Origin of the sequence: Georgenia deserti (genome assembly GCF_042680605.1) — a bacterium.
GTDB classification, from domain to species: Bacteria; Actinomycetota; Actinomycetes; order Actinomycetales; family Actinomycetaceae; genus Allobogoriella; species Allobogoriella deserti.
Genome location: NZ_JBHUEE010000012.1, coordinates 1 through 54,959, shown reverse-complemented (window position 1 = coordinate 54,959; position 54,959 = coordinate 1). Strand labels below are relative to the sequence as shown.

57 protein-coding genes and 1 tRNA gene (1 of these 58 running past the window's edge) are annotated in these 54,959 nt (G+C 72.5%); 28 read left to right on the top strand and 30 right to left on the bottom strand.

Annotated elements, in window-relative coordinates; all coding sequences use genetic code 11:
• From ACFSE6_RS17925 to ACFSE6_RS17915, 3 genes are all read left to right on the top strand, one after another.
• Positions 1-715: the 3' portion of a C40 family peptidase gene (locus ACFSE6_RS17925; RefSeq protein WP_388010593.1), read on the top strand. Its footprint begins 110 nt before the window's first position; 715 of the gene's 825 nt are visible here — the last part of the coding sequence; its start codon lies beyond the left edge, outside the window; it ends in the stop codon at positions 713-715.
• A gap of 85 nt (positions 716-800) precedes the next feature.
• The gene (locus ACFSE6_RS17920) at positions 801-1,127 is read left to right on the top strand and encodes a type II toxin-antitoxin system VapB family antitoxin (RefSeq protein ID WP_388010590.1); all 327 of its coding nucleotides are present in this window, start codon (positions 801-803) and stop codon (positions 1,125-1,127) included.
• Between the two features lie 37 nt (positions 1,128-1,164).
• Entirely contained in the window at positions 1,165-1,800 is a 636-nt protein-coding gene (locus ACFSE6_RS17915) for a LytR C-terminal domain-containing protein (RefSeq protein ID WP_388010587.1), read from the top strand.
• Between the two features lie 9 nt (positions 1,801-1,809).
• Here the strand turns inward: ACFSE6_RS17915 and ACFSE6_RS17910 are convergent, their stop codons facing one another.
• A complete protein-coding gene (locus tag ACFSE6_RS17910; RefSeq protein WP_388010584.1) occupies positions 1,810-3,111 on the bottom strand; it encodes a uracil-xanthine permease family protein in 1,302 nt (433 codons plus the stop codon).
• A 119-nt stretch (positions 3,112-3,230) separates the two neighbouring features.
• Between ACFSE6_RS17910 and ACFSE6_RS17905 the strand changes: the two genes are divergently transcribed.
• The 4 genes from ACFSE6_RS17905 to ribA all read left to right on the top strand — a co-directional run bounded on the left by ACFSE6_RS17905 (position 3,231) and on the right by ribA (position 6,985).
• Entirely contained in the window at positions 3,231-3,776 is a 546-nt protein-coding gene (locus ACFSE6_RS17905) for a DUF4190 domain-containing protein (RefSeq protein WP_388010581.1), read from the top strand.
• Positions 3,773-4,504 carry a glutamine amidotransferase gene (locus ACFSE6_RS17900; protein ID WP_388010641.1) on the top strand — a complete coding sequence of 244 codons (732 nt, stop codon included), beginning with the start codon at positions 3,773-3,775 and terminating at the stop codon, positions 4,502-4,504. The genes ACFSE6_RS17905 and ACFSE6_RS17900 overlap by 4 nt, the downstream gene beginning before the upstream one ends.
• Positions 4,505-4,578: 74 nt before the next feature.
• Positions 4,579-5,547 carry a bile acid:sodium symporter family protein gene (locus ACFSE6_RS17895; protein ID WP_388010578.1) on the top strand — a complete coding sequence of 323 codons (969 nt, stop codon included), beginning with the start codon at positions 4,579-4,581 and terminating at the stop codon, positions 5,545-5,547.
• A gap of 61 nt (positions 5,548-5,608) precedes the next feature.
• Complete coding sequence (gene ribA / locus ACFSE6_RS17890; protein WP_388010575.1) at positions 5,609-6,985, top strand: GTP cyclohydrolase II; 1,377 nt, start codon at positions 5,609-5,611, stop codon at positions 6,983-6,985.
• Here the strand turns inward: ribA and ACFSE6_RS17885 are convergent.
• From ACFSE6_RS17885 to ACFSE6_RS17875, 3 genes are read right to left on the bottom strand one after another with little or no spacing between them, the layout of a single operon-like run.
• The gene (locus tag ACFSE6_RS17885) at positions 6,957-8,027 is read right to left on the bottom strand and encodes a glycosyltransferase family 4 protein (RefSeq protein ID WP_388010572.1); all 1,071 of its coding nucleotides are present in this window, start codon (positions 8,025-8,027) and stop codon (positions 6,957-6,959) included. The two genes, ribA and ACFSE6_RS17885, sit on opposite strands and share 29 nt — an antisense overlap.
• Positions 8,028-8,037: 10 nt before the next feature.
• Complete coding sequence (locus ACFSE6_RS17880) at positions 8,038-8,415, bottom strand: 6-pyruvoyl trahydropterin synthase family protein (RefSeq protein ID WP_388010569.1); 378 nt, start codon at positions 8,413-8,415, stop codon at positions 8,038-8,040.
• 8 nt (positions 8,416-8,423) lie between these two features.
• Complete coding sequence (locus ACFSE6_RS17875) at positions 8,424-9,395, bottom strand: zinc-dependent alcohol dehydrogenase (RefSeq protein WP_388010638.1); 972 nt, start codon at positions 9,393-9,395, stop codon at positions 8,424-8,426.
• Between the two features lie 123 nt (positions 9,396-9,518).
• Between ACFSE6_RS17875 and ACFSE6_RS17870 the strand changes: the two genes are divergently transcribed.
• Together ACFSE6_RS17870 and sigJ are read left to right on the top strand one after the other, a co-directional pair.
• On the top strand, positions 9,519-10,112 hold the full coding sequence (locus ACFSE6_RS17870; protein WP_465254182.1) for a carboxymuconolactone decarboxylase family protein: 594 nt from the start codon (positions 9,519-9,521) through the stop codon (positions 10,110-10,112).
• A gap of 1 nt (position 10,113) precedes the next feature.
• Complete coding sequence (gene sigJ / locus ACFSE6_RS17865; RefSeq protein ID WP_388010563.1) at positions 10,114-11,055, top strand: RNA polymerase sigma factor SigJ; 942 nt, start codon at positions 10,114-10,116, stop codon at positions 11,053-11,055.
• A 33-nt stretch (positions 11,056-11,088) separates the two neighbouring features.
• Here the strand turns inward: sigJ and ACFSE6_RS17860 are convergent.
• The 3 genes from ACFSE6_RS17860 to ACFSE6_RS17850 all read right to left on the bottom strand — a co-directional run bounded on the left by ACFSE6_RS17860 (position 11,089) and on the right by ACFSE6_RS17850 (position 12,918).
• Positions 11,089-11,175, bottom strand: a tRNA-Ser gene (locus tag ACFSE6_RS17860).
• A gap of 100 nt (positions 11,176-11,275) precedes the next feature.
• Entirely contained in the window at positions 11,276-12,430 is a 1,155-nt protein-coding gene (locus tag ACFSE6_RS17855; protein ID WP_388010560.1) for an FAD-dependent oxidoreductase, read from the bottom strand.
• Between the two features lie 14 nt (positions 12,431-12,444).
• The gene (locus tag ACFSE6_RS17850; protein ID WP_388010557.1) at positions 12,445-12,918 is read right to left on the bottom strand and encodes a hypothetical protein; all 474 of its coding nucleotides are present in this window, start codon (positions 12,916-12,918) and stop codon (positions 12,445-12,447) included.
• A gap of 170 nt (positions 12,919-13,088) precedes the next feature.
• Here ACFSE6_RS17850 and ACFSE6_RS17845 point away from each other — a divergent pair, with 170 nt between their 5' ends.
• On the top strand, positions 13,089-13,964 hold the full coding sequence (locus ACFSE6_RS17845; RefSeq protein ID WP_388010635.1) for a Sir2 family NAD-dependent protein deacetylase: 876 nt from the start codon (positions 13,089-13,091) through the stop codon (positions 13,962-13,964).
• A 63-nt stretch (positions 13,965-14,027) separates the two neighbouring features.
• On the opposite strand, the gene ACFSE6_RS17840 is transcribed toward ACFSE6_RS17845, so the two are convergent.
• Together ACFSE6_RS17840 and tadA are read right to left on the bottom strand one after the other, a co-directional pair.
• Positions 14,028-14,294 (bottom strand): acylphosphatase, encoded by a 267-nt coding sequence (locus ACFSE6_RS17840; protein WP_388010554.1) that lies wholly within the window; start codon positions 14,292-14,294, stop codon positions 14,028-14,030.
• Positions 14,295-14,433: 139 nt separating this feature from the next.
• The gene (gene tadA / locus ACFSE6_RS17835; RefSeq protein ID WP_388010551.1) at positions 14,434-14,919 is read right to left on the bottom strand and encodes a tRNA adenosine(34) deaminase TadA; all 486 of its coding nucleotides are present in this window, start codon (positions 14,917-14,919) and stop codon (positions 14,434-14,436) included.
• A 33-nt stretch (positions 14,920-14,952) separates the two neighbouring features.
• Between tadA and upp the strand changes: the two genes are divergently transcribed.
• Entirely contained in the window at positions 14,953-15,591 is a 639-nt protein-coding gene (gene upp, locus ACFSE6_RS17830; protein WP_388010548.1) for a uracil phosphoribosyltransferase, read from the top strand.
• An 84-nt stretch (positions 15,592-15,675) separates the two neighbouring features.
• Here upp and ACFSE6_RS17825 read toward each other — a convergent pair whose 3' ends face one another.
• From ACFSE6_RS17825 to ACFSE6_RS17810, 4 genes are all read right to left on the bottom strand, one after another.
• Positions 15,676-16,137, bottom strand: a complete 462-nt coding sequence (locus ACFSE6_RS17825; protein ID WP_388010545.1) for a MarR family winged helix-turn-helix transcriptional regulator — start codon at positions 16,135-16,137, stop codon at positions 15,676-15,678.
• 57 nt (positions 16,138-16,194) lie between these two features.
• A complete protein-coding gene (locus ACFSE6_RS17820) occupies positions 16,195-17,442 on the bottom strand; it encodes an O-succinylhomoserine sulfhydrylase (RefSeq protein WP_388010542.1) in 1,248 nt (415 codons plus the stop codon).
• Positions 17,443-17,625: 183 nt separating this feature from the next.
• Entirely contained in the window at positions 17,626-19,416 is a 1,791-nt protein-coding gene (locus ACFSE6_RS17815) for an MDR family MFS transporter (RefSeq protein WP_388010539.1), read from the bottom strand.
• Complete coding sequence (locus ACFSE6_RS17810) at positions 19,413-19,895, bottom strand: MarR family winged helix-turn-helix transcriptional regulator (RefSeq protein ID WP_388010536.1); 483 nt, start codon at positions 19,893-19,895, stop codon at positions 19,413-19,415. The genes ACFSE6_RS17815 and ACFSE6_RS17810 overlap by 4 nt, the downstream gene beginning before the upstream one ends.
• Positions 19,896-20,069: 174 nt before the next feature.
• Here ACFSE6_RS17810 and ACFSE6_RS17805 point away from each other — a divergent pair, with 174 nt between their 5' ends.
• Both ACFSE6_RS17805 and ACFSE6_RS17800 read left to right on the top strand, forming a co-directional pair.
• On the top strand, positions 20,070-20,582 hold the full coding sequence (locus ACFSE6_RS17805) for a PH domain-containing protein (protein WP_388010533.1): 513 nt from the start codon (positions 20,070-20,072) through the stop codon (positions 20,580-20,582).
• Positions 20,579-22,204, top strand: a complete 1,626-nt coding sequence (locus ACFSE6_RS17800) for a PH domain-containing protein (RefSeq protein ID WP_388010530.1) — start codon at positions 20,579-20,581, stop codon at positions 22,202-22,204. Before ACFSE6_RS17805 ends, ACFSE6_RS17800 begins: the two co-directional genes overlap by 4 nt.
• A gap of 15 nt (positions 22,205-22,219) precedes the next feature.
• Here the strand turns inward: ACFSE6_RS17800 and ACFSE6_RS17795 are convergent, their stop codons facing one another.
• Together ACFSE6_RS17795 and ACFSE6_RS17790 are read right to left on the bottom strand one after the other, a co-directional pair.
• Complete coding sequence (locus ACFSE6_RS17795; protein WP_388010527.1) at positions 22,220-23,827, bottom strand: ABC transporter permease; 1,608 nt, start codon at positions 23,825-23,827, stop codon at positions 22,220-22,222.
• Positions 23,824-24,780 carry an ABC transporter ATP-binding protein gene (locus ACFSE6_RS17790; RefSeq protein ID WP_388010524.1) on the bottom strand — a complete coding sequence of 319 codons (957 nt, stop codon included), beginning with the start codon at positions 24,778-24,780 and terminating at the stop codon, positions 23,824-23,826. Before ACFSE6_RS17790 ends, ACFSE6_RS17795 begins: the two co-directional genes overlap by 4 nt.
• 51 nt (positions 24,781-24,831) lie before the next feature.
• Here ACFSE6_RS17790 and ACFSE6_RS17785 point away from each other — a divergent pair, with 51 nt between their 5' ends.
• From ACFSE6_RS17785 to mobA, 5 genes are all read left to right on the top strand, one after another.
• On the top strand, positions 24,832-25,476 hold the full coding sequence (locus tag ACFSE6_RS17785) for a TetR/AcrR family transcriptional regulator (protein WP_388010521.1): 645 nt from the start codon (positions 24,832-24,834) through the stop codon (positions 25,474-25,476).
• Between the two features lie 129 nt (positions 25,477-25,605).
• A complete protein-coding gene (locus ACFSE6_RS17780) occupies positions 25,606-26,865 on the top strand; it encodes a ThiF family adenylyltransferase (protein ID WP_388010518.1) in 1,260 nt (419 codons plus the stop codon).
• A 74-nt stretch (positions 26,866-26,939) separates the two neighbouring features.
• Positions 26,940-28,211 (top strand): molybdopterin molybdotransferase MoeA, encoded by a 1,272-nt coding sequence (locus tag ACFSE6_RS17775; RefSeq protein ID WP_388010515.1) that lies wholly within the window; start codon positions 26,940-26,942, stop codon positions 28,209-28,211.
• A gap of 29 nt (positions 28,212-28,240) precedes the next feature.
• Positions 28,241-28,714, top strand: a complete 474-nt coding sequence (gene moaC, locus ACFSE6_RS17770; protein WP_388010632.1) for a cyclic pyranopterin monophosphate synthase MoaC — start codon at positions 28,241-28,243, stop codon at positions 28,712-28,714.
• Positions 28,715-28,738: 24 nt separating this feature from the next.
• Positions 28,739-29,353 carry a molybdenum cofactor guanylyltransferase gene (gene mobA / locus ACFSE6_RS17765; RefSeq protein WP_388010512.1) on the top strand — a complete coding sequence of 205 codons (615 nt, stop codon included), beginning with the start codon at positions 28,739-28,741 and terminating at the stop codon, positions 29,351-29,353.
• A 15-nt stretch (positions 29,354-29,368) separates the two neighbouring features.
• Here the strand turns inward: mobA and ACFSE6_RS17760 are convergent, their stop codons facing one another.
• Entirely contained in the window at positions 29,369-29,854 is a 486-nt protein-coding gene (locus ACFSE6_RS17760; protein WP_388010509.1) for a MogA/MoaB family molybdenum cofactor biosynthesis protein, read from the bottom strand.
• Between the two features lie 112 nt (positions 29,855-29,966).
• Here ACFSE6_RS17760 and ACFSE6_RS17755 point away from each other — a divergent pair, with 112 nt between their 5' ends.
• The 7 genes from ACFSE6_RS17755 to ACFSE6_RS17725 all read left to right on the top strand — a co-directional run bounded on the left by ACFSE6_RS17755 (position 29,967) and on the right by ACFSE6_RS17725 (position 36,826).
• The gene (locus tag ACFSE6_RS17755) at positions 29,967-31,088 is read left to right on the top strand and encodes an iron-containing alcohol dehydrogenase (protein WP_388010506.1); all 1,122 of its coding nucleotides are present in this window, start codon (positions 29,967-29,969) and stop codon (positions 31,086-31,088) included.
• Between the two features lie 165 nt (positions 31,089-31,253).
• Positions 31,254-31,667 (top strand): TOBE domain-containing protein, encoded by a 414-nt coding sequence (locus tag ACFSE6_RS17750; protein WP_388010503.1) that lies wholly within the window; start codon positions 31,254-31,256, stop codon positions 31,665-31,667.
• A complete protein-coding gene (locus ACFSE6_RS17745; RefSeq protein WP_388010500.1) occupies positions 31,664-32,494 on the top strand; it encodes an LLM class flavin-dependent oxidoreductase in 831 nt (276 codons plus the stop codon). Before ACFSE6_RS17750 ends, ACFSE6_RS17745 begins: the two co-directional genes overlap by 4 nt.
• Positions 32,487-33,272: a molybdate ABC transporter substrate-binding protein gene (gene modA / locus ACFSE6_RS17740; RefSeq protein ID WP_388010497.1), complete on the top strand. Its 786-nt coding sequence runs from the start codon at positions 32,487-32,489 to the stop codon at positions 33,270-33,272. The genes ACFSE6_RS17745 and modA overlap by 8 nt, the downstream gene beginning before the upstream one ends.
• Positions 33,269-34,072 carry an ABC transporter permease gene (locus tag ACFSE6_RS17735; RefSeq protein ID WP_388010494.1) on the top strand — a complete coding sequence of 268 codons (804 nt, stop codon included), beginning with the start codon at positions 33,269-33,271 and terminating at the stop codon, positions 34,070-34,072. Before modA ends, ACFSE6_RS17735 begins: the two co-directional genes overlap by 4 nt.
• 95 nt (positions 34,073-34,167) lie before the next feature.
• On the top strand, positions 34,168-35,232 hold the full coding sequence (locus ACFSE6_RS17730) for an ABC transporter ATP-binding protein (RefSeq protein ID WP_465254183.1): 1,065 nt from the start codon (positions 34,168-34,170) through the stop codon (positions 35,230-35,232).
• A 274-nt stretch (positions 35,233-35,506) separates the two neighbouring features.
• Complete coding sequence (locus ACFSE6_RS17725; protein WP_388010488.1) at positions 35,507-36,826, top strand: hypothetical protein; 1,320 nt, start codon at positions 35,507-35,509, stop codon at positions 36,824-36,826.
• Here ACFSE6_RS17725 and ACFSE6_RS17720 read toward each other — a convergent pair.
• Genes ACFSE6_RS17720 through ACFSE6_RS17705 form a run of 4 tightly spaced genes read right to left on the bottom strand, consistent with a single transcriptional unit; the run spans position 36,752 to position 39,164 of the window.
• Entirely contained in the window at positions 36,752-37,309 is a 558-nt protein-coding gene (locus ACFSE6_RS17720; protein ID WP_388010485.1) for a hypothetical protein, read from the bottom strand. The two genes, ACFSE6_RS17725 and ACFSE6_RS17720, sit on opposite strands and share 75 nt — an antisense overlap.
• Positions 37,306-37,851, bottom strand: a complete 546-nt coding sequence (locus ACFSE6_RS17715) for a DUF4352 domain-containing protein (RefSeq protein WP_388010482.1) — start codon at positions 37,849-37,851, stop codon at positions 37,306-37,308. Before ACFSE6_RS17715 ends, ACFSE6_RS17720 begins: the two co-directional genes overlap by 4 nt.
• Positions 37,851-38,492, bottom strand: coding sequence for a hypothetical protein (locus ACFSE6_RS17710; RefSeq protein WP_388010479.1), 642 nt, complete (start codon positions 38,490-38,492; stop codon positions 37,851-37,853). Before ACFSE6_RS17710 ends, ACFSE6_RS17715 begins: the two co-directional genes overlap by 1 nt.
• Before the next feature lie 6 nt (positions 38,493-38,498).
• Positions 38,499-39,164 carry a ThuA domain-containing protein gene (locus tag ACFSE6_RS17705; protein ID WP_388010476.1) on the bottom strand — a complete coding sequence of 222 codons (666 nt, stop codon included), beginning with the start codon at positions 39,162-39,164 and terminating at the stop codon, positions 38,499-38,501.
• Between the two features lie 59 nt (positions 39,165-39,223).
• On the opposite strand from ACFSE6_RS17705, the gene ACFSE6_RS17700 reads away from it, so the two are divergent.
• Positions 39,224-40,768, top strand: coding sequence for a carboxylesterase/lipase family protein (locus tag ACFSE6_RS17700; protein ID WP_388010473.1), 1,545 nt, complete (start codon positions 39,224-39,226; stop codon positions 40,766-40,768).
• 77 nt (positions 40,769-40,845) lie between these two features.
• On the opposite strand, the gene ACFSE6_RS17695 is transcribed toward ACFSE6_RS17700, so the two are convergent.
• The 5 genes from ACFSE6_RS17695 to ACFSE6_RS17675 form a co-directional block, all read right to left on the bottom strand.
• Positions 40,846-42,366, bottom strand: coding sequence for a rhamnulokinase (locus ACFSE6_RS17695; RefSeq protein WP_388010470.1), 1,521 nt, complete (start codon positions 42,364-42,366; stop codon positions 40,846-40,848).
• A gap of 82 nt (positions 42,367-42,448) precedes the next feature.
• Positions 42,449-44,500 carry a bifunctional aldolase/short-chain dehydrogenase gene (locus ACFSE6_RS17690; protein WP_388010467.1) on the bottom strand — a complete coding sequence of 684 codons (2,052 nt, stop codon included), beginning with the start codon at positions 44,498-44,500 and terminating at the stop codon, positions 42,449-42,451.
• Between the two features lie 87 nt (positions 44,501-44,587).
• Positions 44,588-45,772 carry an L-rhamnose isomerase gene (gene rhaI, locus ACFSE6_RS17685; protein WP_388010464.1) on the bottom strand — a complete coding sequence of 395 codons (1,185 nt, stop codon included), beginning with the start codon at positions 45,770-45,772 and terminating at the stop codon, positions 44,588-44,590.
• Positions 45,772-46,146 (bottom strand): L-rhamnose mutarotase, encoded by a 375-nt coding sequence (locus ACFSE6_RS17680; protein ID WP_388010461.1) that lies wholly within the window; start codon positions 46,144-46,146, stop codon positions 45,772-45,774. Before ACFSE6_RS17680 ends, rhaI begins: the two co-directional genes overlap by 1 nt.
• A gap of 114 nt (positions 46,147-46,260) precedes the next feature.
• The gene (locus tag ACFSE6_RS17675) at positions 46,261-47,280 is read right to left on the bottom strand and encodes a LacI family DNA-binding transcriptional regulator (protein WP_388010458.1); all 1,020 of its coding nucleotides are present in this window, start codon (positions 47,278-47,280) and stop codon (positions 46,261-46,263) included.
• Positions 47,281-47,456: 176 nt separating this feature from the next.
• Between ACFSE6_RS17675 and ACFSE6_RS17670 the strand changes: the two genes are divergently transcribed.
• Positions 47,457-48,482, top strand: a complete 1,026-nt coding sequence (locus ACFSE6_RS17670) for an aldo/keto reductase (RefSeq protein ID WP_388010455.1) — start codon at positions 47,457-47,459, stop codon at positions 48,480-48,482.
• Between the two features lie 28 nt (positions 48,483-48,510).
• Here the strand turns inward: ACFSE6_RS17670 and ACFSE6_RS17665 are convergent, their stop codons facing one another.
• From ACFSE6_RS17665 to ACFSE6_RS17645, 5 genes are read right to left on the bottom strand one after another with little or no spacing between them, the layout of a single operon-like run.
• Entirely contained in the window at positions 48,511-48,927 is a 417-nt protein-coding gene (locus ACFSE6_RS17665; RefSeq protein ID WP_388010452.1) for an RbsD/FucU family protein, read from the bottom strand.
• 12 nt (positions 48,928-48,939) lie between these two features.
• Positions 48,940-50,070 carry a LacI family DNA-binding transcriptional regulator gene (locus tag ACFSE6_RS17660; protein WP_388010449.1) on the bottom strand — a complete coding sequence of 377 codons (1,131 nt, stop codon included), beginning with the start codon at positions 50,068-50,070 and terminating at the stop codon, positions 48,940-48,942.
• Positions 50,067-51,068 (bottom strand): ABC transporter substrate-binding protein, encoded by a 1,002-nt coding sequence (locus ACFSE6_RS17655; protein ID WP_388010446.1) that lies wholly within the window; start codon positions 51,066-51,068, stop codon positions 50,067-50,069. The genes ACFSE6_RS17660 and ACFSE6_RS17655 overlap by 4 nt, the downstream gene beginning before the upstream one ends.
• A gap of 48 nt (positions 51,069-51,116) precedes the next feature.
• The gene (locus tag ACFSE6_RS17650) at positions 51,117-52,133 is read right to left on the bottom strand and encodes an ABC transporter permease (RefSeq protein WP_388010443.1); all 1,017 of its coding nucleotides are present in this window, start codon (positions 52,131-52,133) and stop codon (positions 51,117-51,119) included.
• Positions 52,130-53,686 (bottom strand): sugar ABC transporter ATP-binding protein, encoded by a 1,557-nt coding sequence (locus tag ACFSE6_RS17645; protein WP_388010440.1) that lies wholly within the window; start codon positions 53,684-53,686, stop codon positions 52,130-52,132. Before ACFSE6_RS17645 ends, ACFSE6_RS17650 begins: the two co-directional genes overlap by 4 nt.
• A gap of 237 nt (positions 53,687-53,923) precedes the next feature.
• Between ACFSE6_RS17645 and ACFSE6_RS17640 the strand changes: the two genes are divergently transcribed.
• The gene (locus ACFSE6_RS17640; protein ID WP_388010437.1) at positions 53,924-54,691 is read left to right on the top strand and encodes an MBL fold metallo-hydrolase; all 768 of its coding nucleotides are present in this window, start codon (positions 53,924-53,926) and stop codon (positions 54,689-54,691) included.
• Positions 54,692-54,959 lie beyond the last annotated feature (268 nt).

Sequence of the window (54,959 nt, the reverse complement as noted above, 5' to 3'; positions counted from 1 at the left end):
GACGGTCGCATCGTCGTCGTTGGCGATCACGATGGCGGCCTCCTCCGCAGCCGCGGCGCCGGGGGAGTCCGGCGGCGCCCGGCCCGAGGCCGTCCTGGGGCAGATCAGCCAGCAGGTTCGCGCCGGCCTGGTGACCGGCCCGTCCGTGGAGACCTCCGGGGAGGTCTCCTGGTCGGTGGGAGAGGCCTCCGCCGAAGCGACGCCGCCGCCCGAGCCGGAGCCGGCGGCCACCCTGGCCGAGGTCGACGCCGAGACCACCGAGCGGACCGCACCGGTCTCCCGCGACACCGCCCGGGAGGAGGTCTCCACCGCCCCGGAGACAGCACCAGAGACCTCCGAGCCCGCGGCACCGGCCGAGACGCAGTCCGCCCCGGCGTCGGGCATCGGTCAGCAGATCGTCGACATCGCCCGGCAGTACATCGGCACGCCGTACGTCTACGGTGGCTCGACCCCGGCCGGCTTCGACTGCTCGGGCTTCACCCAGTACGTCTTCGCCCAGGTCGGCATCTCGCTGCCGCGTTCCTCGAGCGCCCAGTACGGCGCCGGCACGGTCGTGTCCGCCGCCGAAGCCCGGCCGGGCGACCTCGTCTGGGGTCCCGGACATGTGGGCATCTACACCGGCAACGGCAACCACATCGCGGCGCGCAACCCCTCCTCACCGCTGCACGAGTCGCCGATCTACCTGTCGAACCCGGTCTTCATCCGCGTCGCCTGAGCGCTGTCCGACCGGTCGTGCCAGAACGACCGACTCGCCCGGCCACCTCGTGGTGGCCCGACCTCGGCACGAGGAGAATGCCTGCGTGATGTTCAAGGCCGTGGGGGACGGTCGGCCGTACCCCGATCACGGATTCGTCAGCGACCGCGATTGGGCGGACGTCCCGCCCCGGCAGATCCGGCTCGACCAGCTGGTCACCACCAAGAGCACGCTCGACCTGAGGCACCTGCTGGCCTCGGACTCGACCTTCTTCGGCGATCTCTTCGCACACGTGGTGTCCTGGCGAGGCGATCTCTATCTCGAGGACGGGCTGCACCGCGCGCTGCGGACCGCTCTGCAGCAGCGCCTGGTGCTGCACGCCCGGGTCCTCGAACTCGACGACGACGGACGTCCGGCACCCCCGCCCGGATGAACGGCTGTCACAGACTCGTCAGCTACCGTTTCCTCCTGTGACAGCCCCGCACCCGTCCGTCCAGGACGCCCGCCAGGCACGACGCCGACGGCTCCAGCAGCGGCAGACGGTCATCTTCGGTGGCCTCGTCACGATCCTGCTGGTGCTCGCGCTCATCGCCGCCGCGATGTTCACGGGCCTGGTGCCCTCACCGCTGCAGCGGGAGTTCTCCAGCCCGGAACCCACCGACGACGTCGTCGTGCCGTGTCCACCGCAGGACGCCACGGCGCTGGACCTCGGCAGCATCACCGCCAACGTCTACAACGGCACCGACCGCGCCGGCCTCGCCGGTGAGACCGGGGAGTCCCTGAGCCGCGCCGGGGTGCTGGTCAACCAGGAACCGGCCAACTGGCCGCAGGGCTCCTACGAGGGAACGGCGCAGATCGTCGTCGGCGCCGAGGGCGTCGTCGCCGGATACTCGCTCGCGCGACTGTTCCCGGGCTCGGTCGTCTCCCTCGACGACGGGCGCGAGGACGAGACGGTGGACGTGGTCCTCGGCGCGGAGTACGACTCGATGCTCAGTCAGGACGAGATCGACCAACTCGAGCCGGACGAACCGCTGCAGGCCCCCGAGGACTGCGAACCGGTCCGGTCGGCAGGCGGCGGCGAGAACGGCGACGGCGAGAGCGGCTGACGCCTTCGGTCACCGACGCGCCGGTGCCGCCGTCTCCCCTGCCGGCGCGGTGCCACGGACTCTCGCGATGAACCGCATCACGTGGTAGATCGCGAGGGCCGCGCCCGACCCGAGGGCGATGCCGCCGAAGACCATGTCCCCGGCCACCCACGTGTAGTCGGCGATCGCGACCACGAGCGCGACTGCCGCGGTGTTGAGATTCACCGGGTCCGAGAAGTCGACGCGGTTGCTCACCCAGATCCGCACCCCGAGGACGCCGATCATCCCGTAGAGCACGGTCCCGGCGCCGCCGAGAACCCCGGCCGGCACCGAGGCGACCACCTCGCCGAACTTCGGCGAGAAGCTCAGCAGGAGGGCGAAACCCGCCGCGACGAGGTACGCCGCCGTCGAGTACACGCGGGTGGCGGCCATCACGCCGATGTTCTCGGCGTACGTCGTGGTCCCGGAGCCGCCACCGGCGCCGGCGAGCACGGTGGCCGCACCGTCTCCGATCAGGGCGCGCCCCATGACCGGGTCCAGATCGCGCCCGGTCATCGCCGCCACTGACTTCACGTGACCGACGTTCTCGGCCACGAGGACCAGCACCACGGGCACGAACAGCCCGAGCAGCGACGGATCGAAGGTCGGAGCCACGAACTCCGGCAGGCCGATCCAAGCCGCCTGACGGACCTGCTCCAGGTCCACCTCGCCGCGGATCGAGGCCACGGCGTACCCCAGGGCCACGCCCAGCAGGATCGACAACCGGCCGAGGAATCCGCGGAAGAGCACCGCGCAGAGCAGGATCGCGGCGATCGTCGCCGTCGCGGTGACCGAGCCGGTCTGCACGTTGTCCCAGGCCGCGGGCGCGAGGTTGAGCCCGATGAGAGCCACGATGGCGCCGGTGACCACGGGCGGCATGACGACGTCGATCCAGCGCGCCCCCGCCACGTGCACCACGACGCCCACCAGTGCCAGCAGCACGCCGACTGCGACGACGCCGCCGAGGGCGTGCGACATCTGCCCGGTCGCGGCGGCGGCGCCGATCGGCGCGATGAACGCGAACGACGAGCCCAGGTAGCTCGGCACGCGGCCGGCGGTGACCACGAGGAACAGCACCGTGCCGACGGCGGAGAAGAACAACGTCGTCGCCGGCGGGAAGCCGGTGATCGCCGGCACGAGGAATGTCGCGCCGAACATGGCGATGACGTGCTGGGCGCCGATGCCGATCGTCTGCGCCCAGCCGAGCCGCTCGTCCGGCGCCACCACCTCACCGGGAGCGATCCGGCGCCCGTCCCCGTGGATCGTCCATCGCCACCACCTGCGCGTGCCCATACCGTCTCCCCTCCACTGGTCCGGCGCACACACTAGACGGCGCGGGGACGATGGCGGTCCGTGCCGGGCTTCGTCGCCGGCAGCCTGTGAGATTCTGGGGGCCGCCGGACAGGAGGGGCATGAGCGAGTCGAACCTGGGGAACCAGGAGAACGCAGCGGCGGACGGCACGGGTGGGAACCCGGAGAACCCGTTCGCCCCGCCGAACGCACCTCGGCCGGCCGAACCGGGCCCGTCCGGCGGGCACGGCTCCTATCCGTCCTATCCGGCGGCGCCCACCTACGGACACGCGGACCCCACCACACCGCCGCCACCCGGCCTGGCGCCCGACGGCCCGCCCGGCCCGGCCGCTCCTGCCGATCCCCGCGAGCCGGTCTTTCCGGGTACCGAGTTCGCCCGCGACGCGGTCTCCCTCGACGGCCCGGGTTATACCGTCCGCGCCCCGCGCAACCACCCCCTCGCCGTCGCGGCGGTGACGCTCGGTGCGCTGGCCGTTCTGCCGGGGCTCGGCATCGGCGCCGTGGTGTGCGGACACCTCGCGCTGCGCACCCTGCGCGAACCCGGCCCCTACGGCGGCCGCGGCCTCGCTCTTGCCGGCCTCGTCCTCGGTTACGTGCTCACCGGGCTGTGGTCGCTGCTCGGGTTGGCGCTGTGGACCCAGCAGTGAAGCCGTTCCTGCTGCTGGGCACGCGCCCGGAGGACGCTGCGGCCGACGCCGAGTATGAGGCCTTCCTGCGCTACGGCGGCCTCGCCGAGCACCAGCTCGTCCGCGTACGCCTGGAGTCCGTGCCGCTGCCGGAGATCACGCTGGACGACTTCTCCGGCGTGATCCTCGGCGGGAGCCCGTTCACGAGCTCGATCCCCACGGCCCACAAGTCCGATACCCAGCGCCGCGTCGAGCACGAGCTCGCGGGCCTGCTCGAACGGCTCGTCGCGGCCGACTTCCCCTTCCTCGGGGCGTGCTACGGCGTCGGCACCCTCGCCCGCCAGCTCGGCGCCGCCGTCGACCATACCCACGCCGAACCGATCGGCCCGATCACGGTCGAGCTGACCGAGGACGGCACGGCTGATCCGTTGCTGGCCGGGTTCCCGTCCTCGTTCACCGCCTACGTCGGCCACAAGGAAGCGGTGGCGAAGCTCCCTCCGGGTGCGGTCCTGCTCGGACGTGGCGCGGCCTGCCCGGTGCAGATGTTCCGGGTGGGCACGCATCTGTACGGCACCCAGTTCCATCCGGAGCTCGACGAGCCGGGGATCGTCGAACGCATCGCCATCTACCGGGACGCCGGATACTTCGATCCCACGGAGCAGGCCGAGGTCGAGGCCCGGGTCCGCGGGGTGGACGTCAGCGTGCCGCAACGGCTGATCGCGGCGTTCGTCGCCCGTTACGCGCGCTGACAGCGCATCCGTGGCGTCTCACACCGCGGGCAGCCCGCCGCGGCCGCCCGGTGCGGGGAGCATCATCGGCGGGCATGAGCACGAACGATCCTGCGCCGGGCGGCCCCACGGCCGCCGAGGAACGCAGCGGCCGCACCGCGGTGACCGTCTTCCCGGTGCTCATCCTGCTCGGCGCCGCGGCAGGCTTCTGGCTGCCGGAGACGTTCGGCGCCGTCGCACCGGCGATCAACCCGCTGCTCGGCGTCATCATGTTCGGGATGGGCCTGACGCTCACACCCCCGGACGTCAGACTCGTCGCGACCCGCCCCGTGCCGGTGCTTCTCGGGGTGCTTGCCCAGTTCGTCATCATGCCGCTGGCGGGGTGGCTCATCGCGGTGGCGCTCGGCCTGCCGGCCGAGCTCGCGGCCGGCGTCATCCTCGTCGGGTGCGCCCCCGGCGGCACCGCCTCGAACGTGGTGGCGTACCTCGCCAAGGGGGACACCGCGCTGTCGGTGGCGATGACCACGGTCTCCACGCTCCTCGCGCCGTTGCTGACACCACTGCTCACCCTGTGGCTCGCCGGCCGGTACATGCCGGTCGACGGCGCCGGAATGGCCCTGACCATCGCGCAGATCGTGCTGGTGCCGGTGGCGCTCGGCCTGGCCGTCCGGATCCTGCTGCCGCGGCTGGTCGCCCGCGCGCTGCCGGTGCTCCCGTGGATCTCGGTCATCGCGATCGCACTGGTCGTCGCAGCCGTGGTCTCCGGCAGCGCCGACGCGATCGTCGAGGCCGGGCCGGCGGTGCTGGCGGCGGTGGTGCTGCACAACGCCTTCGGCTTCGCGCTGGGCTACGGCGCGGCCACCGTGACCGGCCAGCCGGAACGGGTGCGGCGGACCGTCTCGGTGGAGGTCGGCATGCAGAACTCGGGGCTGGCCGCCGGCCTGGCCACGGCCTACTTCAGCCCGCTCGCGGCCCTGCCCGGGGCGGTCTTCTCGGTGTGGCACAACATCGCCGGCGCGATCGCCGCGGCCGTCCTGCGCCGTCGTCCGATCGACCGGCGGTGAGTCTTCGGGACGCGTGCGCGGTCCGCGCGCGCACACGCGCGCCGTGTGTCAGAGTGCTCCGGTGACAGACCTGCCTGACCTCGGCCTACGCCGGAAAGTCGCGACGACGTTGCCCACCGAGCACGGCACGTTCCAGCTGTACGGCTACGACGGCGCCGGTGGACTCGGCCACGTCGCGCTCGTCATGGGGGACCTCGACTCGAGCCTCGGCGGGCCGCCGCTGGTGCGGGTGCACTCCGAGTGCCTGACCGGTGACGCACTCGGCTCGCGCCGCTGCGACTGCGGTGAGCAGCTGCAGGCCGCACTGGCCGAGATCGCCCGGGAAGGCCGCGGCGCACTGGTCTATGTCCGTGGACACGAGGGGCGCGGCATCGGGCTGCTGGCCAAGCTGCACGCCTACGCCCTGCAGGACACCGGCGTCGACACCGTGGACGCCAATCTGCGGCTCGGCTATCCCGCCGACGCCCGCACCTACGAGGAGGTGGCGCAGATCCTGCGCGACCTCGGCATCGACCGGATGCGGCTGATGTCGGCCAACCCCACCAAGGCGGAGCACCTGGCCGCCCTGGGCATCGACGTCGTCGCGCGGACGACGCTGCCGGTCGCCGACCGCCCGGAGAACGCGTTCTACCTGGACACCAAACGCCGCCGTATGCGCCACGACGCGGTCGAGGCACTGCCCGACGCCTGGGCGCAGCTGCTCACCGGGAACGTCCCGGACCGGGCCGTGCCGGGCACGGACGCGGCGCTGGTGGAGCGGTACGGGCCGCTGGTGCGCGCCGGCAGCCCGCTGACGCTCGCGCAGCTCGGGCAGAGCATCGACGGGTTCATCGCCTCCCGGACTGGTGACGCCGAGTTCGTCACGGGCGAGCAGGACCGCACACACCTGCATCGGCTGCGAGCCCTGGTGGACGCCGTCGTGGTCGGGGCCGCGACCGTGGCCGCCGACGATCCGCGCCTGACGGTCCGTGCCGTTCCGGGCCCGAACCCGGTCCGGGTGGTGCTCGACCCCCGCGCGAGCGCGCCGCGGGAGGCGCACGTCCTGCGGCAGGGCGAGGCGCGCACGTTGTGGCTGGTGGGACCGGACGCGACGGCAGAACCGACGGCCGAGCACGTCGAGGTGGTCCGTGTGCCGGTCTCGGGCGGCGCCGGGTTCGCGCCGGCCGACGTCCTGCAGGCGCTCCGGGACCGGGGCTTGGGCCGGGTGCTCGTCGAAGGGGGCGGCCGGGTGGTCTCCTCCTTCCTCGCCGCGCGCGTGCTGGACCGCCTGTTCCTCACGACAGCGCCCCTGCTCATCGGTGACGGTGTGCCCGGCATCCGGTTCGACGGGTCGGACCGGCTGACCGACGCGCTGGCCGGCCCGGTGCGGCGGTTCGCACTCGGCGACGACGTGTGCACCGAGTTCGACCTCACCGGCCGGCACCGGGCCGAGAGCTGACCTCGGCGAGCAGGTCGGCCACGACGGCTGCCGTGGTGTCCCATCCGGGCAACCGTTGGCGCCGATCTCGCGCGCTGCGGCGCAGTGCGGTCCGCAGGCTCGGATCGGTCAGCCACCGCCGGAGCACGGCCGCGAGCGCGACGGCATCGCCCGGGGCGACGGCGCAGCCGGGCAGGTGACCGTCGGGGCCCGGGTCACCGAGGGCCTCGACCGCGCCGGTGCCGGCGCTGACGACGGCCGGGACACCGTGGGCGAGCGCCTCCGCGACGACGAGGCCGTAGGTCTCGGTGCGGGAGCTCAGCACGAGCAGGTCCGCCGCGTGCCACTCGTCCTCGAGATCGGCGCCGGTGCGCGGACCGGGAAGACTGACGCGGTCTCCGAGCGCCGACTCACCGACGAGCGTGGCGAGGTCGGTGGCGTACTCCGGGACGGCGTCGTGAGGGCCGATCAGCCGGGCGGTCCAGGGCAGGTCGCGCAGCAGCCCGAGCGCGCGGACGAACGTGGCCTGATCCTTCGTCGGGGACAGGGTCCCCAGGGCGAGCAGGCGGGGCGGGTCCGAGCCGACGGCGACGGCGCCGCGGCGCATCCCGGGGCGGGCGAGGCGGACGTCGTCGAGGTCGTGCCGCCGGGTCAGGTCGGCGGCCGCGGTCCGACTGGTGGCGATCACCGTGGTGGCCGCGTGCAGCGCCTGCCGTTCGGTACGTTCGCGGCGGTCACGCTCGTCCGGGTCCAGGCCGACCTCGTCCGCCGTGGCCATGTGCACCAGCACGAGGACGGCGTGGCCCGCGGCGACGGCACGGGCGAGGGCGTCGGGGGCGCCGGAGGCGACGATGCCGTCGACGATCGCGACGGGGTGGTCGGTCAGCGCCCGGGCGAGGCGGTCGGTCTCCTCCCGGCTCGGCTGCGGCCAGCTGCCGGGCAGGGCCCGGACGGCGACCTCGGTGCCGGCGGCACGCAGGGCGGCGACGAGCTCGCGGTTGTAGGTGGTGCCGCCGCTGGGACGCTCGTCGTCCCAGGTGACGAACCCGACGGCGCCGGTCATCACGAGCCCGTCACAGCTCGCGGGTGTACGTGGCCCACGCGTCGGGATGTTCCCGGAGGGTGACGTCGAGGCCGGTGTAGACCCCGGGTTCCAGCCGATCGGCGACGCGGTCGGCGACGATGCGGGCCAGTGTCTCGGTGGTGGTCAGGACGCCCTGCAGGTCGGGGTGCTCGTCGAGATTGGTGTAGTCGAGGTCGGCGATGGCGTCCTTGAGGAGACCGGTCGCCTCGCCGATGTCGATGACGGTGGCGTCCTCGCCCAGCTCGCGACGCCGGATGGTGAGCTCGACGACGAAGGTCGCGCCGTGCAGCGCCTGCGCCGGCCCGAATCCGGGGTGAGGCAGCGAGTGGGCGATCATCATGTGGTCGCGGACGGTCAGGGCGTACACGGTTCTCCTCAGGCGTTGGGGTAGACGATCAGGTGGCACAGCGGCGAGCCCTCACCGGCAGCGAGGCGGGGCATGACCTCGGGCAGGTCGGCGAGGTCGGACCGCCCGGTGAGGAAGACGTCGAAGACCGGGTCGGCAAGCAGGCGCATGGCCAGGGCGAGCCGGTCCGCCGTCGTGCGGCGAGCCCGTCGGGCGGCTGCGACGGCCCCGACCTGACTGGCCCGGATGCTCAACCGGCGGGCGTGGAAGTCCGTCCCGAGCGGGACGCGCGGCGCGGCTGTGCCGTACCAGGACACTTCCACGAGCGTGCCGTCGTCACCGAGGATCTCGAGGCCGCGAGCCAGTCCAGCTTCGGTGGCGGAGCAGTGGATCACCAGGTCGCAGTCCCCCGCGGCGTCCTCGGGGCGGACCAGGTCGACGCCGAGCGCCTCGGCGAGGTCGGCACGCGCCGGGTCGACGTCGACGAGCTGCAGCCGGTCCAGCGGGAAGGTCCGGGCCAGGGCGGTGACCATGCCGCCGACCATGCCGCCGCCGACGACGGCGATGCGGTCCCCGAGGTGAGGTGCGGCGTCCCACAGGACGTTGACGGCGGTCTCCACCGTGCCGGCGAGGACGGCGCGGTCGGTGGGGACGTCGTCGGGAACCGGGGTCACGGCCCCGACCGGGACGACGTACCGGTCCTGGTGCGGGTGCAGGGCGAAGACGCGGCGCCCGACGAGGCCGGCCGGCCCGTCCTCGACGAGACCGACCGAGAGGTAGCCGTACTTGACGGGACCGGGCAGGTCACCGTCCTGGAACGGGGCTCGCATGAGGTCGGCGACCTCGGCCGGGACACCGCCGGTATGGACGAGGGTCTCGGTGCCGCGGGAAACGCCGGAGCGAAGCGCACGCACGAGCACCTCCCCCTCGCCCGGCCGGCGGCCGCGTTCGCTGCGGAGCTCACCCGTTCCGGGGGCGAGGGTCCAGTAGGCGGTCCACATGGACACGATTGTCTCGTGCCGTGCCTCCGGTAGCTCGTCGAGGGTGTCTCCGGAGCGGATCGACCGGCGCCGGTGTCACAACCCGGGCGCCGGCGGTGTCACCGTCATGACCTTGAGAAAGGAATGACCGTGACGATCGAACTCGCCCCCGCCCGCAACGACGCCCGGATCCCTCTGGAGACGTCCGGACCGCTGGCCTGGCTGCTGACCCGTCTCTCCCGCCGGATCTACGGCAAGGTTCTCGACCCGCTGCGGGTCGCCTCCCACCACCGGCCCGTCCTCGTCACCTCCCTGCTGCTCGAGGCCGGCGCCGGGCGGTGGAAGAAGCTGCCCCGCCAGCTGCAGGCGCTGGCTGTCATGACGACCGCCCAGGAGATCGGCTGCTCCTGGTGCATGGACTTCGGCTACTGGGAGTACCACCACCGCGGCGTCGAGCCGCGCAAGCTCCGCGACGTCCCGCACTGGCGCGAGAGCCCCGTCTACACCCCGATCGAGCGGGCCGTGATGGCCTACGCCGAGGCGGCCACCGCGACCCCGCCGACCGTGACCGACGAGATGGTCGCCGACCTGCGCGAGCAGCTCACCGACGCCCAGGTGGTCGAACTGGCCTCGCTCGTGGCGCTGGAGAACCACCGCTCCCGGATCAACGCCGGACTCGGCCTGACGAGCCAGGGATTCAAGGCAGAATGCGAGGTGCCCCAGCCTCGCGCGAGCTGAGATGAGGACGACGACGGACGCGACCGCACACAGCCGCCTCTTCGAACAGCACCGCGGTGCGCTGTTCGGAGCCGCCTACCGCGTGCTCGGGACCGTCAGTGACGCCGAGGATGCGGTGCAGGAGACGTGGCTGGCGTGGGCGCAGGTCGATCTCGACGGTGTCCGTGACGCCCGCGCCTACCTCGCGCGAGCGGCCACGCGGCACGCGCTCAACATCGTCCGGGCTCGCCGGCGGCGCCGCGAGGAGTACCCGGGGCCGTGGCTGCCCGAGCCGATCTCCACGGGTGAGGGTGCGGCTCCGGACCGGGCGGCCGAGCTCGCCGACGACGTCTCGCTCGCGTTGCTGGTGGTGCTCGAATCGCTCAGTCCGCTCGAGCGTGCGGCTTTCGTGCTGCGGGACGTCTTCGCGCTGCCGCACGCCGAGGTGGCGCAGACCCTGGACCGGTCCGAGGAGGCGGTGCGCCAACTGGTCAGCCGGGCGCGGGCACATGTGCGTGAGCGGGCGCCGCGCCACCCGGTCGACGCCGAGACGCACCGGCGGGTGACCGACGCCTTCCTCGCGGCGACCCGAGGGATCAGACCGGTGGATGAGGTGGTCTCCCTGATGGCGCCGGACGTGGTGCTGACCAGCGACGGCGGCGGCCGCTCCAAGGCGGCGCGCCGCCCGGTCCTCGGCCGCGAGAAGGTGATGCGCTTCGTCGCGGGCGTGCTCGCCACCCCGGAGGTCGCCGCCCTGGAATGGCACGCCGGAGAGATCAACGGCATGCCGGCGATGCTCGGCGTCGGCGCGGCCGGGGTGGACACGGTCGTGTGGTTCGAGGTCGACGGCGGCCTGGTCACCGACGTCTACCTCGTGCGCAATCCGGACAAGCTCCACGCCGTCCGGGTGCCGGGGGCGGTCCACCCCACCGCCGCTTCGACCGGGAAAAGCCCGGAACCATGACGGGGTTTCCGCATGATTCCGGGCTTCACAGCGCGGTAGCGGTGGGATTCGAACCCACGGTGGCTTTGACACCACACAGCATTTCGAGTGCTGCACCTTCGGCCGCTCGGACACGCTACCGGCGACGACTTTACCGTTCTGCCCTCTCGCGCCCCAATCCCGCCAGGAGTGGGACCGGTCACGTCGGGCCAGGTCAGGGCACGACGAGCGGCCCGCACAGTCAGCGGCCGAGCACGTGGTCCTGCAGTTCGACGTCGTCTCCGAACCGGTCGAGGGTGAAGGTGGCCACGTCCTCGTCGGGCGTCGCTCCCTCCGCGAGGTCGGCGAGGATCTCGCCCATGAGCGCGGAGAACTTGAAGCCTTCGCCGGTGTCTCCGCAGGCGATGACGACGCCGCCATCGAGCCGGTCGATGACGAACCGCCCGTCCGGGGAGGCCGTCCAGGAGCACACCTGCGCGTCGGCCACCCGTGCCTCGGTGAGGCCGAGATCGCGGTGGCCCCGTTCGAGCGCCCGGGCGGTGATCCCCTCGTCCGGCGTGCGGTCGGTGTCGCCCGGCCGGAGCGGGCGCAGGTCCTCGTCGATGCCGATCTTGAAGCCCACTCCGGGTGTGGGCATCGAGTACAACGCGGGCTGCTGCGTGCCGTCCTCGCCCGTCCGCGGGCCGTCGACCACGCACGGCAGGTCGTCGTAGCGGTGGCGACCGGCCGGGTCGGCGAGGTGGACGACCTGCTGCAACCGCGGCCCGAACGGCAGGTCGATCCCCAGGCTCGCGAGCAGCGGCTGGGCTCCCGGACCGGGCGCCAGGACCACGACGTCGCCGGACCAGATACGCCCGTCGGCCGCCTCGACGCGCGTCCCGTTCGCCGTCGTCCGTACCTCGCGGATCTCCGTGCCGGTGACCACCTCGCCGCCGGCGTCCTCGAGCAGGGCGGCCTGGGCCCGCAGCGAGGTCTCGGCGAGCACCGGGCCGGCCTCGTCGTGCCAGATGGCGCCACGTCCGTCCGAGCGCAGTCCCGGGAAGAACCGGCCGACGTCCTCCGGGTCGACCACCTGGTGCGGGATCTGCTCAGCACGGAAAGCGTCGGCCACGGCCTCGAGCGTGACGTCGTCGCGCCACAGCAGTCCGCGGCGCAGGTAGGTCTCGGTTCCGGCGCGGCGGGCGAGCCGGTCCATCGCCGCCACGCTGCGCAGCGCCAAGCGGGTGCGGACCCGGTCCGGATGAGACATACGCCAGATCCGCGTCGGACCGGTGGAGGACGAGAGCGGCGAGGCGAGGCCGTACCGGTCGATGAGGACGACGGCGTGCCCGCGCCCGGCAAGGGTGGCGGCCGCGGGCAGTCCCCAGGCGCCCGCCCCGACGACGACGCAACGCATGTGTCCGGCTCCCGTCAGAAGTTCTGGGTTAGTTCGCGCCACGGCCGCAGCAGCGGACGCAGATCCCCGGTGCACACGGGTATCGCCTCGTCGGTGATCCGGCCGGCGGCGGCGCCGTCATCGGCCGCGGGATCCTCCGCCGGGCCGGCGTGCACCGGCGACTGCGTGAGCAGGCGCGTCATCAGCTCACGGACCTGATCCTCCCCCGCGAGGTACAGCTCGGGCTCCGTGCCGGTGCGCATGCGGACGAAGGCCCACCAGCCGTCGGCGACCTCGGGCTCCTCGGCGAGCTCGGCGCGGGGCAGCGCCCAGTGGTCGTGGTCGGTCACCGATACCCGGATCCGCCGGAGGTCACCGGCCCCGTTGAGGATCTCGACGACGTCCTCGTCGTCGTCCGCCCAGGCGACGTCGACCGCCGCGAGATAGGACGCGACGACCTCGCGGCCGCGGACGGCCAGCGTGGCGAGGTCGGTCCGCTCCGGCTCCATGGCTCGACGGTAGAGCGGGCGCGACGGCCGCGCGCGACGGCGCGCCGCCGTTCTCGCCGTCGTAACCTGGCTCGGTGCCTGACAGCAACCGCCCGGGCGGACCGCAGTACGCTGCGGCGGATCTGTTCCCGACCGGTTCGGCGCCCCGGCTGGTGATCCGGCCCACCACGATCGCTCCCCCGGCCGAGGAGCGCCGGCCGGATCCGCCGGACCTCCGGGCCGCGCTCGAGCCGCTGGTGAGTGCCTTCGCCGGCCGGCGGCTGGCCGTGCTCACCGGCGCGGGTATCTCCACCGACTCGGGCATCCCCGACTACCGCTCCCCCGGCTCCGCGCCGCGCCGACCGATGACGCACCAGCAGTTCGTCGCCTCCGACCGGTTCCGCCGGCATTACTGGGCACGCAACCACCTCGGGTGGCGGCACCTGCAGCAGGCGGAGCCGAACGCCGGCCACCGGGCCCTCGCCGCGATGGAACGCGACGGTCTGCTCACCGGCGTGATCACCCAGAACATCGACCTGCTGCACGTGCGGGCCGGATCCCGGACCGTGGTCCACCTGCACGGACGGTACGACCGGGTGCTGTGCCTGTCCTGCGGCCTGGAGATCAGCCGGGAGGAGCACGACCGGGTGCTGGTCGAACTCAACCCGCACTGGCGTGAGCGCTTCGCCGAGCTGGAGGACCTCGAGGTGGCTCCGGACGCCGACGTCGTCCTCGAGTCCACGGCGGACTTCCGGATCGCCGACTGTCCGCGATGCGGCGGGATCCTCAAGCCGGACGTCGTCTTCTTCGGGGACAACACGCCACGCGAACGCGTCGAGGCGGCCTACGCGATCGCCGACGAGGCTGAGGGCCTGCTCGTGGCCGGGTCCTCGCTCGCGGTGATGGGCGGCCTGCGGTTTGCCCGGCGCGCGGCCAAGGCGGGGCGCCCGGTGGGGATCGTCAACCGCGGCAGCACCCGCGGGGACGATCTGGCCACGGCGAGCGTTCACGCCGGCACCTCGCAGGCCCTGCCGCTGCTGGCCGAGATGCTCGCGGCGCACCGCTGACCTGCCCCGCGCCCGGTGGCCCGTCCGCCGGCAAGCCCGTCAGCTCGTCAGCTCGTCAGCTCGTCAGCGGACGGTGAACCCGGACAACCCCTCGGGGTCCTCGTCGGTGACGTCGACGCCGGTCACCGCGGCCGCCGGGGGCCCCTGCCGCACCCAACCGGTCATCGACTCGACTGCGGAGGTCTCGCCCTCGAGAACAGCTTCGACCGTCCCGTCGGACCGGTTACGCACCCAGCCGCGGACACCGGCACGGGCGGCCGCCTGCTCGCACGCGTAGCGGAACCCGACTCCCTGGACCCGGCCCCGCACGATGAGACGTCTGCGGATCATGCCTCCAGTCTCGCCCGGGACCCGCAGCGTGCACATCCGCGCCGGACTGTGGTGCTCACACGTGCATGTGGTACCCAGCCATGCGCGCTGTCGCTCGTTTCAGCGCCACTGGCGCGACGCCGCCGACCATGCAACGGCCCTACCGCCGGCGGACGCCGAAGAAGTCCTGGAGCACCTGCGCGCACTCCTCCTCGCGGACCCCGGAGAGCACCTCCACGCGGTGGTTGAGGCGGGCGTCGCGGACCACGTCCCGGACCGATCCGGCGGCACCGGCCTTCGGGTCCCACGCCCCGAGCACGATCCGGCCGATCCGGGCCAGCACGAGCGCGCCCGCGCACATCGTGCACGGCTCCAGCGTGACCACGAGGGTGCACCCGTCCAGCCGCCAGCCGGCGAGCGCACGGGACGCCTCCCGCAGGGCGAGGATCTCGGCGTGCGCGGTGGGGTCGCCGTCGGCCTCGCGACGGTTACGCCCGCGGCCGAGTACGGCACCGTCCGGTCCGAGGACGACGGCGCCGACCGGCACGTCACCTCCGGCAGCAGCCCGGCGGGCCAGGTCCAGCGCCTCATCCATGGCTCCCTCGACCGCAGGATCGGGCGCCGGCGCACGCGCAGAACCGGTCATGGCGTCATCATGGCAGCCGGTAGGTTGGCGTCCATGCGTGTCCACGTGGCCGACCACCCGCTCATCGCCCACAAGCTCACCATCCTTCGCGACGAGACGACCCGGTCGCCGACGTTCCGGCTGCTGGTGGACGAGCTCGTCACGTTGCTCGCCTACGAGGCCACCCGTGAGGTGCGGACCACGACCGTGGAGATCACCACCCCGGTGGCGCCCACCACGGGCACGCACCTCGCCTCGCCCCAGCCGATCGTGGTGCCGATTCTGCGCGCCGGTCTCGGCATGCTCGACGGCATGAGCCGCCTGCTGCCGACGGCGGAGGTCGGGTTCCTCGGCATGCAGCGCGACGAGCAGACGTTCGAGGCGATCACCTACGCCGAACGGTTGCCGGACGACCTCTCCGGACGGCAGTGCTACGTGCTCGACCCGATGCTCGCAACCGGTCACACGCTCATCGCTGCGATCGAGTACCTGCTCGCACGCGGGGCCGTCGATGTCACCGCGATCTGCCTGCTGGCCGCCCCGGAGGGGCTGCGCACCGTCGAGGAGGCGATCGGTGCGCGCGGCGACGTGACGATCGTGACCGCCGCGGTCGACGAACGGCTCAACGAGCAGAAGTACATCGTGCCTGGCCTCGGTGACGCCGGAGACCGGCTCTACGGCGTCGTCGACTGACCGCCGCCGCGCGGAGGGCAGCCGTCGGCGGCCGAGCCGGCTCGCGTGCGTCCTCGTCACGGCCGCCACCCTACGGACCCGCGGTCAGGGTCGGGCGTCGGAATCCTCCATCCGCAGCAGGGCCAGGAGGGAACGGATGGTCTGGCGTGCGGCGAGGAGCTCGCGTCGCTGGACGCCGCCGGTCGCGAGCAGGGCCAGGTGCTCGTCCTCGGCGTCGGCAGCCAGATTGGCCAGGAGGCGGCGGCCGGCGTCGGTGGGGGCCACCAGGGGCGAGGACCGGTGGCGGGGGTTGCGGACCTTCTCCGCGAGCCACTCACGGGACAGGTCGTCCACCACGCGCTGCACGCTCTGCCGCGTCAGGCCCAGACGGGAGGCGACACCGGGGACGGTGGCCGGCTCCTGCGCGATCACGGCGAGCACGTGCCATCGCGCCACGGACTGGCCGTGCCGGGCGGCCAGACGCTGATGTCGCTCCCGGGAGAGGCCGGCCAGTTCCTCGACGTCGGCGATGAGGTACCGGTACGCCTCGGCCTCGTCGCCGCTCATCGGTCCGCCCCTCCTCGACGTCATGACAGCACCCTGTCCAATATTGACAGAGTACTGTCACTCTTTTGGTCGCGGGCGACCCCGACACGCGGCAAGGGCGGCCTCGAGGTCCTCACGGAGATCCTCGACGTCCTCGAGTCCGACGGACAGCCGCACCGTTCCGCCGGTGATCCCCATGCTCGCGCGCAGCTGCGGGTCCACCCGGCAGTGCGTCGTCGTGGCGGGGTGGGTGGCGAGGGACTTGGCATCACCGAGATTGCTGGACAGGTCGACCACACGCAGAGCGTCGAGGAACGCGAAGGCCGCCTCGTCGGACGAGCGGCCGCCGGCACCGGCGAGGGTCACCGTCACCACCGTGCCACCGCCGCTCATCTGGGCGCGGGCGAGGTCGTGCTGCGGGTGGGACGGCAGGAACGGGTAGCGCACCGCCTCGACGCCCTGTTGCGCCTCCAGCCAGCTCGCCAGATCCGCGGCTGCGGCGGCCTGGGCACGTACCCGGACCGGCAGTGTCTCGAGCCCCTTGGTCAGCACCCACGCGTTGAACGGGGCGAGCACCGGCCCGCTCATCCGGTACAGGGTGCGGATCCGGCCCTGGACGAGATCCGTGCCACCGAGGACCGCCCCGCCCATGCAGCGCCCCTGGCCGTCGATGTGCTTCGTCGCCGAGTACACGACCAAGTCGGCACCGAGCTCGAGCGGGCGCTGCAGCACCGGGGTAGCGAAGACGTTGTCGACGACGACCACGGCTCCCGCCCGGTGGGCGAGTCGGGCGATACGCGCCAGGTCGAGCACGTCCTGCATGGGGTTGGACGGCGACTCCAGGAAGACGACGTCCGCAGGCGTCGCCAGCGCCCGCTCCCACTGCTGCGGATCGGTGCCGGTCACGTAGTCCGTGCGCACGCCCCACTCGGGCAGGATCTGGTCGAAGATGGTCACGGTGGAGCCGAACAACTCCCGTGCTGCGACGATCCGGGACCCGGAACGGACCAGCGCGGCGACGGCCGTGAAGACGGCCGACATCCCGGTCGCTGTCGCCAGGCACGCCTCGGCCCCCTCGAGCAGAGCGAGTCGCTCCTGGAACGTGGTCACGGTCGGGTTCGCGTACCGCGAGTAGCTGTAGCGGTCGATCTCCTCGGCGAAGGTGGCCGCCGCCTCGTCGGCGGTGTCGTAGACGAACCCCTGGGTCAGGTAGAGGGCCTCCGAGGTCTCCTGGAAGCCGCTTCGATGCTGCCCGCCGCGCACGGCGAGTGTCTGCGGGCGCAGGCGCCCGGCGTCGGGGGGACACGGCAGGTCGGGCACGGGCATCCTCCATCAGCGGCGTGCCGTCGATGGTGCCCGCGCGCCGGCGGGTCCACTGTGAGCCGGCCGGCCACGCCCGGATGCTGAGACCAATGGCGCCCTCGCTCCCGGGCATCAGGACGCCTCACCCGAGTGGCGCTCGGGTGAGGCGCTCGTCCCCCCCGGGCCGAACTCGGCGACAGCGGGCGCTCAGCGCCGTCGGGCGGTGTCGGGTTCGACGGCGTCTGCACCGGGGCCAGCCGTCTCACCGGGCTCCTGCGAGCCGGGCACGGCGTCCCGGTCCACCATCGCCGTCGTGGCCGGTGTGGCATCGCCGGGGGCGGTGTCCAGCCCGGTGTCGAGCACACCGTCGGTGGTCCGGTCCGTCTCGCCGGCTGCCGACGCCTCCGAGGCACGGGACGGGGGCGTGTCCCAGGTGCTGCGCAGCATGGTGGCGCGCATGAACGCCACCGCGAGGACGCCGAGGACGGCGGCCACGGCCGCGACCAGGAAGACCACTCCGATGCCGTCGCCGTAGGCGTTGCGGATCACCTGGACCACGGCGTCGGGCAGGCGGGTCAGGTCGAGCGACTCGCTGGAGGCGTCGAACGCCCCGGGGGCCGCCCCCTGTGCGCGGAGCCCGTCGACCGTGAGGTCGGTGACCCGGTGGGTGTAGACCGCGGCGAGGATCTGGATGCCCATGGCGCCGCCGAGGTTCCGGAAGAAGGTCACGGTGGAGGTGGCGGCACCGACGTTGGACAGCGCGTTGCTGTTCTGGACGGCGAGGACGAGGTTCTGCATCGAGGCACCGAGGCCGAACCCCGCGATGAGGAGGAACGCGCCGATCACCCACAGCGCGGTGTCGGCCCGCACCGTGGAGAGCAGGCCGATGCCGACGGCGAGCAGGATCATGCCGCCGGTGACGTACGGCTTCCACCGGCCGGTCCGAGTCACCAGGCGGCCGGAGACCGTCGAGGAGATCAGCAGGCCCAGCATCAGCGGCAGGGTGAGCCAGCCGGAGATCGTCGGCGAATAACTGCGTCCGATCTGGAAGTACTGGCCGAGGTAGATGTTGGCGCCGAACATCGTGGTGCCGATGGCCAGCGACGCGACGATCGCCAGCACCGTGGAGCGTTCGGTGAGGATGTACAGCGGCACCACCGGCTCGCGGACCTTGCGCTCGACGAGGACGAAGGCGACCCCGAGCACCGCGGCGCCGCCGAGCATCGCGGCCGTCTGCCAGGACACCCAGGCGAAGGAGTGGTCGGCGAACGAGATCCAGATCAGCAACGTCGTGGTGGCGGCGGAGATGAGGAAGGCGCCGGCCCAGTCGATCCGCGTCTCCGCCCGGCGCACGGTCGGCACGTGCAGGTTGCGCACCAGGACCACGAGGGCAGCGATCATGAACGGCACGGAGATCCAGAAGCACCAGCGCCAGCCGAGCCAGGGGATGTCGACGATGACGCCGCCGATCAGAGGCCCGGACACCGTGGAGGCGGCGATCACGGCACCGAGGTAGCCGTTGTACCTGCCCCGCTGACGCGGCGGGATGATGGTGGCGATCGTGGTCTGGACAAGCACCATGATCGACCCCATGCCGATGCCTTGCAGCACGCGCACGGCGATGAGCATCTCCGCGGAGACGCTGAATCCGGCGACCAGCGACCCGACGCCGAAGATCGAGATGGCCACGAGCAGCAGCGTCTTCTTGTCGAACAGGTCCGCCAGCTTGCCGAAGATCGGTGTCGCCGCGGTGGAGGCGAGGATGGAGGCGGTGACGATCCAGGTGTACTGCTGCTGACTTCCGCCGATCTCACCGACGATCACCGGCAGGGCGTTGCCGACGATCGTCGCGGACAACGAACCGACGAACATCGCGAGCAGCAGCCCGGTCAGCACCTTGAGGATCTGTCGGTGCTCGTGGTGGGCGGCCTCCGCCTGCTCCGGCGTCATCCCGGCGTAGGCGCGTCTGTCGGTCAGCTCCTTGCGAGGGCGGGTCACACAACCTCCATCTGGCCGGCGCGCGGGCCGGTGAGTTCGTCGTAGACAGGGCCGGACGCCTCGACGAATTCGCGGAGGTCGTCGGCCAGGCGGGTGATGCGCTCGTCGGGCCATCCGGCCAGCGCGGTGGCCAGCGCGGCGCGGTGCTCGGCGTGAACCTCGCCGAGCTTCGCGTGGCCGGCCTGGGAGAGGGAGACGAGCGAGGCGCGGGCGTCTTCCGGGTCCGGACGGCGCTCGACCAGGCCGGCCTTCTCCATGGCGGCGACCTGCCGGCTGGAGACCGAGGGGTCGACGAGCTGCACCTCGGCCAGATCGGCGACGCGGCACTCGCCGAGCCGCTTGAGCGTGAAGAGGATCTGGGACTGCGTCGGCTGCAGGCCGACGCGGTCCGCGACGCGGATGGCCGAGGTCCGGGTGCGCCGGAGGAACGCGCCGATCTCATCGACCAGTCGTTCGGTCAGTTCAGGGCGGGTGGACACGGCGACCACCCTACTCCTACATGCACCATGCATCTATATGTCGAGCGTGTGTGCCCACCCACATCCGAGCTCTCCTCCTTCCGGTGGATGACGCGGCGGAATCTCCTTCCCCGAGCGGATCCGTCACCTGCGCCAGAACCGTACGGTGAAGCCTGATCCACACGATGGGAAGAGATGGACCTCGAGCCCCGACAACCGCCCACCACTGCCCCGCGGCCCCCGGCGCACCACGTGGACCCGCGGGCCAAGCGGTACTGGCTGGTCTCCGGCGCTGCCCAGCTCGCAGCGGTCGTGCTGGCCGCGGGCCTTCCGGCGGTGTGGTGGGACGCGGGCCGGCCATGGTTGCTCGCCGTCGGCGGAGCCCTCGCGCTCGTCACGCTGCCGCGGGCCGCGGTGGCACCGTGGCTGCGCCTGCGCGTGCACCGGTGGGAGGCCACGGACACCGCGGTGTACTCACGGACCGGCTGGCTCACACGCGAATGGCGCATCGCGCCGTTGAACCGAGTCCAGACGGTCGAGGTCCGCCGCAACGCCCTCCATCGGGCGTTCGGGCTGGCCGCCGTCTCCGTCACCACCGGTTCGGCCCAGGGCGCCGTGGTCATCCAGGGACTCGACGCCACCGTGGCGGAGCAGCTCACCGAGACCCTGACCGACGCCGTCGCCCGCACCCAGGGTGACGCGACATGACTGACGCCGACCCCACCGAGCCGCTCGACCGCCCGCGCCGGGCCGGCAAGAACGCCGAGCCCGAGCCCGACCACGAGGTCGACGAGGACCCGGACCTGCCCTGGTACCGGCTCGATCCCCGCACCATGCTCGCAGCGCTCGTGTACGCCGTCGTGCGCCTCACGCCCGCGGCACTTGCGTGGCTCCTGGTCGATCAGACGAGTGGGGTCGGCCGGTACCTCGTCCTCGTCCTGATCCTGCTCGGCGTCATGCGGCCGGCGTCCAAGGCGTTGTCCTACGTGGCGGTGCGCTACCGGCTCACCGACTCCGAACTCCAGGTCCGCCGCGGCCTGCTCGTGCGCAAGAGCGAACGCATCGCCCTGCACCGCATCCGGACCGTGGACATCACCGCGCCGCTGACGAACCGCCTGTTCCGTCTCGCCGTCGTCCGGGTGGGCACCGGCGGCAACGCCCTCGTCGGCAGCGGCACCGTGGTGCTGGACGGGCTGCCGCGCGGGCGCGCCCGCCGGCTACGCGACCACCTGGTCCGCGCGGCCGGCCCGGACGTCGTCGCCACCGGTGGTGACGAGGCCGGAGCACCCGTGCCCGACGACGGCGGCCGGTCGCCGAGCGATCCACCCACCGCCGAGGTCCAGCGGGTGCAGTGGCCGTGGATCATCTACTCGATGGTCGGGGCGTGGCTGATCACCGGACCGCTGTCGGTGGTCGGCTCCGTCTACGGCTTCGTGTCGATGTTCGGGCAGGAAGACTGGGTCGGTGACACGCTTGGTGACCTCATCGACCGCGTCCCCTGGCCTGCCTGGGCGGCGACCACATTGGTGCTCGCCGTCCTGCTCGGGATCGGCGCCGGGGCGCTCGCGTTCATCGAGGCCTGGTGGGGCTTTCGCCTGGTCCGGGAGCCGGGCGCCACGTTCGTGGCCACGCGCGGGTTGCTGACCACCCGGTCCTTCACCGCGGACCAGGCCCGGCTGCGCGGCCTGACGCTCTCCGAGCCGTTCCTCACGCGGCTGCTCGGTGGTGCGCGCATGACACCGGTGATGACGGGCATCAGCCTGCAGCAGCAGATGAACGAGTCCGCCACGGTGCTGCCGGCGACGACCCGCGAGGTCGCGGTCCGCGTCGGCAACACCATGCTCGGCCGGCGCGTGCTCGACGAGCGGGCGAGGCCGGCGGGCGGACGGCTCGTCTCCCACCCGCCCGCGGCCCGCCGCCGCGCGATCATCCGGTATGCGGGCGGTTACGGACTCGTCGGTGCCGCGTCGGCGGCCGCCGTCCTCTGGCGCGAGTGGCCCGGCTGGCTGCTGGCTGGCTCCGTCGCCCTCCTGTGCCTGGGCATCGTGGCCGGTCTGGGCTACTACCGCACGCTCGGCCACCTGCTCGGCGGGGAGGTGCTGTACCTGCGGCGCGGGTTCTTCTCCCGCCGCACCGATGCGATCGAGGTACGTGGCATCAACGGCGCCCACGTCCGGCAGGGCCCGATCCAACGCCTGCTCGGACTCGCGACGCTCGTGGTCACGACGGCAGCGGGTGAGCAGGGCTACCGCGGCGTCGACCTGGCGCTGCACGACGCCACCGTGATCGCGGCCGAGGTGACGCGCGAACCGGTGGCCGTCCCGGCCTGACTCACCCGGCCTGACTCACCCGGCCGCGAGGTCGCGGCGGCCGAACAGCAGGATCGACCCGGCGGCCAGGATGACCGCGGCCACCGCGAGCCCGGCCACCGCGAGGAGGTCCGCGTCGTCCTGCGGAAGCGTGCCGACGAGATGCAGCGGAGAGAGCTCGCGCGCCCAGTCCGGGATGCGCAGCGTCTCGGCCAGGAAGCCGACGACGGCGATCCATCCGACGAGCAGCCACCCGAGACCGGACCAGCGCGAGCCGACGGCGCGCAGCACGGCCACCACGGCGACGACGAAGAGCACGGGGACGGCGTAGCCGAGACCGACCTCGGCGGCCGTCCCGAGCGCGTCGCGGTCATCGGTGACCGCCCAGGTGACCAGACCGAGGGTGAGGCACCCCAGGGTCAGCGAGGCGAGCGACGCGAGCGCGACGACGGCGGACCACCCGCCCCACAGCCGGTGCCGGGGGACGCGGGTGGCCAGCACCGCACCGAGCCGGCCCTGCGTCTCCTCCACGCCCAGCCGTCCGAACCCCTGCACCGCGAGCGCCGTCGCCGCCAGGATCACCACGACCACGGCCAAGCTGGTGACCACGTCGCTCCCCCGTTCGACACCGAGCGCCTCGAGCATGGCCGGGTTGGCATCGACCAGGTCGGCCATCTCCTGCGTCAGCGCTCCGAAGACGCCGGCCCACACCACCGCGAGCACCGTCCAGGCAAGGACGACGCCACGGTTCAGGCGCCACGCGAGCCCGGCTGCCGTGCCCAGTCCGCGCCGACCCCGCGCCGGCCCGCGTCGCGGTGGGACGACTCCGGCACCGAGGTCGCGCCGCCGCGCGAGGAGAACCGCGGCCCCGCTCAGCACGACGGCACCGACCGCGAACGCCGCGAGCGGCCATGGACGGGGATCGGCGAACGGGCGCACCTCGGCAGTCCACCCGAGCGGGCTCGCCCAGACGGCGTCCCACCCCAGACCGTCGACCAGGGCGCGGACGAGGTAGCTCGCCGCGAGCGCGACCAGCCCGATCAGGTAGCCGGTACGCGCGGACTGGGCGAGCTGCCCGGCCACCAGTCCCACGGCGCCGTAGAACAGCATGAGCAGGGCATTGCCGGCCGCGTACCACGCCGCCCCGGCGAGCGGCAGCCCGGCACTGACGCCACCGGCAGCCATGGCCGCGCCGGTCAGCAGGCACACGAGAGTCAGCACCGCAGTCCCGGCGACCAGCGGCGCCAGTCGCCCGACCCGGCCGGCGGTGAGCAGTTCGGTGCGTCCGGCCTCCTCCTCGCGCCGGGTATGCCGAAGCGCCAGGTGCAGCGCGAGCACCGGGAAGAGGATCTGCCCCATGAAGCCGACCTCGTAGGCGGAAATCCCGCCGACGGTGTGCAGGCCGTACCCGCGGCCGTTGAACGCCTCGCTGGCCGGGGAACTGCCGACCGTGGCCGCGTACTGGGCGCGGTCCGCAGGGTCTGGGTAGAGCGCCTCGATCGATCCGGCCACGAGGGTGACGAGTCCGGCGGCGAGGACGACGGCGCCGAGCAGGCCGGGCCAGCCCGTCCGCAGGGCGAGCCGGACCAGCCGGATGGTTCCGGTCAGCACGCCGGGCCGTCGGGCCGGTGTCGGGGCGGTCATCGGGCGTCGCCGCCCGTGGCCGCCGGGACGCCGCCCGGGAGAGGTGACTCCTGGTAGTGCTCGAGGAAGAGCTGCTCGAGGCTGGGCGGGCGCACGGCCAGGTCGGTGGGCCGCGCCGCGGAGACGGCCGCGACGGCCTCGGGCAGGGCGGCGTGCGTGGCGAGCAATGTGGTGCGCACGCCGTGCGGCCGGGATTCGTGATCGAGGTCGGTGACGCCGTCGATGTCCTTCAGGCCGCGCGGCCGGTCCGGCGTCGTGGCCTCGACGGTGGTGAGCGTGCCGGCGCGCAGTTCCTCGAGCGTGCCGGTCGAGACCGTGTGACCGCCGCGGATGATCGTCACGCGGTCGCACAACGCCTCGACCTCGGCGAGGATGTGGCTGGAGAGCAGGACGGTACGCCCCTCGCCGTTGAGCTCGGCCACCACCTGCTGGAAGACCGCCTCCATCAGTGGATCCAGGCCCGACGTGGGCTCGTCGAGCACGAACAGCTCCGCCTCGCAGGACAACGCCGCGACCAGCGCGACCTTCTGCCGGTTGCCCTTGGAGTAGGTGCGGGCCTTCTTCGTGGGGTCGAGCTCGAAGCGTTCGACGAGCTCGTCGCGTCGGCGCCGGTTCACCTGTCCGTGGAAGCCACCGATGAGGTCCACGCACTCACCGCCGGACAGTCCCGGCCACAGCGCGGTGTCGCCGGGCACGTACGCGAGCCGCTCATGGATGGCGACGGCGTCGCGCCACGGATCCGCGCCGAAGACCTCGGCGTGGCCGCCGTCGAGCCGGAGCTGGCCGAGCAGGGCGCGGATCGTCGTGGACTTACCCGCCCCGTTCGGCCCCAGGAAGCCGTGCACCTCGCCACCGCGGACGGACAGGTCGAGGCCATCGAGCGCCCGGGTGGCCCCGAAGTGCTTGACCAGCCCACGACCGGCGATCACTTCTTCTGACAGTGACTTTCTCATGAGAGTCACTGTACACGATAAAGTGACAGCCACTGTCAAGAAGGAGGATGTGTGGCTACACCGCGAGAGCCCCGGGTGCACGAGCCCGAACAGGAGGCGCAGGACGTCCCGGAGCCGCCGGCCCCCACATTGCGGGAACGGAAGAAGGCCGCCGCGATGCGGCACATCCAGCAGACGGCGCTCGAGCTCTTCACCGAGTACGGCTTCGACCAGGTGACGATCGAGCAGATCGCCGCCACGGCCGAGGTCTCGCCCAGCAGCGTGTACCGCTATTTCGGGACCAAGGAAGGCCTCGTCCTCTACGACGAGTTCGACGATCGCGTGCTCGTCGGCCTCTCCCACTACCTGCGGCAGGGCATGTCGCCGTGGGAGGCGACCGAGGCCGCGCTCGACCTCGTCGCGGAGGCGCACTTCGTGGTCGAGGCCGACGCGACGCGCGAGCGTGTCCGGCTGTTCTTCGACAACCCGTCGGTGCGCTCGGCCGCCTACCTGGTGGTGGACAACATCGTCGACGAGATGGCCCAGATGATGGCCGACACCGGCCGTTGGAGCTTCGGCCAGGGCCGGGTGCTGGCCAGCGCAATCATCTGGCCGTTCGTCGCGGCCATCAAGAACTGGCACGAGGACACCGAGCGGCCCTGGATCGATCATCTCGAGGACGCCATCGCCACGATGAAGGAGATGGCCGGGCGCTGAGCGCCTCGCCGGCCGGCACGCCCACCCGGAAGCTGAATCGCTGCCTCGAACCCGCCCAGCGAGCCCGCCCGCTCCGAGGCGCCCGCTCTGAGCCGCCCCGATCCACGCTGGCGCACCTAGAGTTGGGCCATGCGCCTGCAGCCGTTGGTGGAGCCGGGTCCGCCGCTCAGCCGCGAGCAGATCCAGCACTACTCACGCCACCTACTCCTCGGCCGACTCGGGCAGGACGGGCAGCGCCGGCTGCTGGCCGCGCGCGTCGCCGTCGTCGGTGCCGGAGGGCTCGGCGCGCCGGTCCTGCAGTACCTCGCAGCCGCCGGCGTCGGTCACATCACCGTCATCGACGACGACGTCGTCGAACCGTCGAACCTGCAGCGCCAGGTCATCCACACGATGACCGACGTGGGCCGCCCGAAGGTCGATTCCGCTGCCGACCACATCACCGCGCTCAATCCCGAGGTCGATGTCGCCACCGTTCACGGCCGCCTTGACGAGACGAACGCCCACGAGATCCTGGCCGGACACGACCTTGTCATCGACGGCACGGACAACTTCCCGACCCGATACCTCGTCTCGGACACCGCCGCCGCACTCGCCGTCCCGGTGGTCTGGGGGTCCATCCTCCGGTTCGACGCCCAGGTCGCCGTCTTCTGGTCTGCGCCGCGGCCCGTCGAGAACGAGGTTGCAGAATCCGTCGATTTTTCGACGGATTCTGCAACCTCGTTGGACGCGGGCCAGGGCGCGAGCGGGGTGACGCTGCGCGATCTCTTCCCGACCCCGCCCCCGGAAGGCACGACTCCTTCATGCGGGCAGGCGGGCGTGCTCGGCGCGATGTGCGGCCAGGTCGGGTCGATCATGGCGATCGAGGCGATCAAGCTCCTCACCGGCACCGGCGAGTCCCTGCTCGGCCGGGTGCTCGTGCTGGACGTGCTGACCCAGCGCTGGCAGGAGCTGCCCCTGCGGTCACGCCCCGGAACACCGGCCTCCACCCCTGCACAGCCCGCCGCCGCGGGTACCTCCCCGCCGACGGCCGAGCCGGACTCGATCGCGGTCACCGAGCTCGCCGAGCGCCTCGCCGCCCGCGAGCGCGGCGCCGACGACTTCGTGCTCCTCGACGTGCGCGACGAGCCAGAGCGCGCCATCGTCGCCATCCCGGGCGCCGTCGCCGTACCGCTCGCGGAGGTGCTCGCCGATCCGGGCGCCGCGATCCACCGCCTCGACCTGCACCGCCCCGCCGGCGCGCCCCGTGACCTGCTCGTCCACTGCCGCACCGGTCAGCGTTCCGCGCAGGCAGTCCGTGCCCTCTCGGATGCGGGAGTCCGCGCCGTCAACGTGCGCGGCGGCGTGCTCGCCTGGGTCGCCGACGTCGATCCCACCCTGCCGACCTATTGAGACCGCCCCACGTCTGAGCCTTGGTGGCCATCGACCAACCGCCTCCCGCCCGAGCCGCCGACCCGAGGAGTCCCATGATCACCGTCGAGGAGCACCGCGCCGCCGTCCTGGCCGGCGTCGAGCCTCTGCCGGTCCGCCACCTCCCGCTCACCGACGCGCTGGGATGCCTGCTCACGGAGGACGTCACGGCCGCCCTCCACGTGCCTCCGTTCGACAACTCCGCCATGGACGGCTACGCGGTCCGGGCCGATGACGTGGCCACCGCCGACGAGGACGCTGCGGTCGACCTCCGGGTCGTCGGTGACATCCCGGCCGGGGCCGCCGAGCTGCCCGACGTGCTGCCCGGGACGGCGGCCCGCATCATGACCGGCGCCCCGATGCCGCCCGGTGCCGACGCCGTCGTCCCGGTCGAGCGGACCGATCAGCAGGCGGGGCCGGGCGAGGGCACCGAACTCCCGGAGACGGTGCGAATCTTCGCCTCCTCGCCGGCAGGCCGGCACATCCGCCGCGCCGGCGAGGACGTCGCCCCGGGCGCGGTGGTGCTGCGTGCGGGCGGCCTGGTGGGGCCGCGCGATCTGGCGACCGCCGCCGCGACCGGGCACGGCACGCTACCGGTTCGCCCCCGGCCGCGGGTCGGGGTGCTGACCACAGGCGACGAGCTCGTCCCGCCCGGCGCGCCACTCGGCCCGGGCCAGATCCCGGAGTCGAACAATGTGCTGCTGCTCGGGCTCGTCGACGTGCTCGGCGGACGAGCCGTCCCTCTCGGGTTCGTCGGTGACGACCCGGCCGAGCTCCGCGGCCTGCTGGAGGACAACCTCGGCGCGGTCGACGCGCTGATCACCACCGGCGGCGTCAGTGCCGGTGCGTACGACGTCGTCAAGCAGGTTCTCGCCCCGCTCGGCGACGTCTCGTTCACGTCCGTGGCGATACAGCCCGGCAAGCCGCAGGGCTTCGGCGTCCTCCGGCGCGACGACGGCGCGGGCGTGCCGATCTTCTGCCTGCCGGGCAACCCGGTGAGCGTGTTCGTCTCGTTCCAGGTGTTCGTCGAGCCGGCGCTGCGGGTCATGGCCGGTCTCGCCGACCCGGACGTGCCCCAGTCCGTGGAGCCGGTGCTGATCGAGGCACGGGCGGCAGCGGGGTGGCGGTGCCCGCCCGGGCGACGCCAGTACATCCCGGTGGTCTTCGACGAGGACGACGAGACGACTCGGGTCCGGCCTGCCAGCCCGCGAGGTTCGGGTTCACATCTCGTGGCGTCCTTGGCCGCGGCCGAGGGGCTGGCTGTCGTGGCCGCCGGTACGGAGGCGGTCGCGGAGGGGGACGCGGTGCCCGTCATGATGGTGCCGTGAACCACAATCGTGCCGTGGACAACGATGCCGTGAGATTCACCCATGTCGACGACGCCGGTCACGCCCGCATGGTTGACGTCACCGCGAAGCAGCCGACCGTGCGGGAGGCGGTCGCGCGCGGCGAGGTGCGCTGCAGCGAGGCGGTCATGGCGGCGCTGCGCGAGGGCTCGGTCCCCAAGGGCGACGTGCTCGCGATTGCGCGGGTGGCCGGCATCGCGGCCGCCAAACGCACGCCTGAGCTGCTGCCGCTGGCGCACACGATCGGCGTCCACGGCGCGGTGGTGGACCTCGAGCTCGCCGCGGACCGGGTGGTCATCACGGCCACCGTCCGCACCGCGGATCGCACCGGCGTCGAGATGGAGGCGATGACGGCGGTCTCGGTGGCCGCGCTCGCGGTGGTGGACATGGTCAAGGGGGTGGACCGTTCGGCCGAGATCACCGCCGTGCGGGTGATCGCCAAGTCCGGCGGGCGTTCCGGCGACTGGCGCCGGCCCGACGAATGACCACGAATGAACACGGATCGGCACGTGAGCACGGATGAGCCCCGCGCGGGCACGATCGACGCCGTCGTGCTGGCCGGCGGACGTGCCGAGCGGCTCGGCGGCGTCTCCAAACCGGACGTGCTCGTCGCGGGACGACGTCTGCTCGACCACGCCATGACCGCGGCCGCCCGGGCACGCCGCGTCGTCGTGGTGGCCCCGGAGAACGTGGCCGTGCCCGACCGCGTGCTGCGTACCGTCGAGGACCCGCCCTTCGGCGGCCCAGTGGCCGGGCTGGCCGCCGGCATCGCGGAACTGGACCGCGCGCCGGAGGCTCCGGCCGGCTCGGTGCTCGTCCTGGCGTGCGACGCCCCGCACGTCGCGAGCGCCGTCCCCCGGCTGCTCGCCGCCGGCGTCCAGGCCGACGGCGACGACTCCGACGGTGCGGTCCTGGTGGACCGGGAGGGGCGGGCGCAGTGGCTGACGGCGGTCTATCGCCTGCCTCGGCTGCGCGAGCGACTCACCGCCCGGCAGGACGACGCCGGCCGGCCGGGAGGGTCGATGCGGTCCCTGGTCGCGGGCCTGCGGCTGATCGAGGTGCCCGCGCGGGGCCGGGAGGCCGACGACGTCGACACACCCGAGGACGTCGCGCGAGCCCGGTGACAGCCCGCGGAGCTGTCAGTGGTCGCCGCCGCCGAGCTGGTCGAGCACGTGCGGCAGCAACGGCGCGACGACAGCGACGGCGTCCCGCACACCACCGGGCGATCCGGGTGCGTTGACCACGAGCGCCTCCCCCTCCCGGCCCGCGGCGACGCCGGCCAGCCCACGAGAGAGCAAGGCGGTCGGGACGGCGACGGCGCCCCGGGAACGGATCGCCTCGGCAAGCCCCGGCAGCTCGCGCTCGAGAACCTGCGCGGTTCCCTCCGGGGTCAGATCCCGTGGCGAGATCCCCGTACCGCCGGTGGTCAGCACGAGACGAGCGCCGCCGTCGAGCGCGGCACGGAGCGCGTCCCGGACGCTCGCCACCCCGTCCGGGACCACCGTCACGGAGGCGGTGACCCCGGCCTCGGCGAGCAGGTCGGCCGCCAGCGGGCCCGAGAGGTCCTCGGCCTCCCCACGGGCACACCGGTCCGAGACCGTGATGACGACGGCGCGCACGTCCACCCCGTCACGCTAGCGCGACCGCCCCGCACCGGCGTGTACGGCGCCTCGATCCCCCACGTCCGACGTCAGCGCGCCATGATGTGACTGACGTCACCTGAGCGAAGGAGGCACCGTGGAGGAGTTCACCTTCGAATCCGGCCCGGCCCGCGTCGTCTTCGGGCGCGGCACGGTCCGCACGGCCCCCGGCGAGGAACTGGCCCGCCTGGGCGCCGGCCGGGTCATCGTCGTCGCGGACGCCGGTCACCGCCCGCTCGCCGAACTGGCGATGGGGCCGTTCACGGAGGCCGTGGTGGCCTGGTTCGACGAGGTCGAACCACATGTCCCGGCCCCGGCCGCGGCCCGGGCGGTGGACTACGCGAGGTTCCACCGCGCAGACGGGGTCCTCGCGGTCGGTGGCGGGTCGGCGATCGGCACCGCGAAGATCGTCGCCCGCGACCTGCGCCTGCCGATCGTGGCCGTGCCGACGACCTACTCCGGCAGCGAGGCGACCCCGCTGTGGGTGCTCACCCACGAGGGTCGCAAGGAGACTGGCATCGACCACGCGGTCCGGCCGCGCGCCGTCGTCCTCGACCCGGACGTCACCGACCGGATGCCCCGCGAGCTGGCCATCACCTCCGGCCTCGTGGCGATCGCCCATGTCGTGGAGGCCTACTGGTCACCGGGCGCGAACCCGATCAGTGCGGCGCTCGCCGACGAGGCGATGCGTGCGCTGGCCGCCGGGATGCGCGGCATCGGACCACGCGGGCTGGCCGTGGCCCAGCAGCCCGAGCAGGTCTTCACCGACCCGGTTGGCGCCTGGGCCGGCACCCCGACGACGGCGGGCGAGGACCTGCTCTACGGCGCGCACCTGGCCGGCATGACGTTCGCGGCCACGTCCACCGGCCTGCACCACACCATCTGCCACGTCCTGGGCGGTGTGTTCCAGCTGCCAAGCGCGGCATTGCACGCCGTCGTCCTGCCACACGTGCTGGCGCTCAACGCCCCGGCGGTGCCGCGGACGGCGGACCGGATCGCCCGGGCGCTGCAGGCCGACGAAGCGGTCAGCGGGCTGCGTGGCCTGGCGGCCTCGGTGGCGGCGCCGCGCACACTCGCGCAGATCGGCCTGCCGCTGCGACGACTGGATGAGGCCGTGGACCGGGTGACAGCCGAGCTACCGGTGGCGAATCCGCGTCCGGTGGGCAAGCCGGAAGTCCGCTCCGTGCTCACGGCGGCCTACGGCGAGGACGCGGCCTAGCGACCCGTGCAGCCCCAGCTCGCCGAGAGCGGAAACCCCAGTCATGTGCGGACGTTTGAACGTCCGCACATGACTCAATCGTCCGCTCTCAGCAGATGGCGCCTAACCGCGACCGCGCCCCGAAACGGGTGCACCATCCGCAAGTGCGGCGCTACGGTGTCAACCATGCCGCAGTTCCGGATCAGTGAGGCCGCCGACCTGCTCGGTGTCAGCGACGACACCGTGCGCCGGTGGCTCGACTCCGGCGCGCTCACCGCCGAGGTCGACGGCGCTGGCCGGAAGGTCGTCGACGGGGCCGCGCTGGCCCGGCATGCCCAGGAACTGGCGTCGCGGAGCCGGCCCACACCGGACTCGACCGTCGGGCGGTCAGCCCGGAACCGGTTCACCGGGCTGGTCACCGAGGTCACGGCCGACGGCGTCATGGCGCAGGTCGAACTGCAGTGCGGTCCGTTCCGGGTGGTCTCCCTCATGAGCCGGGAGGCCGCGGAGGAGCTCGGCCTCGAGCCCGGTTCGCTGGCCACCGCCGTCGTCAAGGCGACGACCGTCGTCGTCGAGACACCACCGGGAGGAAGCGCATGAGCCGCATCGGTTTCGGGATCACCGGCGACCTCGACCCGCAAGTCGTCCGGGAACTCGCACCCGCCGTCGAACGCGCCGGGCTCGACACGCTCTGGGTGAACCAACCCGGACGCGCCGGGGACGCGCTCGGCGTCGTCGCCATCGCCGCCGAGGCCACCCGGACGCTGCGCCTGGCCACCGGCGTGCTCCCGATGGAGCTGTTCCCCGCCGACGGCGTGGTCGACCGGGTCCGTGAGCTCACCCTGCCCACGAACCGGCTCGTCCTCGGCATCGGCGCCAGCCGGCGGCCCAGCCCGCTGACCACGGCCCGCGAGGCGGTCCGGAGGATGCACGACGGACTGGACGTCCCCGTCGTCGTCGGCGCGCTCGGGCCGCGGATGCGGCGTCTCGGCGCGGTCGAGGCGGACGGCGTGCTGCTCAACTGGCTCACGCCGGAGCTCGCGCGTGACGCGGCCGAGGACCGGGATCGGGACCGGCGAGCGGCCCAGGAGCAGACCGGCGGCACCGGTGATGCCGACGACGCCGGTGCGAGCGCCCGTGCCGGCGAGACGGCGCTGTACGTGCGGTGCGCGATCGGCGCGGCCGCGCACGAGGTCACCCGCCGTGAGGCCGAGAAGTACGCGTCGATCCCCACCTATGCCGCCAACTTCGCCCGGCACGGGTACGACCCGCTCACCACCGCGGTGCTGGCCGAGGACGGTGCGTCGTTGCGGGAGGGGCTCGCCGGCTTCGACGGCACCGTCGAGGAGGTCGTCGTGCGTGCGGTCACAGCCACCGGCAGCCTGGCGGAGCATCTCGAGCTGGTCGAGGCCTTGGCCGGTGACTAGCGCGGTCCGGCCCGAGGCCGGCCGGGAGACGGCCGCTCGTCCAGCGGCGCCGCCGGCGCTGGTGCAGGCGCTGGCACTCGTGACCGTCATCGCTGCGTGCTCGGCCGAGCCGGCCGAACCGGACCGGCAGGAGCTGACGGTCTTCGTCGCCGCCTCGCTGGCCGACGTGGCCGAGCAGGTCTCCGAGCAGACCGGGCTCGACGTGACGATCTCTGCGGCGGGGTCTTCCGACCTCGTCTCCCAGGTCGTCTCCGGCGCTCCCGCCGACGTCCTGGTCACGGCGGACGAGGCGACGATGGCGCGCGCCGAGGAGGAGGGCGTGGTCGAGGAGCCGCGGCCGGTCGCCGTCAACCACCCGGCGCTCGTGGTCCCGGCCGGTAACCCCGCAGGCATCACCGGATTGGACGACTCGCTGCACGACGCCCGCCTGGTGATCTGCGCCCCGCAGGTGCCGTGCGGCGCAGCCGCCCACGAGCTCGCGAACCTGGCCGGCGTCGACCTGCAGCCGGTGAGCGAGGAACCCGACGTCACCGACGTGCTCGGCTCCGTCACCTCCGGGCAGGCGGACGCCGGCGTCGTCTACGACTCCGACGTGCTGCGCGGCGGCGCCGACCTCGAGCGGGTCGAGGTGCCCGAGGCGTCCGAGGTCACCAACATCTACCCGGCCGCACTGGTCGCCGGCACGGACCACGACGAGGCCGCCGAGGCCTGGCTCGACGCCCTCACCGGCCCGTCCGGACGCGAGGCGCTGACCGACGCCGGGTTCGGTGTGCCGTGAGCAGCCGCACCGCCGGGGAGGCGCCCGACCGGCTCGCCGGGCTGCCGCGGACGGCACTGCTGCTCGCCGTCCTCGGGAGCCTGTTCGTCACTCTCCCCCTGGCGGGGCTGCTGCTCGAGGTCCCGTGGCCGCGACTGCCGGGACTGCTGACCTCGTCGAGTTCGCTCGCGGCGCTGTGGCTGAGCCTGCGCACCTCGCTCGCGGCGACCGCCCTGTGCGTGCTGCTCGGTGTGCCGCTCGCCCTGACGCTGGCGCGCGCCCGGCTGCCCGGGGTCCGGATCCTTCGCACGCTGGTGCTGCTGCCACTCGTGCTCCCCCCGGTGGTCTCGGGCTTCGCGCTGCTCTCCACCCTGGGGCGGACCGGGCTGCTGGGCGGACGGCTGGAGGCAGCCGGCCTCTCGCTCGCGTTCTCGACGACGGCAGTCATCCTCGCCCAGGCGTTCGTGGCCATGCCGTTCCTCGTGCTCTCCCTCGAGGGAGCCGCACGGACCGCCGGCAACCGGTACGAGACCGTCGCGGCGACGCTCGGTGCCCGCCCGCACACGGTGCTGATCCGGGTCACGCTGCCGTTGCTGCTACCGGCGCTCGGCACCGGCACGGCACTGGCGTTCGCCCGCTGCCTCGGCGAGTTCGGTGCCACGTTGACCTTCGCCGGCTCTCTGCAGGGCGTGACGCGGACATTGCCGCTCGAGATCTACCTGCAGCGCGAGACCGATCCGGCCGCGGCCCTGGCACTGTCGGTGCTGCTGCTCGCCGTCGCCGCGGTCATCGTGCTGCTCACCTACCGGCGGCGATCATGACGACGGCGGACGGCCCCACAGCCGACGAAGCGCCCCCGGGCAGCACCACGACGGGTGACGACGCGGCCCCGCTTCGCACTCCCCCAGCCGACGGCGTGCCGGCCGCCCGGCTACGGGCGTCCGTGGCCGGCCGGGCCGTCGACGTCGATATCGCGGTCCCCGCCGGTCAGGTGGTGGCCCTGCTCGGCGCCAACGGCGCGGGCAAGTCGACCGTGCTCGGGCTCGCCGCCGGAACCGTGCGGCCGACGGCGGGGACGGTCGAGATCGGTGGTCGGACGGTCGCGGGCCCGCGCTGGGTGCCGCCGCACGGCCGGCATGTCGCGCTGCTCGCCCAGGACCCGCTGCTCTTCCCCCACCTGGACGTGACGGCGAACGTCGCGTTCGGCCTGCGCGCCACCGGTCTCCGCCGGGGCGAGGCGGCGAGGCGGGCACGCGAGATGCTGGAGATCGTCGGCGCCGCCCACCTCGTCGACCGGCGCCCGGGCGAGCTCTCCGGCGGGCAGGCCCAACGGGTGGCGCTGGCCCGGGCGCTCGCGCCCGACCCGGCCGTGGTCCTGCTCGACGAACCGCTCTCCGCGCTAGACGTCGCCGCCGCCGCCGAGACCCGGCAGGTGCTGCGCCGCGTGCTGCGCGACGCCGGACGGTCGACCGTGCTGGTGACCCATGACCTGCTGGACGTGCTGGCCGTGGCGGACTCCGCCGTCGTCCTCGAGGGCGGCCGGGTGACCGAGCAGGGGCCGGCCCTCGAGGTCCTGGAACGTCCGCGGTCCGCGTTCGCCGCGAACCTGGCCGGGGTGAACCTCGTGACCGGGACGCTCGGCGCGGACGGTGAGTCGGTCCGCACCGCCGGCGGCCTGGTGCTGCACGGCCTTCCGGATCCCGGCTGCGTGCCCGGAACACCGGCGGCGGCGACGTTCTCCCCGCGTGCGGTCTCGGTCCACGCCGAGCCGCCGGGCGGCAGCCCGCGCACGGTCGCCCGGGCGCGGGTGGTCTCGCTGGAGCGGCAGGCCGAGCTCGTGCGGGTGCGTGCCGCGACCGAGGGGGGCCTCGAGCTGGCCGCCGACATCACGCCCTCGGCCGTGGCCGCCCTGGATCTGGCGCCGGGGATCGACGTGGCGTTGGTGGTCAAGGCCGCCGAGGTGCGGATCTCACCGGCCTGAGGGCCTCCTCGCCGCGCCGGGCGACCCGGCGAACCTGACTGCTACCGGTGTTCAGGCTCTTGCCAGGTTCGCCGCAGGTTGGTTTCAGGAAGCCCGCCTAACGTGCAGAGCACGGCGCACCGGCCGGACGGGGTGCGGGGCGCCGGCCAACGGCGCGGCGGCGGGTCCCCCCATCACCCGCCGCCGCGCTCCTTCTCGACGGTGCCACGCATATGGTTCGACGGTGCCCCACCTTGGTGCGGTCGCGCGGGACCACCTCGCTACTCTGACGCGGGTGAGCGCGCCGCATCCGTCGCCGGCCTGCGCCGCAGGGGGCTCCGGTGTCCTGCGTGCGGGCCTCGCCGTCGTCGCTGACGCCGGCCGCCTCGTCGCGGCGCACTGGCCGATGCTGCTGCTGTTGGCCATGGTCGCCGTCGTCAGCCGGGAGTTCCTGCTCCAGGCGACGGTGATGCTCAACCGTTCCTCGATCGTGTTGAGCCAGCTCGTGCTGGCCTCGACCGCGTTCGTCCAGGTGCTCACCGTGGTGGGCATGCTGCTGACCATGCGGCGCCGAGCCGCCGGCGAACGCCTGGTGACCTCGTTCCTCACGGGCGCCGCCGCCGTCGTCCTGCCGTTCCTCGTGATCTACGAGCATTACGGCTACCTGGCCGAGGACGTCCTCGCCTACCGCCTGGACACGGTCTACGACCTCGCCGACCCGACGACGGACGTCACCACGCGCTACCCGCAGCTGACCTCGGCGGCCGTCCTCGGGACCATCCTGGCGGCGTTCGTGCTGCGCTACGTGTTCTCGGCGCTGGTGCGCCGGACGTCGCCGGACCGGCAAGGACGGCGGTCCCTGCTGCGCCTGACCGCGGGGTATTGCGAGGTGGTCTGGCTGGTGCTCGCCGCGCAGACCCTGGCGTCGATCGTCGGCAACCTCGCGGACTGGTGGCACAGCCGGCGGCTCGGCTCCGCGCTCGACGCGTGGTGGCAGTCGGTGACGGCGTCGTTGCCCTCGCTGGGGGCGGCCGTCGAGACACTGGCCGGATGGGGCGGTGCCCTGGTCGGTGCCGCGGTGGCCGGCGTCGTCGTACCGCTCGCCTGGCTCGCCGTCGGCGCGATCATCTACGGGGCGCAGACCGAGCGGATGCTCACCGCGGCGGATCTGCGCATCCCGGGGCGCATGATCGAACGTGTCGGCGACGCCCGCGTCACCCGCGCCCTGGCAGTCATCTCGGATCCGGAACGACAGTTCGGCGGCGTGGTCGGGGCCTCGGCGCTCATCGCCCGCGCCGGCTGGACCCCCGTGCTGGTTTTCTGCCTCGCCTTCCTGGTCGCGGACCAGCTCGGCACACTGCTCGTCGAGGTAGCGCGACTCGCTGTCGGACCGCGCGAGATCTCGACGTGGATCCAGCTCTGGACGCCGTTGGAACTGCTCGGAACGGTCCTCGTCAGGATCGCCACTCTCGCCCTGGTGGCCTCGGCCGTCGATGCGCTGCTGCGCTCGCTCGGGCTGCCCGGCGGGCTGCGCCTGCGCTCAGCGGAGCGGCAGGGAGAAGTACGCGGGAGCGAGCTCGTAGTCATTGAGCAGCCGCACCGTGGCGGGCCGTGACTCCACCGGCATGAGGACCATGGTGCTCAGGCTCGGATCCTCCTCGAGGGACCCGCAGTCGAGCGTGCTCGCGGCGGTCTCGGGCAGGCCGGCATCAGGGCCGGGCGGGGTGAAGGTCCGCCCCTCGGCATCGCGCACCTCGACGGTGCAGAAGCGTGGCTCGGTGAGCCGGGAGCGGACCTCGACCTCCAGGCGCCAGAGCCGGTAGCCATCCGGCGGGGTCCACGGCGTCCCGTCCCAGTTCTCGAGCGTGCCGACCTCCTCGAAGCCGGCCACTCGCACACTGGTCCGCGCGATGCTCGCCCACCCGTTCGGGCCCGGTTCGGCCGGGTTGCGGGGATCGTCACTCCATCCGGTACGCAGGTCGGCGCTCGCGATCCAGCCGAACGCGGCGAGGACGGGGACGAGAAGGCCGAGCGCGACCTTGTTCGCCGTGGTGGCACTGGTGCGCGTGTTCACCTTGGCCGCGTTCCCGCCCCTCATCGTTCCTCCCACCGTGGCTGCTCGGCGGTCATGGGACGCTGGGAGACCTCCTCAACGGTCACGTCGATCGCGGCCACCGCGCCGAGCCGGTCGTCCGCGCCGCGGGTCCCGGCCCGGACCACGAGGCGACCGAGCGCGTCACGGGGAACCTCGAAGACGATCTCGGCCCGCAACGGGGACTCCGGCTGGGCGCTGTCCATGAGGTAGGCGCCGCCGCGTTCGCTGGCCTGAAAGCGCCGTCCGGCCGCGTCCTCGAGCGTCCACTGGGCGACGCCCACGGGCTCGCGTCCGCCGGTGAGGACGACGTCGACGGCGACCCAGACGCCGTCCGTGGGGATCTCGTCGCCGTACGGGTCGACGTAGCTGTTCGCGGCACGAGCGCCGCGGACCTCGACCCACCCGGGCCAGAGACGCACCTCCTCCCCGACCGTGCCGGTCCGTACGAACGGCCTGGTGCTGGGCCAGGCCCGCTCGGCATGGTCGACGAGCAGCCCGGCACCGAGGACCGCGACGGCGAGCAGCGCCACGACGAGCCGGCGCATCAGACGGTGTCCTCGAACGTGCCCGGCATCTGCGCGTTGCGCGGGAGAATCACGTCCGCCGCGGGCTGGGGCGTGCGCCAGACGTCGTCCTGGGACGAGGCGCTGAACTCCAGGCGCGAGACGAGCACCTCAACCTGGAGTTCGGCCGGGACGTCGCCGGGTTCGGCCACCGGCCAGAGGTAGGCGACCTCCTCGGGCAGGCCGGGGTGGAGCTGAGGCCTGGCCGTGCCGTCGCTGAGGAGGATCACCCGGTCCGCGGAGGGCTGGGCGTCCTCGCCGTCGGGCAGGACCGCTCCCTCGGGCAGGCTGACGACTTCCGGCGGGTACGTCAGTGTCTCGCCGTCGGTGGCTTCCACCCGGGCCCGCACGATCAGCCAGGCGGCCGCACCGTCCGGCAGGTAGTCGGCGAGCACGTCGTCCCGGACCGCGTGGTCGAGGAGGGTCACCTCGGCCGGTCCGAGGTCGAGCGGCTCGCCCGCGGCCCACTGGGGCATGGTCGTCGTCTCGACGGTGTCGAATCCGCCGAGCAGCGCCGTCGCGCCGGTGCATGCCACGACCGCGGCGACGGCGCCGACGATCGGTCGCCGGCGGCGTCGCAGTGCCCCCAGCAGGGGCCTCGGTCCGAGCGAGCTGTCGCCCACCTCAGCTCACCTCCACAGGCTGCGCAGGCCGCCACGCAGGTGGGCGAGGAACGTCGGGTCCGTGTAGTGCTCGCTGCTGTGGCCCAGGGCCGTGTACCAGCCGCGGCCGGAGCCGTAGGTGGTGGTCCAGGCAAGCGGATGGTCAGTCCCCATCCGCCCGCCGTCGTAGGTGTTCTCGTCGACGGTGAGCAGGACGTGCACGCGCCCACGCGGGTTGTCCTCGAAGTCGTACCACTCATCGGTATGGCGCCAGAGGGTAGGCAGCGACGCCGTCGACGGGTGGTCGGCGTCCTCCACGTGGATCTCGGCGGTCTGGATCTCGGGATGGTGGGTGAACCGCGCCCCGACGATCGTTTCGTAGTCGGGCCAGGAGCGTTCGGCGGTCGAAGCACCATGCACGCCGGCGAAGGTTCCGCCCGCGGCCAGCCAGTCGCCGAACGCGCGTCGCTGGTCCGCGTCCAGGACGTCGCCGGACGCGGAGAGCCAGACGACGGTGCGGTAGCTCGCGAGGTCGTCCGGGCAGAAGCGGCCGGCGTCCTCGGTGTGGTCGGCCGCGAGGCCGTCCTCGGCCGCGAGCGCGCGCACGGCGTCCACGCCCGCCGGGATCGACTCGTGCCGGTAGCCGGTGGTGCGGGTGAAGACGAGTACCCGCGTGGGTCGGTCCTCGGCCATGGGTGTGCGTGCCTTCCGTCGCCGCCGTCGGATCGTCGATTCCACGCTACCGTCCCGGTATGCCCGTCGAGCGTGGGGAGCCGGTCGTCGTCACGGACGCGGGTGCGGTCCGCGGGTTCTGGCGCGATGAGCGCGGCGCCGCCTCGGCGGCGTTCCTCGGGATCCCGTTCGCCGCACCGCCGGTCGGCGAGCTGCGGTTCGGCCCGCCGCGGCCCCACCCGCCGTGGCAGGGCGTACAGCCGGCCACCGCGTACGGCCCGACGCCGCAGCGGGTGCCGTTCTCCGAGGTGACGGCGATCCCCGAACCGACGATCCCCGGCACCTCGACCCTCAATGTCAACGTGTTCACCCCCACCCCTGACCCACAGGCACGGTTGCCCGTGCTCGTGTGGATCCACGGCGGCGGATTCGTCGCGGGATCACCGGCGAGCCCGTGGTACGACGGCCGCGCGTTCAACCGCGACGGCGTGGTGACGGTGACCGTCTCCTACCGGCTGGGCTTCGAGGGCTTCGGGTGGATCGACGGCGCGCCCCCGAACCGCGGCGTGCTGGACTGGCTGGCCGCGCTCGAGTGGGTACAGCGCAACGTCGCGGCGTTCGGCGGGAACCCGGATCGGGTGACGATCGCCGGGCAGTCCGCGGGCGGCGCGGCGGTGCTGCGGTTGCTGACGATGCCGGCGGCACAGCACCTCTTCCACGGCGTCATCGGTGCGTCCGCCCCGGAGGTGAGCGCGACCGCCGAGGACGCCGCCGCGCTGACGCGCCGTGTCGCCGGACGTCTCGGGGTGGAGCCGACGCGGGAGGGGTTCGCGGCACGCAGCGAGGCGCAGATCATCGAGGTCCAATCGGTGCGGGTCGGCGGCGCGGACGGCACGGGTGAGGACGAGTCCGGCGGTGAGACGGCCGATGCCGTCGACGGGCTGATCGGGATGGCGATCGCGCCGCGCGTGCTCGGGCCGGTGATCGACGGTGACCTCGTACCGGGCCGCCTGGTCGAGGCGATGGCCTCCGGTGTCGGGGCGGACAAGCCGCTCCTGCTCGGCACTGTGGCGAACGAGTTCACGCTCGCGCCGTTCGCGGTGGCGGACGCGCTGGGCGAGATCGATCTCGCGGCCGTGCTCAGCCGGCTGGGCCTGGGCGCGGCAGCGGCCCGCGCGCACCTCGAGCGCTGGGCAGGCCGCCCGGCCGCGTGGATGCTCGGACAGGCGGCCACGGATCTGCTCTTCCGCCGGCACGTCCCCACCTGGGCCGGGACACGTCAGGCGCGGGTGGCCGGCCGGAGCGGAGAGCCCACCTGGGTGTACGACTTCGCGTGGTTGTCACCGACCGGGCCGGAGCCGGCCGCGAGCCACTGCCTGGACCTGCCGTTCGCCTTCGACGCGCTCGACGCCGAGCGGGTCAGCGCCCTCGCCGGGCCGCACCCGCCGCAGGAGCTGGCCGACGCCGTGCACGGAGACTGGGTCTCGATGATCACCACGGGCCGTGTCGACGCGCCGTCGTTCGACAGCAGGCCGGGGACCGGCGGGGCGACTGTCCGCTACGACGCGACCCCGCGCGCCGTCGTCCCGGACGGGTACGCGGCCGAGGCCCGACTGGGGAGCTGAGGCGCGGCCGGCTCCGAGCACATCATTGACGAGTGGGCACACCGTTGACGACTCGCGGCGGGCGCGGGACGGGTGGATCAGGGCAAGCGCGCCTCGGCGGCGTCCCAGTCCAGCCGGGACGCCGGCGGGTCGTAGCGGCGGAGCTCGTCCGCCACCGACGCCGCGACCACCTCGCGGATCCGTGGCAGGCCGCCGTCCAGGTCGCCGAGCGCGCGGGCCTGGACGAGCAGGTTGCCGATCGCCGTCCCTTCGGCCGGGCCCGCCACGACCGGCAGCCCGGTGGCGTCCGCGGTCAGCCGGCACAGCAGGTCGTTGCGGCCACCACCGCCGACGACGTGCACCACGGAGACGTCGTGACCGGAGAGCTCGGCAGCCCTGCGGATGGCGCGCCGGTAGGCCAGGGCCAGCGAGTCGAGGATGCACCGGACCAGCTCGGCGCGGCTCTGCGGGACCGGCTCCCCCGCCGCGCGGGCCACCTCGGCGATCCGGGCCGGCATGTCCCCCGGCGGGAAGAACACCGGGTCGTCGACGTCGACCACGCAGCCCAACGGCGGCACGTCCGCCGCCGCTGCGAGCAGGGACGCAAGGTCGACCTGCTCGCCGGCGTCCTCCCACGTGCGGATCGACTCCTGCAGCAGCCACAGACCCATGACATTGCGCAGGTAGCGGACCGTCCCGTCGATCCCGAGCTCGTTGGTGAAGTTCGCGGCGCGGCTCGCTTCGGTGAGTACCGGATGGTCGAGCTCGAGACCGACCAGGGACCAGGTGCCGCACGAGATGTAGGCGAAGTCCGGTCGCCCGGCAGGGACGGCGGCCACGGCCGAGGCGGTGTCGTGCGAGCCGACGGCGACCAGCGGAACGGAGTCGCCCGCCCCCGGCAATTGCTCCGGATCCACCGTGCCGACCACCGTGCCGGGCTCGACGAGCCGGGGCAGCAGCGGTGCGACGTCGAGGCCGAAGGCGTTCCGGACGCCGTCGAGGACGTCGGTCGCCCAGGTGCGGGAGGCGACGTCGAGCAGCCCGGTGGTGGAGGCGTTGGTGACCTCGGCGACCTCCGCTCCGGTCAGCCAGTAGCCCAGGAGATCCGGCAGCAGGAGCAACCGGCGGGCCGCGTCCGTCTGAGCCGTCCCCGCCGCCGCGACGAGCTGAAAGATCGTGTTGAAGGGCTGGACCTGGAGCCCGTTGCGCGCGTACAGCGTCGCGGCCGGCAGGTGGGCGAAGACCTGCTCGGCGATGCCGTCGGTGCGCGGGTCCCGGTAGTTCACCGGGTTGCCGAGCAGGGCACCGTCCGCGTCGAGGAGGCCGTAGTCGACGGCCCACGAGTCGATGCCGACGCCGGCGATGCTGTGCTCCTTCTCGTGCCCCGCCTCGTGCGCAGCCTCGCGCGCGGCCGCCCGCAGGCCGGTGACGATGCCCTCGAACAGGGCCAGCACGTCCCAGTGCAGCACCTGACGCCGTCCCGCCCGCACCCTGATGCCGCCGTTGGGGAAGCGGTGCACCTCGCGGGTGACGAGCCGGTCACCGTCGAGACGGCCGGCGACCACCCGCCCGCTGGAGGCACCCAGGTCCGCAGCGACGTACGTCCGCTCTCCGCTCATCCTCCCCCTCCACCGACTCGTCAATCCTGTGCCGACTCGTCAATCCTGTGCCGACTCGTCAATCCTGTGCCGTTTCCCGGCCTCACCTCAGGAACGCGGCCGCCACGCCGGAATCCACCGGGACGTGCAGGCCGGTGGTCTGGACCAGGTCGCCGCCGGTCAGCGCGAAGACCGCCGCCGCCACGTGCTCGGGAAGCACCTCCTGCTTGAGCAGCGTCCGGCCGGCGTAGTACTTGCCGAGGTCTTCCTCGGCGACGCCGTAGACCTTCGCCCGCTGGGCGCCCCAGCCGCCGGCGAAGATGCCGGAGCCGCGGACCACGCCGTCGGGGTTGATGCCGTTGACCCGGATGCCGTACTCGCCGAGCTCCGCGGCGAGCAGCCGCACCTGGTGCGCCTGGTCGGCCTTGGTGGCCGAGTAGGCGATGTTGTTCGGGCCGGCGAACACCGAGTTCTTTGAGGAGATGTAGACGATGTCCCCACCCATGCCCTGCGCGATCATCGCGCGGGCCGCCTCGCGGGAGACGAGGAAGGAGCCGCGGGCCATGACGTTGTGCTGCAGGTCCCAGTCCGCCGTCGTCGTCTCCAGCAGCGACTTGGACAGGGACAGGCCGGCGTTGTTGACCACCAGGTCGATCCCGCCGAACGCCAGGGAGGTGGCGGCCACGGCGGCGGCCACGTCCTCCTCGCTGGTGACGTCCGCACGCACGCCGATCGCGACGTCGGGCCCGCCGAGCTCCTCGGCGACCGCCTCGGCCTTGGCCAAATCGAGGTCGGCGATGGCCACGCACGCCCCCTCGGCGACCAGCCGCGCCGCCGTCGCCTTCCCGATACCGGAGGCGGCGCCGGTCACCAGCGCGATCCGCGTGGCGAGCGGCTTCGGCTTGGGCATCCGCTGCAGCTTGGCCTCCTCCAGCGCCCAGTACTCGATGCGGAACTTCTCCGCCTCCTCGATGGGGGCGTAGGTGGAGATCGCCTCGGCGCCACGCATGACGTTGATGGCGTTGACGTAGAACTCGCCTGCCACCCGTGCGGTCTGCTTGTTGCGGCCGAAGGAGAACATCCCGACGCCGGGGACGAGCACGATCGCCGGGTCGGCGCCTCTCATGGCCGGGCTGTCCGCGCTCGCGTGGCGGTCGTAGTACGCGGCGTAGTCCGCCCGATAGTCCTCGTGCAGGTCTTTCAGCCGGGCGACGACGTCCTCGACCGGTGCGCCGCCCGGGAGGTCGACGACGAGCGGCTTGACCTTGGTGCGCAGGAAGTGGTCCGGGCACGAGGTCCCCAGCTCCGCCAGCGGCGCGAGCTTCTCCCGGGACAGGAAGTCGAGGACGACGTCGGAATCGGTGTAGTGGCCCACCTGCGGTGCGTCGGTAGAGGCCAGGCCACGGATCGCCGGCGCCAGAGCGGCCGCCTTGGCACGCCGCTCGTCCTCCGGCAGCGCCTCGAAGCCGTCCCGGACGGGCCCGAACGGGTGTGTCCCCTGCTCGGCGAGCGCCGTCGTCCGCTGCTCGATGAACCGTTCGGCGGTGCGGATGATCTCGAGCGAGTTGGCCTCGGACTCGTCGGAGGTGGCGCCCCAGGCGGTGATGCCGTGCCCGCCCAGGACGCAGCCGATCGCCTGCGGATTGGCGCGCTTGATCTCGGCGATGTCGAGGCCGAGCTGGAAGCCGGGGCGGCGCCACGGCACCCAGACCACACGGTCGCCGAAGCACTTCCGGGTCAGGGCCTCGCCGTCGGCGGCGGTGGCCAGGGCGATGCCGGAATCGGGGTGCAGGTGGTCGACGTGCGGGGCGTCCACGAGCCCATGCATGGCGGTGTCGATGCTCGGTGCCGCGCCACCCTTGCCGTGCAGGCAGTAGTCGAACGCGGCGACCATCTCGTCCTCGCGCTCCACGCCCGGGTAGACGTCGACCAGCCCGCGCATGCGGTCCAGGCGGAGCACGGCGAGACCGCCGGGCGTCAGGGTGCCGAGGTCACCGCCCGAGCCCTTGACCCACAGCAGCTCGACGTCCTGACCGGTGACCGGGTCGGTGTCGGCGCCCTTGGCTGAGGTGTTGCCACCGGCGTAGTTGGTATTGCGCGGGTCCGAGCCGAGCCGATTGGACCGGGCGATGAGTTCGTCGACGGGCGTGCTCATGATCTGCTCTTTCGTCTCGCGGAGAGGGGACGTGGTGGTCGGGCCGGTCGCGGATGGTGAGAGCTCACCGGGCCGAGCGTGGCGCGCTCAGGCGCCCCATCCGGCCTGCGCTCCGCCGACGCGTTCGGCGGCGATGCGCTCGCCGTAGCCGGACGCGGCGTAGGCCACCATCGGGTCGGGGTCCAGGCCCTGCTCGGTGCGGAGGTCCGCCAGCAGCGACCGAACATCGGTGTTGTAGGCATCCATGAGCACACCGTGCGCGCCGAGCACGTCGCCCGACCTTTGCGCGGCAGCGAGCGCGTCACGGTCCACGAGGAGTGCCTTCGCGGTGGCCTCCTGGACGTTCATCACCGAGCGGATCTGCCCGGGGATCTTCGGCTCGATGTTGTGGCACTGGTCGAGCATGAAGTTCACGCCGGAGTCCGGGTCCAACGCACCCGCGGCGACAATCTCGTTCATGATCCGGAAGAGCTGGAAGGGGTCCGCAGCACCGACCATGAGGTCGTCGTCGGCGTAGAACCGGGAGTTGAAATCGAACGCGCCGAGCCGACCCACCCGCAGCAGCTGGGCGACGATGAACTCGATGTTCGTCCCGGGCGCGTGGTGCCCGGTGTCGAGGACCACCATCGCCTGCTCACCCAGAGCCATGCAGTGCAACAGCGAGGTGCCCCAGTCCGGGACGTCCGTGGCGTAGAAGGCCGGTTCGAAGAACTTGTACTCGAGGATGATCCGCTGATGCGGCGCGAGCGCGGCGTAGATCTCCGCCAACCCCTCGGCCAGCCGGTCCTGGCGGGAACGCAGGTCGTCCTGACCTGGATAGTTCAGGCCGTCGGCGAGCCAGATCTTCAGGTCCTGAGAGCCGGTCTCGTTCATCACCTCGAGGCATCGCAGGTGCGCGTCGACCGCTTTGCGCCGGACCTTCGGGTCCGGGTTGGTCAACGAGCCGAGCATGTAGTCGTCGTCCTGGAATACGTTGGAGTTGATGGCGCCGAGCTGGACGCCGAGATCCTCGGCGTGCCGGCGGAGGGCGCCGAAGTCGTCGACGAGGTCCCACGGGATGTGCAGCGAGACGCGGGGCGCGGCGCCGGTGTACCGGTGCACCTGCGCGGCGTCGGCGATCTTCTCGTAGGGATCCCGCGGAACACCGGGTTGACCGAACACCTTGAACCGCGTGCCGGAGTTCCCGAACGCCCAGGAGGGCAGCTCGATCGTCTGGGCGGCCAGGGCCGCCCGGGCTGCCGTCGTCCGTGGCTGCGTCTGTGGCTGGGTCATCACTGCACTCCTTGGGGTCGGGTCGCCTCCGGCGACGTCGGCAGGCCGTGCGCGCGCAGCTGGTCCTCGAGGTGGAAGATCTCCGGCACGACGGTCATCCCCTGGTCGGGCCGGCCCGAGCCGACGAAGAACTCCGCCATTTCGGCCTGCCACCGGGCGTTGACCCCGGTGCGCTCCATCGCCGCCTGCGCCGCCGCGTAGTCGTCGGTCTCGAGGTGGCCGATGAGGAGGCCGTCGTCGGTGAGATGGAGCGAGTAGTCCCGCCAGCCGCTGTCCCGAAGGGCCTCGAGCATCTCCGGCCAGACCGCGGCGTGCCGCTCGCGGTACTCCTCGAGCCGGTCCGGCCGTACCCGGGAGATGAAGCAGACACGCATCTTCGCGCCTCCTGGCGTCATGAAACGATTCATCGGCAGGCTATGGTGCCGGCCAATCCCCTGTCAATGACCGCCTGGGGCCCAGCCGGTCCCACGCGGTCTCGCCACCGCGACTCAGGACACACTCGAGGCGCGCACCACCAGGTCGGGCTGGTAGACCACGTGCTCCGGTTCGGACGATCCGAGCAGCAGGTCTGCGGCGCGCCACCCCATCTCGTGCGTGGGCTGACGCACCGAGGTCAGCGGGACAGCCAGGTCTGCGGCGAAGTTCACGTCGTCGTACCCCACGATGGCCATGTCCCCTGGGATGCTCCGACCCCGCTCGCGAAGCGCGCGCAATGCGCCGAGGGCGGTGAAGTCGTTGACGCAGAACGTGGCGGTGACCCCGGGTTCCGCGCGGTCGAGGAGCTCACCCATGGCCTGGGCCCCGTGCGCGGCGTTGAGCGAGTCCATGGTGATCTCGACGAGCGCCTCGGCCGGGTCCTTCCCGGCCTCGACCAGCGCGCCGACGACGCCGTCGCGCCGCTCGACGCACTGCCTGATGCTGACCGGGCCGTTGAGGAACGCCAGGCGCTCGTGCCCCTGCTCGAGAAGGTGGCGCACCGCCAACGCCGCGCCCTGCACGTCGTCGACGGCGACCGAGGCCATGTCCGGGACGGGGCTCGTGTGATCCAGCAGGACCACCTCGGTCCCCCGCTGGTGGATGCGCGTGAGCGCGTCGAGGCTGCCCCGGGACGGGGTGACGAGCATCCCGCGCACGCCGTGCTCCTCGAACATGCGCAGCAGGCGGCTCTCACGCTGGGGATCCTCGTCCGAGCTGCCGAGCATCAAGGTGTACTCGTCCTGGGCGAGCCGGTCCTCGATCCCGCGTGCAGTCTCCGTGAAGAACGGGTTCGTGATGTCCAGGACGACGGCGCCCACGGTGTGCACCGTGCCCTCACGCAGCTGGCGCGCCGAGGCGTTGCGGACGAAGGACAGCTCCTCGATGGCTTCCTGGACCTTCGCACGGGTGGGCTCGGAGACACGTTCCGGACGGTTCAGGACGTTGGAGACGGTGCCGACCGAAACCCCGGCCAGTCGCGCGACGTCGGCTATCCCCGCCCGCCGGGGCACGTCGGTCCGGCTCGTAGTCATCTCTCCTGCCTCTCGGGCGACGGCGCCGTCCGGCATCCCGGCGTGCGGCTCTTCTGCGGGAGCCAGCCTAGCGGATCGATGAAACGTTTCATGGGTCGGCCGGAACGACCGGCGGGCCCGGGCCGTCGCCCGAGGTCTTGACCTGGAGTCCACTCCAGGCACCACGGTCCCGTGTCATGGACACACCACACCTGACCAGCACGCCGCAGCACGACGCTTCCTCCGGGACGTCCGAAACCGTCCGAGACCACACCCCGGACCTCACGCCCGACGTCGTCCTCGGCGCCATGCTCTTCGGCACCCGGACCGACGAGGGACGCGCCTTCGAGATCCTCGACACCTTCGTCGAGGCCGGAGGCGTATGGATCGACACGGCGGACTGCTACGCCTTCTGGGCGGATCCGCGCGGCGTCGGCGGCGCCAGCGAGGAGGTCCTTGGCCGGTGGCTGCGGGCGCGCCCGGGGGCCGTCGCGCAGGTCCGGATCTCCACGAAGATCCGGCACCAACCCACCGTCGCGCACCGATGGCCGGAGTCGGCGGCGGGACTGTCCGCCGACGCGATCCGCACCTGCCTGCAACGAAGCCTGGAGCGCCTCGGCCTGGACTCGGTGGACCTGCTCTGGGCGCACGCTGAGGACCGCACGGTACCGCTGCTCGAGACCGTCGAGGCGCTCGACGAGGCGCACCGGTCCGGACTGGTCCGGCGTCTCGGCGCCTCGAACCACGCGACGTGGCGCCTCGAGCGGGCCCGGCGGCTCGCCACGGAGCGCCGTCTGGAGCCGTTCACCGCGATGCAACTGCGCCGCAGCTACGTCGAGCCGCGGCCGGATGCCGTGCTGCCCGATGCGGGGCACCGCCTGGCGGATGCGGACGCCCTGGACTATGCGAAGACCGAAGGGCTCCCGCTGTGGGCCTACTGCACCCTCGTCAACGGTGCCTACACCCGTCCGGACAAGCCCTTTCCGCCCGCGTACGACCATCGCGGGACCGAACGTCGGCTGGCCGCCCTGTCCCAGGTGGCGCAGTCGCTCGACGCCACCGCGACCCAGGTGGTGCTCGCCTGGCTGCTCCGTGGCCGCCCGGGCACCAGCCCGATCGTCGGCGTCTCCTCGGCCGAGCAACTCTCCGAGGTCATGCAGGCGCGCACGCTGGCGCTCACCGAGGAGCACCTCGCCGTTCTGGACGCACCAGAACTGCGGTGACCGGTTCCGCTCTCAGCGGGCGGCCGGCCTACTCGCGCACGCCGATCGTGAGCAGCAGGTTCGCGTAGAGCCGCTGGTCCCCGGTGGCGACGACGACGGCGAGGTCCGGCCCTCGGCAGGCGTCGTAGAACTCGAACCGGCCGAGCTCGCGGAAGTCGACGTCGCCTCCCAACGCCTGCCGGTAGGCCGCGTGCGCGGGGATCTCGCTGCCGTCGCCCGGGGTCATGACGGTCGCGGCCTCGAGGGGTACCGCCTGCTGCACCACCGCCAGCACCTGGTCCACGTCCAGCAGCCCGGGACGCAGGTTCAGGTGGATCCTGGTCGCGTCCCGGTTGGCGCCGGTGGCGGCGGGGTAGTTGCCGTCGGCGAGCAGGATCTGCGATCCGTGGCCGGCGGCGGCCAGGGCGCCGATCAGGCCGGGGTGGGTCAGGGGTCCTAGCAGCATGGGTGTCTCCTATCAGTGGGTGGGTCGGCTATCGATAGGGGTCGAGCTATCCGTGAGTGACTCGCTCGTCCGTGGGGCGCTGATGTCCGCCCGCGGGGCGCTGGCATCCGCGGGACGGTCCGTGCTGATACGTACCACGAGCCGCGGTGCGACACGGACGTCACGGGGGCGTCCGCCGTCACGCAGTTCCTCGGCGCACGCGACCGCCGCCGAGCCGAGAGCGACGAAGTCCTGGCGGATCGTCGTCAGGGGCGGGTCGAAGTAGCCGGTGCCGGGAACGTCGTCGAAGCCGGTGACGACGACGTCGCGCGGGACATGGACACCGTGGCGCCGCAACGCGGCCAGCAGGCCGAGCGCGAGCTGGTCGTTGGCCGCGAGGACGGCGTCGGGAAGCTCGCCCGCGATCAGCCGTTCGCCGGCACGGAAACCGGCCTCGGCGCTCCAGGCACCCGCCTCGAGCACAGTGCCGCTCATCCCCAGCACGGGCGTCAGACGGTCGAACGCTGCACCGCGTGCGGTGGCGTCGGTCCAGTTGGCCGGCCCGGCCACATGGACGGCATGGCGAGCGCCCCGTGCGGCCACGTGCTCGAGCAGCAGCCGGATCGCCTCGTCCTGGTCGAAGCTCACGGTGGAGACGCCGGGCAGGTCGTGCTGCCCGGACAGCAGCAGCACGGCGGGAACCTCGCCGCGGTGGGCGAGCACCCGCGGGACGGTCTGCCCGTGCTGAGCCAGGACGACGAGACACTCCGGACGCTGGCCGGCGATGTGGGCCATTGCGGCGCCGACGTCGGCCCGCTCGTGCGCGGCGACCTGGGTGAGCGTCACGAGCAACCCCGCACGGCGCGCCGCCGCCTCGACCGCCAGCAACGTGGCCGCGAGGCCGTGGTACACCGTCCCGACCACGAGCACGCCGAGCAGCCCGGAGCGCCGGGAGGCCAGGGAACGCGCCTGAAGGTTGGGGCGGTACCCCAGCTCGTCGATCACCCTCAGGACGGCGGCTCGGGTGGCCTCGCGGACGGCGCCGGAACCGTTGAGCACGCGGCTGACCGTCTGCAGGGACACCCCGGCCTCGCGCGCGACGTCGGCCATGACCACGCCACGGCGCGACGTGCGCGCGAGCGGCCGGTGCCGGCGGGCACTCACTCGTAGAGGGCGCGGGCGATCTCGTCGTCGTCCATGTTGTCGGCGTCGTACCAGAAGTACCCGGTGTCGACGGTCTCCTCGACCTCCTCACCGTTGATCGCCGCCACGGCGGTCTCCACCGTCTGGTAGCCGATCTGGTACGGGTCCTGGGTGATCGCGCCGTCCATGATCCCCTCGTTGATGGCGTCGATCTGGCCCTGGCCGGAGTCGAACCCGATCACGGCGAGGTCCTCGGCCCGGTTCTGCTCGCGCACCCCGTTGACCACGCCGATCGCCGAGCCCTCGTTGCAGCCGTAGATCCCGGCCAGGTCCGGGTTCGCCTGCAGGATCGACTTGGTGATGTTCGTCGACTGCAGCTGGTCCCCGCCGCCGTACTGGACGTCGACCACCTGCATGTCCGGCTGCTCCTCGATCGTCTCGACGAAGCCGTCACGACGCTGGATGCCGGTCAGCGAGGTCTGGTCGTGGCAGACGACGGCGACGTCGCCGCTGCCGTCGGTCAGCTCGATCATGTGCTCGGCGGCCTCGGCGGCGGCCGCGTAGTTGTCGGTCGAGACGGTCGAGACCGGGATGTCGGATTCGACGCCGGAGTCGAACGCGACCACCGGGATGCCCTGGCCGTCGATCTGGGTGAGGATCGGGATGGACGCCTCGGAGTCGAGCGCGGCGAATCCGACCGCGTCCGGGTTGCCGGACAACGCGGTCTGAAGCTGCTGAAGCTGCTGCTCGACGTCGGACTCGGTGTCCGGCCCGTCGAAGGTCATCCGGGCGCCGAGTTCCTCCGCGGCGTCCTCGGCTCCCTGGTTGACCGTCTGCCAGAACTGGTGCTGGAAGCCCTTGGAGATGATGGCGACGTACGGCTGCTCGCCGTCCCCGCCACCGCCACCTCCGGCGCCGGCGCCCTCACCTCCGCCGTCGTCGTTGCATGCGGTCAGGGCGAGTGCCAGGCCGGCCATGGCGGCTGCGGCGGTGGTGGTACGGCGCGTGGTGGTGCGCATCGGAACTCCTTCGTCCGTGGTGGGTTGATAGCGGCACAGGCGACGGCGCTAGAGGCGCCCTTCTCGCCGTCGGCGGACGTTGTCGGCGAAGACGGCGACCAGGATGACGACGCCGACCGCGACCTTCTGCCACTCCTGCGGCACGGCCAGGATCTGCAGGCCGTTGTTGAGCGTGGCCATGAGGATGGCGCCGATGATGGTGCCGAGGATCGAGCCACGGCCGCCGGACAGCGACGTGCCGCCGATGACGACGGCGGCGATCGCCTCCAGTTCGTACCCGACGCCGAGGGCCGGCTGGGCCGAGTTGAGGCGGGAGGCCATCATGACGCCGGCGATGCCGGTGAACGCGCCGCCGAGCACGTAGATCCGGATGAGCCAGGACCGGGTGTTCACCCCCGACATCCGGGTGGCTTCCTCGTTCGAGCCGATGGAGAGCGCGTAGCGGCCGATCAGGGTCTTGCCCAGCACGACGCCGGCGATGACCGCTAGGACGAGGAAGATGACGACGGCGTTCGGGATCCGGGGGATGATGCTGCCCAGCGCGATCTGTCCGAAGCCGGGCACCGAGGTGAAGTAGAGCGGCGTCGCGTCGGAGATCACCAGGGCGAGGCCATTGGCGGCCATCATCATGCCGAGCGTCGCGATGAACGGCGGGATGCCGAGCACCGCGACGTTGACGCCGTTGACGAGACCGATGAGCGCTCCGAACGCGACACCCAGGAGGACGCCCACCGGCATCGGGAGGCCGATGAACTCCTGCGTGGCGAACACCGCCGTCATCACCGAGCACAGCGTCATGCCGGTCCCCACGGACAGGTCGATGCCGCCGGTGGCGATGATGAACGTGACGCCGAGCGCGAGGGTGCCAGTCACCGAGGCGGCCAGCAGAATATTGGCGACGTTGTTCATCGTCAGGAAGTTGCCGTTGGCGACGGCGAAGAACGCGAAGACGACGATCAGGGCCCCGAAGGCGAGGAACTGGTGCAGCGAGACGGGCCCGGCGGATCGGCGCTCACGCGTCTGCGGTGGCTCGTCGGGCAGCTGCGTCTGCTCGGCGGCGGTCACGGGCGTACTCCCATGGCTTCGCTGCGGTAGAGAGTGGCCAACTCCATGATCCTTTCCTGGGTGGCTTCCCCGGCTTCGAGGACACCGGTGATCCGGCCTTCGCACATGACGGCGATGCGGTCGGAGAGACGGATGACCTCGGGCAACTCGGAGGAGATGACGATCACCGACGTGCCCTGGTCGGCGAGCTCGTTCAACAAGGCGTAGATCTCGTCCTTGGCACCGACGTCGATCCCGCGGGTGGGTTCGTCGACGATGAGGACGTCGCAGTCCCGAGCGAGCCAGCGGGCCAGGATCACCTTCTGCTGGTTCCCGCCGGAGAGATTGCGGGCGATCTGGTTGACGGAGGGCGTCTTGATACGCAGCGCGTCGACCTTCTCGCGGGCCTGCGCCGCGATGCCACGCTCCCGGATGAGGCCGAGCGGGTTGGTGAAGCTCCGCAAGGAGGACAGGGCGATGTTGTTGCGCACGGACTGATCGAGCAGCAGGCCGTAGCGCTTGCGGTCCTCGGACAGGTACCCGATGCCGTGCGCGACGGCGTCGGCCGGATTACGGATGCTCACCTCGCGGCCGTTGACCCGCACGGTCCCGGTGGCCGGGTCGGCACCGACGACGGCGCGCGCCACCTCGGTCCGCCCGGCGCCCATGAGGCCGGCGAACCCGAGGATCTCGCCGCGGTGCAACATGAACGAGACGTCGCGAACCAGGTCCCGGGTGTGCAGGTGCTCCACCTCGAGGACCGGTTCGCCGATGCGGCGGGCCGGCGGGCGCTCGTCCGTCGAGAGCGACCGACCGACCATCATCGAGATGATCTGACCGACCTCGGCCTCAGACGTGGCCACTGTGCCGACGTGCTGCCCGTCACGCATGACGGTGACCCGGTCGGTGATCTCCTTGATCTCGGGCATCCGGTGGGAGATGTAGATGACGCCGGTGGTCGGCGAGACGAAATCGCGGATGAGTCGAAAGAGCGTCTCGATCTCGGTCTGGGTCAGCGCCGCCGTCGGCTCGTCCATGATGAGGATGCGCGCGTCGAGGGACAGCGCCTTGGCGATCTCGACCATCTGCTGCTGCGCCACGGTCAGATCACGGATCTGACGCGCGGGATCGATGTCGATCCGAAGGTTGCGCAGGAGCTCGCGCGCCTCACGTTCCTGCCGACGATCGTCGATGAGAAGCCGGCCGCGCTCTCGGCCCATGTAAATGTTCTGCGCCACCGTCTGGTCGGGGACGAGCTGGAACTCCTGGTGGATGATCGCGATGCCGGCCTCGATCGCGTCCTTGGCGCCGTGCAGAACGGCGGGCCGACCGTCCAGCAGCACCTGACCGCCGGGATCGGGCATGTGCAGTCCGGCGAGGACCTTCATCAGCGTCGACTTGCCGGCACCGTTCTCGCCGCACACGCCGAGCACCTCGCCGGGATGAAGGTCGAGGGAGACGTCGTCGAGAGCCTTGACACCGGGGAAGGACTTGGAGACCGACCGGACCTCGAGCAAGGGGGCGTCGGCGTGGCCGGAACCGCCGGGTGGGTGGTGCTCGCCATGAGGCTCCATCGGTCTCACCTGCTTCGTTGCTGGCGTGCCGCCGATCGGTGACGGTGGCGTGCTGGGCGATCGCGCTCCGCGAGGCCGGACCGAGGCCGGCCCGTCCATGTGAGCGCTCACAACGTAACAACGACGGACGGCTCCTGACAACGATTACTCGCACCGCCGCCGGACTGACTCGCTCGCCGAGATCAGCACCCGGCCGCGGCGCGACTCGCGCACCCTCCACCGTGGGACGCTGGCCCGGTGGCATGCCTGACGGTCCTCGGCAGTTGCGGGGCGTGGCCCGAGCCGGGCCGTGCCTGCAGCGGCTACGTCCTCGAACACGCGGGCTTCCGGCTGGTCCTGGACCTCGGGTACGGGACAGCCACCCGACTGCTCGCGCATGTCGGTTCACGGTCCGGCGACGGTGTCGACGCCGTCGTCATCAGCCATGAGCACCCCGACCACATGCTCGATCTGCACGCACTGTTCCGCGCGCGCTGGTTCGGCCACCGCGAGGGACCACCGATATCGCTGTATGCCCCGCCCGGGGTGATGGCGGTCCTGGCGGACCTGGAGGATGACGAGGGCGCCCTCGAGCACGTCTTCACGCATCATCCGTTGCCGTCCGGGGGCTACGACGTCGGACCGTTCCGGCTGGAGAGCCGGCTGCTGCCGCACTTCGTGCCGAACGTGGGTGTCCGACTGACGGCACCGGGGCTGACGGTGGCCTACACCGGCGACACCGGGCCAGATCCTGCTGTGCGTGAGTTGGCGCGGAACGCCGACCTCATGATCGCGGAGGCGACCGACCGCAGCCAGCAGAAGGACAGCCCGCCGGCGACGTCGGCGAATCTCCATCTGAGTGCCCGCCAGGCGGGCGTGGCAGCAGCCGCCGCGGGCGCTCGGCGGTTACTCCTGACGCACTTCTGGCCGGGCAACGATCGTGACCGCTCACGCACCGATGCACGTGACGTGTTCGACGGCGAGGTGTTGCTCGCCGAGGAAGGGCTCGCGGTCGCGCTGCCGTGACGTGGGGCGCGGAAAGCCGTGCCATCTTGCGGGCCTGCCGGGCGTCCCCCATGCGGGCACGCCCCAGTTCACCTGACCTCCGGCGAGTGTCGCTTCGGGCCCCGACCATCAGCGTGGTGCAGCCGGGTCGCCTGGGGCCGTTCCAGTCACGTCCGACCCTGCATTCCACCACCCGTTACCTTCTTGGTGATCCCGCGTGGGCGGGGTTGTGGTCGCTGGGTCCGGCATGACTGTCTGCCCCTGTCGTTGATGATCCGGGGGGTGTTGT

Bases quoted from the DNA above. Each gene is read 5' to 3' on its own strand.
- ACFSE6_RS17910 (WP_388010584.1), bottom strand. From the start codon at position 3,111: ATGGGCACGCGCAGGTGGTGGCGATGGACGATCCACGGGGACGGGCGC.
- ACFSE6_RS17905 (WP_388010581.1), top strand. From the start codon at position 3,231: ATGAGCGAGTCGAACCTGGGGAACCAGGAGAACGCAGCGGCGGACGGC.
- ACFSE6_RS17895 (WP_388010578.1), top strand. From the start codon at position 4,579: ATGAGCACGAACGATCCTGCGCCGGGCGGCCCCACGGCCGCCGAGGAA.
- ACFSE6_RS17885 (WP_388010572.1), bottom strand. From the start codon at position 8,027: ATGACCGGCGCCGTCGGGTTCGTCACCTGGGACGACGAGCGTCCCAGC.
- ACFSE6_RS17875 (WP_388010638.1), bottom strand. From the start codon at position 9,395: ATGTGGACCGCCTACTGGACCCTCGCCCCCGGAACGGGTGAGCTCCGC.
- ACFSE6_RS17870 (WP_465254182.1), top strand. From the start codon at position 9,519: ATGACCGTGACGATCGAACTCGCCCCCGCCCGCAACGACGCCCGGATC.
- sigJ (WP_388010563.1), top strand. From the start codon at position 10,114: ATGAGGACGACGACGGACGCGACCGCACACAGCCGCCTCTTCGAACAG.
- ACFSE6_RS17855 (WP_388010560.1), bottom strand. From the start codon at position 12,430: ATGCGTTGCGTCGTCGTCGGGGCGGGCGCCTGGGGACTGCCCGCGGCC.
- ACFSE6_RS17850 (WP_388010557.1), bottom strand. From the start codon at position 12,918: ATGGAGCCGGAGCGGACCGACCTCGCCACGCTGGCCGTCCGCGGCCGC.
- ACFSE6_RS17840 (WP_388010554.1), bottom strand. From the start codon at position 14,294: ATGATCCGCAGACGTCTCATCGTGCGGGGCCGGGTCCAGGGAGTCGGG.
- tadA (WP_388010551.1), bottom strand. From the start codon at position 14,919: ATGACCGGTTCTGCGCGTGCGCCGGCGCCCGATCCTGCGGTCGAGGGA.
- upp (WP_388010548.1), top strand. From the start codon at position 14,953: ATGCGTGTCCACGTGGCCGACCACCCGCTCATCGCCCACAAGCTCACC.
- ACFSE6_RS17825 (WP_388010545.1), bottom strand. From the start codon at position 16,137: ATGAGCGGCGACGAGGCCGAGGCGTACCGGTACCTCATCGCCGACGTC.
- ACFSE6_RS17820 (WP_388010542.1), bottom strand. From the start codon at position 17,442: ATGCCCGTGCCCGACCTGCCGTGTCCCCCCGACGCCGGGCGCCTGCGC.
- ACFSE6_RS17805 (WP_388010533.1), top strand. From the start codon at position 20,070: ATGGACCTCGAGCCCCGACAACCGCCCACCACTGCCCCGCGGCCCCCG.
- ACFSE6_RS17800 (WP_388010530.1), top strand. From the start codon at position 20,579: ATGACTGACGCCGACCCCACCGAGCCGCTCGACCGCCCGCGCCGGGCC.
- ACFSE6_RS17795 (WP_388010527.1), bottom strand. From the start codon at position 23,827: ATGACCGCCCCGACACCGGCCCGACGGCCCGGCGTGCTGACCGGAACC.
- ACFSE6_RS17790 (WP_388010524.1), bottom strand. From the start codon at position 24,780: ATGAGAAAGTCACTGTCAGAAGAAGTGATCGCCGGTCGTGGGCTGGTC.
- ACFSE6_RS17780 (WP_388010518.1), top strand. From the start codon at position 25,606: ATGCGCCTGCAGCCGTTGGTGGAGCCGGGTCCGCCGCTCAGCCGCGAG.
- ACFSE6_RS17775 (WP_388010515.1), top strand. From the start codon at position 26,940: ATGATCACCGTCGAGGAGCACCGCGCCGCCGTCCTGGCCGGCGTCGAG.
- ACFSE6_RS17750 (WP_388010503.1), top strand. From the start codon at position 31,254: ATGCCGCAGTTCCGGATCAGTGAGGCCGCCGACCTGCTCGGTGTCAGC.
- ACFSE6_RS17745 (WP_388010500.1), top strand. From the start codon at position 31,664: ATGAGCCGCATCGGTTTCGGGATCACCGGCGACCTCGACCCGCAAGTC.
- ACFSE6_RS17720 (WP_388010485.1), bottom strand. From the start codon at position 37,309: ATGAGGGGCGGGAACGCGGCCAAGGTGAACACGCGCACCAGTGCCACC.
- ACFSE6_RS17715 (WP_388010482.1), bottom strand. From the start codon at position 37,851: ATGCGCCGGCTCGTCGTGGCGCTGCTCGCCGTCGCGGTCCTCGGTGCC.
- ACFSE6_RS17705 (WP_388010476.1), bottom strand. From the start codon at position 39,164: ATGGCCGAGGACCGACCCACGCGGGTACTCGTCTTCACCCGCACCACC.
- ACFSE6_RS17700 (WP_388010473.1), top strand. From the start codon at position 39,224: ATGCCCGTCGAGCGTGGGGAGCCGGTCGTCGTCACGGACGCGGGTGCG.
- ACFSE6_RS17695 (WP_388010470.1), bottom strand. From the start codon at position 42,366: ATGAGCGGAGAGCGGACGTACGTCGCTGCGGACCTGGGTGCCTCCAGC.
- ACFSE6_RS17690 (WP_388010467.1), bottom strand. From the start codon at position 44,500: ATGAGCACGCCCGTCGACGAACTCATCGCCCGGTCCAATCGGCTCGGC.
- rhaI (WP_388010464.1), bottom strand. From the start codon at position 45,772: ATGACCCAGCCACAGACGCAGCCACGGACGACGGCAGCCCGGGCGGCC.
- ACFSE6_RS17680 (WP_388010461.1), bottom strand. From the start codon at position 46,146: ATGCGTGTCTGCTTCATCTCCCGGGTACGGCCGGACCGGCTCGAGGAG.
- ACFSE6_RS17675 (WP_388010458.1), bottom strand. From the start codon at position 47,280: ATGACTACGAGCCGGACCGACGTGCCCCGGCGGGCGGGGATAGCCGAC.
- ACFSE6_RS17670 (WP_388010455.1), top strand. From the start codon at position 47,457: ATGGACACACCACACCTGACCAGCACGCCGCAGCACGACGCTTCCTCC.
- ACFSE6_RS17665 (WP_388010452.1), bottom strand. From the start codon at position 48,927: ATGCTGCTAGGACCCCTGACCCACCCCGGCCTGATCGGCGCCCTGGCC.
- ACFSE6_RS17655 (WP_388010446.1), bottom strand. From the start codon at position 51,068: ATGCGCACCACCACGCGCCGTACCACCACCGCCGCAGCCGCCATGGCC.
- ACFSE6_RS17645 (WP_388010440.1), bottom strand. From the start codon at position 53,686: ATGGAGCCTCATGGCGAGCACCACCCACCCGGCGGTTCCGGCCACGCC.